At 68.0% G+C, this 55793-nt stretch carries 51 protein-coding genes and 1 other RNA gene (2 of these 52 running past the window's edge); 18 read left to right on the top strand and 34 right to left on the bottom strand.

What is annotated here, in order from left to right; all coding sequences use genetic code 11:
* A protein-coding gene (locus ACTJLF_RS08070; protein WP_019653006.1) for a metal-dependent hydrolase crosses the window boundary here: on the top strand, positions 1–74 show its end. Its footprint begins 769 nt before the window's first position; the window shows 74 of its 843 coding nt (coding positions 770–843); the start codon falls outside the window, past its left edge; the stop codon is at positions 72–74.
* Positions 75–104: 30 nt separating this feature from the next.
* Here the strand turns inward: ACTJLF_RS08070 and ACTJLF_RS08065 are convergent, their stop codons facing one another.
* The 8 genes from ACTJLF_RS08065 to ACTJLF_RS08030 form a co-directional block, all read right to left on the bottom strand.
* Complete coding sequence (locus tag ACTJLF_RS08065; RefSeq protein WP_019653007.1) at positions 105–692, bottom strand: hypothetical protein; 588 nt, start codon at positions 690–692, stop codon at positions 105–107.
* 250 nt (positions 693–942) lie between these two features.
* Entirely contained in the window at positions 943–1173 is a 231-nt protein-coding gene (locus tag ACTJLF_RS08060; protein ID WP_019653008.1) for a hypothetical protein, read from the bottom strand.
* Positions 1160–1531: a hypothetical protein gene (locus ACTJLF_RS08055; RefSeq protein ID WP_026346217.1), complete on the bottom strand. Its 372-nt coding sequence runs from the start codon at positions 1529–1531 to the stop codon at positions 1160–1162. Before ACTJLF_RS08055 ends, ACTJLF_RS08060 begins: the two co-directional genes overlap by 14 nt.
* Before the next feature lie 17 nt (positions 1532–1548).
* Positions 1549–2463 (bottom strand): DUF6999 family protein, encoded by a 915-nt coding sequence (locus tag ACTJLF_RS08050; protein WP_019653010.1) that lies wholly within the window; start codon positions 2461–2463, stop codon positions 1549–1551.
* Complete coding sequence (locus ACTJLF_RS08045; protein ID WP_440882815.1) at positions 2447–4363, bottom strand: iron-containing redox enzyme family protein; 1917 nt, start codon at positions 4361–4363, stop codon at positions 2447–2449. The genes ACTJLF_RS08050 and ACTJLF_RS08045 overlap by 17 nt, the downstream gene beginning before the upstream one ends.
* Before the next feature lie 3 nt (positions 4364–4366).
* Complete coding sequence (locus ACTJLF_RS08040; RefSeq protein WP_132799821.1) at positions 4367–5329, bottom strand: fatty acid desaturase; 963 nt, start codon at positions 5327–5329, stop codon at positions 4367–4369.
* The gene (locus ACTJLF_RS08035) at positions 5310–6083 is read right to left on the bottom strand and encodes a sterol desaturase family protein (protein WP_019653013.1); all 774 of its coding nucleotides are present in this window, start codon (positions 6081–6083) and stop codon (positions 5310–5312) included. The genes ACTJLF_RS08040 and ACTJLF_RS08035 overlap by 20 nt, the downstream gene beginning before the upstream one ends.
* A 9-nt stretch (positions 6084–6092) precedes the next feature.
* A complete protein-coding gene (locus ACTJLF_RS08030; RefSeq protein WP_126184280.1) occupies positions 6093–7670 on the bottom strand; it encodes a phospholipase D family protein in 1578 nt (525 codons plus the stop codon).
* Positions 7671–7823: 153 nt separating this feature from the next.
* On the opposite strand from ACTJLF_RS08030, the gene ACTJLF_RS08025 reads away from it, so the two are divergent.
* Together ACTJLF_RS08025 and ACTJLF_RS08020 are read left to right on the top strand one after the other, a co-directional pair.
* Positions 7824–8381, top strand: coding sequence for a peroxiredoxin (locus ACTJLF_RS08025; RefSeq protein WP_019653015.1), 558 nt, complete (start codon positions 7824–7826; stop codon positions 8379–8381).
* Positions 8382–8453: 72 nt separating this feature from the next.
* Positions 8454–9887: an aldehyde dehydrogenase family protein gene (locus ACTJLF_RS08020; RefSeq protein ID WP_440882814.1), complete on the top strand. Its 1434-nt coding sequence runs from the start codon at positions 8454–8456 to the stop codon at positions 9885–9887.
* Positions 9888–9917: 30 nt separating this feature from the next.
* Here ACTJLF_RS08020 and ACTJLF_RS08015 read toward each other — a convergent pair whose 3' ends face one another.
* Together ACTJLF_RS08015 and ACTJLF_RS08010 are read right to left on the bottom strand one after the other, a co-directional pair.
* The gene (locus ACTJLF_RS08015; RefSeq protein ID WP_440882813.1) at positions 9918–10841 is read right to left on the bottom strand and encodes a ZIP family metal transporter; all 924 of its coding nucleotides are present in this window, start codon (positions 10839–10841) and stop codon (positions 9918–9920) included.
* A 10-nt stretch (positions 10842–10851) separates the two neighbouring features.
* Positions 10852–11487 carry a superoxide dismutase gene (locus ACTJLF_RS08010; RefSeq protein ID WP_126184282.1) on the bottom strand — a complete coding sequence of 212 codons (636 nt, stop codon included), beginning with the start codon at positions 11485–11487 and terminating at the stop codon, positions 10852–10854.
* 193 nt (positions 11488–11680) lie between these two features.
* On the opposite strand from ACTJLF_RS08010, the gene ACTJLF_RS08005 reads away from it, so the two are divergent.
* The 5 genes from ACTJLF_RS08005 (at position 11681) to moeA (ending at position 16950) form a co-directional block, all read left to right on the top strand.
* Positions 11681–12379, top strand: coding sequence for a hypothetical protein (locus ACTJLF_RS08005; protein WP_440882812.1), 699 nt, complete (start codon positions 11681–11683; stop codon positions 12377–12379).
* Positions 12380–12473: 94 nt separating this feature from the next.
* Positions 12474–13757 (top strand): serine hydrolase domain-containing protein, encoded by a 1284-nt coding sequence (locus ACTJLF_RS08000; RefSeq protein ID WP_440882811.1) that lies wholly within the window; start codon positions 12474–12476, stop codon positions 13755–13757.
* Positions 13758–13815: 58 nt separating this feature from the next.
* The gene (gene moaA, locus ACTJLF_RS07995; RefSeq protein ID WP_440882810.1) at positions 13816–14976 is read left to right on the top strand and encodes a GTP 3',8-cyclase MoaA; all 1161 of its coding nucleotides are present in this window, start codon (positions 13816–13818) and stop codon (positions 14974–14976) included.
* The gene (gene mobA, locus ACTJLF_RS07990; protein ID WP_440882809.1) at positions 14973–15632 is read left to right on the top strand and encodes a molybdenum cofactor guanylyltransferase MobA; all 660 of its coding nucleotides are present in this window, start codon (positions 14973–14975) and stop codon (positions 15630–15632) included. Before moaA ends, mobA begins: the two co-directional genes overlap by 4 nt.
* Before the next feature lies 1 nt (position 15633).
* Positions 15634–16950: a molybdopterin molybdotransferase MoeA gene (gene moeA / locus ACTJLF_RS07985; RefSeq protein ID WP_440882808.1), complete on the top strand. Its 1317-nt coding sequence runs from the start codon at positions 15634–15636 to the stop codon at positions 16948–16950.
* A gap of 136 nt (positions 16951–17086) precedes the next feature.
* Here the strand turns inward: moeA and rnhA are convergent, their stop codons facing one another.
* Positions 17087–17536, bottom strand: a complete 450-nt coding sequence (rnhA, locus tag ACTJLF_RS07980; RefSeq protein WP_019653024.1) for a ribonuclease HI — start codon at positions 17534–17536, stop codon at positions 17087–17089.
* Positions 17537–17585: 49 nt separating this feature from the next.
* A complete protein-coding gene (locus ACTJLF_RS07975) occupies positions 17586–18356 on the bottom strand; it encodes a class I SAM-dependent methyltransferase (protein WP_240650026.1) in 771 nt (256 codons plus the stop codon).
* On the opposite strand from ACTJLF_RS07975, the gene gloB reads away from it, so the two are divergent.
* Together gloB and ACTJLF_RS07965 are read left to right on the top strand one after the other, a co-directional pair.
* Complete coding sequence (gene gloB, locus ACTJLF_RS07970; RefSeq protein ID WP_019653026.1) at positions 18355–19143, top strand: hydroxyacylglutathione hydrolase; 789 nt, start codon at positions 18355–18357, stop codon at positions 19141–19143. The genes ACTJLF_RS07975 and gloB overlap by 2 nt on opposite strands.
* A complete protein-coding gene (locus ACTJLF_RS07965) occupies positions 19140–20765 on the top strand; it encodes a transglycosylase SLT domain-containing protein (RefSeq protein WP_019653027.1) in 1626 nt (541 codons plus the stop codon). Before gloB ends, ACTJLF_RS07965 begins: the two co-directional genes overlap by 4 nt.
* An 18-nt stretch (positions 20766–20783) precedes the next feature.
* Here the strand turns inward: ACTJLF_RS07965 and ACTJLF_RS07960 are convergent, their stop codons facing one another.
* From ACTJLF_RS07960 to dnaX, 8 genes are all read right to left on the bottom strand, one after another.
* Positions 20784–21974 (bottom strand): low temperature requirement protein A, encoded by a 1191-nt coding sequence (locus ACTJLF_RS07960; RefSeq protein WP_440882807.1) that lies wholly within the window; start codon positions 21972–21974, stop codon positions 20784–20786.
* Between the two features lie 80 nt (positions 21975–22054).
* Positions 22055–22891: an ABC transporter permease gene (locus ACTJLF_RS07955; protein WP_019653029.1), complete on the bottom strand. Its 837-nt coding sequence runs from the start codon at positions 22889–22891 to the stop codon at positions 22055–22057.
* The gene (locus ACTJLF_RS07950; RefSeq protein ID WP_126184291.1) at positions 22891–23706 is read right to left on the bottom strand and encodes an ABC transporter ATP-binding protein; all 816 of its coding nucleotides are present in this window, start codon (positions 23704–23706) and stop codon (positions 22891–22893) included. Before ACTJLF_RS07950 ends, ACTJLF_RS07955 begins: the two co-directional genes overlap by 1 nt.
* Positions 23707–23750: 44 nt before the next feature.
* Entirely contained in the window at positions 23751–24788 is a 1038-nt protein-coding gene (locus ACTJLF_RS07945) for an ABC transporter substrate-binding protein (protein WP_019653031.1), read from the bottom strand.
* Between the two features lie 175 nt (positions 24789–24963).
* Positions 24964–25356, bottom strand: a complete 393-nt coding sequence (locus ACTJLF_RS07940) for an MAPEG family protein (RefSeq protein WP_440882806.1) — start codon at positions 25354–25356, stop codon at positions 24964–24966.
* Between the two features lie 11 nt (positions 25357–25367).
* Positions 25368–25958 (bottom strand): recombination mediator RecR, encoded by a 591-nt coding sequence (gene recR, locus ACTJLF_RS07935; RefSeq protein WP_019653033.1) that lies wholly within the window; start codon positions 25956–25958, stop codon positions 25368–25370.
* A gap of 17 nt (positions 25959–25975) precedes the next feature.
* A complete protein-coding gene (locus ACTJLF_RS07930) occupies positions 25976–26308 on the bottom strand; it encodes a YbaB/EbfC family nucleoid-associated protein (protein ID WP_019653034.1) in 333 nt (110 codons plus the stop codon).
* A gap of 55 nt (positions 26309–26363) precedes the next feature.
* The gene (dnaX, locus tag ACTJLF_RS07925) at positions 26364–28232 is read right to left on the bottom strand and encodes a DNA polymerase III subunit gamma/tau (RefSeq protein ID WP_440882805.1); all 1869 of its coding nucleotides are present in this window, start codon (positions 28230–28232) and stop codon (positions 26364–26366) included.
* 165 nt (positions 28233–28397) lie between these two features.
* On the opposite strand from dnaX, the gene ffs reads away from it, so the two are divergent.
* An RNA gene (ffs, locus tag ACTJLF_RS07920) (signal recognition particle sRNA small type) lies at positions 28398–28494 on the top strand.
* 87 nt (positions 28495–28581) lie between these two features.
* On the opposite strand, the gene ACTJLF_RS07915 is transcribed toward ffs, so the two are convergent.
* Genes ACTJLF_RS07915 through ACTJLF_RS07905 form a run of 3 tightly spaced genes read right to left on the bottom strand, consistent with a single transcriptional unit; the run spans position 28582 to position 35683 of the window.
* On the bottom strand, positions 28582–29820 hold the full coding sequence (locus tag ACTJLF_RS07915; RefSeq protein WP_440882804.1) for a TIGR03862 family flavoprotein: 1239 nt from the start codon (positions 29818–29820) through the stop codon (positions 28582–28584).
* Positions 29817–33089 (bottom strand): UvrD-helicase domain-containing protein, encoded by a 3273-nt coding sequence (locus ACTJLF_RS07910; RefSeq protein ID WP_440882803.1) that lies wholly within the window; start codon positions 33087–33089, stop codon positions 29817–29819. Before ACTJLF_RS07910 ends, ACTJLF_RS07915 begins: the two co-directional genes overlap by 4 nt.
* The gene (locus ACTJLF_RS07905) at positions 33086–35683 is read right to left on the bottom strand and encodes a PD-(D/E)XK nuclease family protein (RefSeq protein ID WP_440882802.1); all 2598 of its coding nucleotides are present in this window, start codon (positions 35681–35683) and stop codon (positions 33086–33088) included. Before ACTJLF_RS07905 ends, ACTJLF_RS07910 begins: the two co-directional genes overlap by 4 nt.
* A 150-nt stretch (positions 35684–35833) precedes the next feature.
* Here ACTJLF_RS07905 and trxA point away from each other — a divergent pair, with 150 nt between their 5' ends.
* Positions 35834–36166, top strand: coding sequence for a thioredoxin TrxA (gene trxA / locus ACTJLF_RS07900; RefSeq protein WP_019653039.1), 333 nt, complete (start codon positions 35834–35836; stop codon positions 36164–36166).
* A gap of 187 nt (positions 36167–36353) precedes the next feature.
* The gene (gene rho, locus ACTJLF_RS07895) at positions 36354–37619 is read left to right on the top strand and encodes a transcription termination factor Rho (protein ID WP_019653040.1); all 1266 of its coding nucleotides are present in this window, start codon (positions 36354–36356) and stop codon (positions 37617–37619) included.
* A gap of 133 nt (positions 37620–37752) precedes the next feature.
* Here the strand turns inward: rho and ACTJLF_RS07890 are convergent, their stop codons facing one another.
* Complete coding sequence (locus ACTJLF_RS07890) at positions 37753–38811, bottom strand: oxidoreductase (RefSeq protein ID WP_440882801.1); 1059 nt, start codon at positions 38809–38811, stop codon at positions 37753–37755.
* Positions 38812–38993: 182 nt separating this feature from the next.
* On the opposite strand from ACTJLF_RS07890, the gene ACTJLF_RS07885 reads away from it, so the two are divergent.
* The 3 genes from ACTJLF_RS07885 (at position 38994) to ACTJLF_RS07875 (ending at position 42431) form a co-directional block, all read left to right on the top strand.
* Positions 38994–39263: a type B 50S ribosomal protein L31 gene (locus tag ACTJLF_RS07885; RefSeq protein ID WP_019653042.1), complete on the top strand. Its 270-nt coding sequence runs from the start codon at positions 38994–38996 to the stop codon at positions 39261–39263.
* Between the two features lie 79 nt (positions 39264–39342).
* Positions 39343–41085: a hypothetical protein gene (locus ACTJLF_RS07880; RefSeq protein WP_440882800.1), complete on the top strand. Its 1743-nt coding sequence runs from the start codon at positions 39343–39345 to the stop codon at positions 41083–41085.
* Complete coding sequence (locus ACTJLF_RS07875; RefSeq protein WP_019653044.1) at positions 41082–42431, top strand: MATE family efflux transporter; 1350 nt, start codon at positions 41082–41084, stop codon at positions 42429–42431. Before ACTJLF_RS07880 ends, ACTJLF_RS07875 begins: the two co-directional genes overlap by 4 nt.
* 26 nt (positions 42432–42457) lie before the next feature.
* Here ACTJLF_RS07875 and phoR read toward each other — a convergent pair whose 3' ends face one another.
* The 7 genes from phoR to pstS are packed head-to-tail and all read right to left on the bottom strand — an operon-like array spanning position 42458 to position 49106.
* Positions 42458–43795: a phosphate regulon sensor histidine kinase PhoR gene (gene phoR / locus ACTJLF_RS07870; protein ID WP_019653045.1), complete on the bottom strand. Its 1338-nt coding sequence runs from the start codon at positions 43793–43795 to the stop codon at positions 42458–42460.
* Positions 43796–43839: 44 nt separating this feature from the next.
* A complete protein-coding gene (gene phoB, locus ACTJLF_RS07865) occupies positions 43840–44532 on the bottom strand; it encodes a phosphate regulon transcriptional regulator PhoB (protein ID WP_019653046.1) in 693 nt (230 codons plus the stop codon).
* 28 nt (positions 44533–44560) lie between these two features.
* The gene (phoU, locus tag ACTJLF_RS07860; protein ID WP_019653047.1) at positions 44561–45262 is read right to left on the bottom strand and encodes a phosphate signaling complex protein PhoU; all 702 of its coding nucleotides are present in this window, start codon (positions 45260–45262) and stop codon (positions 44561–44563) included.
* Positions 45263–45278: 16 nt separating this feature from the next.
* Complete coding sequence (gene pstB, locus ACTJLF_RS07855; RefSeq protein ID WP_019653048.1) at positions 45279–46058, bottom strand: phosphate ABC transporter ATP-binding protein PstB; 780 nt, start codon at positions 46056–46058, stop codon at positions 45279–45281.
* 19 nt (positions 46059–46077) lie between these two features.
* Positions 46078–46962, bottom strand: a complete 885-nt coding sequence (gene pstA / locus ACTJLF_RS07850) for a phosphate ABC transporter permease PstA (protein ID WP_019653049.1) — start codon at positions 46960–46962, stop codon at positions 46078–46080.
* Positions 46959–48041, bottom strand: coding sequence for a phosphate ABC transporter permease subunit PstC (gene pstC, locus ACTJLF_RS07845; protein WP_440882799.1), 1083 nt, complete (start codon positions 48039–48041; stop codon positions 46959–46961). The genes pstA and pstC overlap by 4 nt, the downstream gene beginning before the upstream one ends.
* Positions 48042–48071: 30 nt before the next feature.
* On the bottom strand, positions 48072–49106 hold the full coding sequence (pstS, locus tag ACTJLF_RS07840; RefSeq protein WP_019653051.1) for a phosphate ABC transporter substrate-binding protein PstS: 1035 nt from the start codon (positions 49104–49106) through the stop codon (positions 48072–48074).
* A 260-nt stretch (positions 49107–49366) separates the two neighbouring features.
* Between pstS and ACTJLF_RS07835 the strand changes: the two genes are divergently transcribed.
* Positions 49367–50887 carry a Ppx/GppA phosphatase family protein gene (locus tag ACTJLF_RS07835; RefSeq protein ID WP_440882798.1) on the top strand — a complete coding sequence of 507 codons (1521 nt, stop codon included), beginning with the start codon at positions 49367–49369 and terminating at the stop codon, positions 50885–50887.
* 27 nt (positions 50888–50914) lie between these two features.
* Here ACTJLF_RS07835 and ACTJLF_RS07830 read toward each other — a convergent pair whose 3' ends face one another.
* The 3 genes from ACTJLF_RS07830 to ACTJLF_RS07820 are packed head-to-tail and all read right to left on the bottom strand — an operon-like array spanning position 50915 to position 54595.
* Positions 50915–51376 (bottom strand): SixA phosphatase family protein, encoded by a 462-nt coding sequence (locus tag ACTJLF_RS07830; protein WP_026346220.1) that lies wholly within the window; start codon positions 51374–51376, stop codon positions 50915–50917.
* A 19-nt stretch (positions 51377–51395) separates the two neighbouring features.
* On the bottom strand, positions 51396–53717 hold the full coding sequence (ppk1, locus tag ACTJLF_RS07825; RefSeq protein WP_354420956.1) for a polyphosphate kinase 1: 2322 nt from the start codon (positions 53715–53717) through the stop codon (positions 51396–51398).
* Positions 53714–54595 (bottom strand): GNAT family N-acetyltransferase, encoded by an 882-nt coding sequence (locus tag ACTJLF_RS07820; protein WP_440882797.1) that lies wholly within the window; start codon positions 54593–54595, stop codon positions 53714–53716. Before ACTJLF_RS07820 ends, ppk1 begins: the two co-directional genes overlap by 4 nt.
* Before the next feature lie 172 nt (positions 54596–54767).
* Here ACTJLF_RS07820 and ACTJLF_RS07815 point away from each other — a divergent pair, with 172 nt between their 5' ends.
* Positions 54768–55793, top strand: partial view of an FAD-dependent oxidoreductase gene (locus tag ACTJLF_RS07815; protein WP_440882796.1) — the 5' portion only. Its footprint extends 657 nt past the window's final position; only the first 1026 of its 1683 coding nucleotides appear in the window; its start codon is at positions 54768–54770; its stop codon lies off the right edge, out of view.

Here is a 55793-nt window from a genome sequence, read left to right as displayed (position 1 = left end):
CGCGCTGGCTTGCGGACAACCGCGCGCAGTTCACGCCGGTGGGCGCGGCGCCAGAGGCGGCTGCCGCCGGCTGAGGCCCGGCAGGCCCGACGGCGGGGCCTCGCTCAGTAGAAGTTGGCGCGGTTGGTCGTCGCGGCACCCGCCTGCTGGTGCTCGGGGCGCATCTGCAGATCGTGCAGGGTGTCGAAATCGGAAGGGGCGTCCGGCACCCGCATCACCACTTCCAGCTCGTGCATCGAGGCCACCCAGCGGCCTGCCGGGGATTCGGCCGGCTCGTCGTTGGCGAACACGCCATCGCGGATGTACAGGGTTTCGCCCTCGGGGCGCTCGGCGTGCAGCTCGATGAGGCGCGAGATCGAGAAGTTGTAGGTCACCAGCTTCTCGCGCGTCTTGCGGTCCTTGCCGCCGCAATTGAACGAGCCCTCGGCCGCGATGACGATGCAGGAGCCGTCGACTCCGCCGTCCATGTCGATCTCGTTGCCGGAACGCCAGATCGCGTTGGGCAGGCGAACGCGGACCTTGTCGATGACCAGATCGCGCTGCTTGTTGAGGCTGCCCAGCGGAGGCACCAGCGAACGCAGCTGCCGAAGACGCTCGGCGAAGTTGTCGTCCATCAGGAATTCGACATGGTGCGTCGCGCTGCCCGAGGAGCGCCTGACCACCTGCATGACCACGTGGCGCGACTTACCCATGGCAGAACCCCTTGGCAAAGGTTGAATTCCGTAGCCCGTGGAGGGTGTAAACGGCGTGGCAGCAATTCATTGGAAATCAGCTACTTAGTAGGACTCTTGATTACATGCAATTACATGCATCATTTGTTTCCAACTGTATAGCGAATCCCGGGAATGTGGAAGGCCATACCGTGACTTATGCACGAGGAAATGTCGCCCAAATGCCACCCCTCTGTGGTAGCGGCTAACCCGCCCCGGGGGCTCGACGCGCCTACTCCAGGGCTTCGTCGAGGGCCTTGCACGAAGGCGCGCAGACCGTCTGCGACTTGCCCAGCACCTGGCGGGTGCGCAGTTGCGAGCGCACCCGGTGCTTGCCGCACATGAAGCACGACATGGTTGCCCCGCTGAATGAGGCCGAGGCCCGGAACGGGGAACCCGGCGCCTTCGATTTGTAGCGCAGGCCGTCCGCCACCACTGCCGTCTTCACTTCACCCTTCGCCATGCATCTTGTCCTTGCTGTTCGGTTCGGCACGGCGCATCGCGCGTGCAATGGCTTCCCGGGCGCTGATTTCAGCCGCCAGGGAAGCGTCCAACGCCGAGCGGCAAAGCCCGGCGTGCTTGTAGTTGAGGTTTTCGTACACCTCGGCCGCGGCCGGATAGGCATCGAGCAGGCGCCCCAGTTCGGCGCCCTGCCCGATGTCCTCGAACTCGTGCACAAGATGTTCGACCACGGAGCGGTACTGTTCTGCACCCACGGGTACAGGGCTGTGCTCGAGCTTTTCCAGCAGCTGCGCCAAAACATGGGTCACCGCCAGATCGGCCTTGGAAGACGGATTATCGGTCGTGTTCATGGTCCGCATCTGGGGGCAGCATACGCCTATGCAAGTGGCTGCTCGTACAGGGTGGTCTCCGGCTGGCCGGTATTGCGCTGGGCAGCCTGCATCCGCTGCAGCAGGCTGTGAAGCATTTCGGTCGACAGCCCGTGGATCACCAGCCGGTGCCCCGCCCGCAGGGTCGACAGCGGCACCAGCGGGTGCTTGTTGTTGACCAGGATCAGGTGCTCCGGGGCGTTCAGGATCGTCGCCGCGTAGATGCCGATGGTCTCGTCCAGCTGCAGGGAGTTCGCCGCCCGCCAGAAATCGTTGTCCGTGAGCATCAGCTGGTAGAGCGGCGTGAACAGCTCGATGGCGCTTTGCAGGTCCAGGAAGTTCAGCCTGCCCTGGGGCATATCCTCCAGGCGCAGCCCCGGCTCCTTGATCATCGAGAAGTCGACTTTTTCCGCCTTGCACAGCGCCAGCCCCTTGTCGCGCAGCGCGGTGTTCAGCCTGATCACGAAGTTGAAGAGGTTCAGGTCGTGCTTCAGGAACATCTCGTCCTTGAGCGCGTCGATGTCCGCCGGCTCCAGCGGGCTTGTGGCCACGGGCGCCGGCGAATTGCGCCCGATGAAGGCCAGGATCTGCGAGCCCAGGTGGAAGTGCCGCAGGATCAGCCAGTTGGCCTCCGGCGACACGAAGCGCTTCAGCCCCCAGGCCAGCAGGCGGTGCAGCAGGATCGAATGCGACCAGTTGCGCGGCACGAACACCTTCGCGATCTGGATCAGGATGATCGTCAGCCGCGCGATCGGCCGCAGGAACGGCAGCAGGTACTGGCGCGAGCCCGAACTCGAATCGGCCAGCCAGGCGGACTTGACGTCGTCCGGCAGCGGCGTGCTCTGGTCGAGATACAGCGCCAGCCAGGGGCTGGGATCGCGCTCGTCGTGGGCTTGCTTCAGGAATTCAGGCGTTCGATCCATGGGGCATCCGCTGCGTGATGTGTTGGAACTGCATCAGGTACAGCGCGGCCGTGTGGCGCGCCGTCTCGACGATCTGGCTGGCGGCGCGCGACTGCCCTTCCACCGCCATCGCCATCTCCACCGCCGTGAGCCAGCGGCTGAGGTGGTTCTCGTCGTTGTGGCCGTGGTACTCCAGGAAGCGGAAGGCATCCGGCGGCAGCTTCAGGCTCGCCTTGAGCAGCGGCAGCAGCGCAGGCACGATGCGCTGGCCCGTGCCCTCGATGATGTAGATCGCGCCCAGCAGGCCGATCGGGTCGCGCGTGGCGGCCAGTCCGTGCAGGTAGGCATTGAGCGCCTCGCCGCCCGGGTTGCGCCGCAGCTCCTCGATGTTCTCCACGGTGCCGCCGGCCTTGCGGTAGTCGCTGAAGAGAATGTTGAAGTCGTTCTGCTCCTCGCCCGCGTGCACGCCGATCAGCGATGCCAGCACCTGGTAGGGCTCGCTCAGCGAGGCGGCGCCTTCGCGCATCCACTTGCTGCCCTCGCGCACCTGGGGCACCCATTGCTCCATCCAGTTCAGGTAGTCGGGCACGGCGAAGCGGCGCTCGCGGATCTGGCGGACGAGCGGCGTGCGCCACACGCGCGAACGGTAGTCGTGCCAGATGGCGGCCAGCTCGGTCAGCAGCGCACCCAGCCCTTCGGGCGCGGCGGCAGGGTCGTGCGGGGGCGCGATCACGAGGTCGTCGTCCGGCACGGCCGCGGCGCGCGGCGCCACCGCGACGGGCGCCGCATCGCCGGCCTCCACCTCCCACAGCATGTACGCCGCCATGAAGCGCCCCGACTCCGGCACGTAGCAGAAGATCTGCTCGCCCGGCTTGAGCGCCTTGGTGTGCAGGAACTCGGCCAGCATCACCAGGATCGACGCCGCGCCCGTGTTGCCCCGCCATGCGAGGTTGCTCCACCAGCGCTCGCGCGGGATCGACAGGTCGGCCTTGGCCATCAGGTCCTCGACCACCGGGATGAATTTCTCCGACGAGTAATGGCACAGGAAGTGATCGACCCGCTTCGGATCGACCCAGCCGTCGCGCACCAGCTCCGCGTATTCGTGGATGCCGATGTCGAAGAGGTGCGGCAGCAGCCGGATGTCCTGGCGCAGCGACAGCGCACCCGCCGCCTCAGCCTCCGCCCACGAGCCGAAATCGAGATGGCCGCGCGCGCGGTCCTCGGTCAGCCCCAGCTGCATGCAGACCGGATAGTCGCCCGAGAAGGCGCGCTGGTGCACCCATTTCAGCTTCAGCCGCAGGCCCGGCGAGCCGGCCAGGGCCGATGCCCCGTCGGACAGCAGCAGGGCCCCTGCCCCGTCGGACAGCATCCAGCGCAGGAAGTGCGAGTCGAAGTCGGTCTCGTAGCCGCGCGCCGCGAAGCGCGAACGCTTGAAGAGTCGCGACGGCATCTCGCTGGCCACGGCCATCGCCGAGCGGTGCGCGCCGAGCTCGATGCCCTGCGCGGCCGTCTGGATCGCCGACACGCCCGCGGCGCAGATGCCGTGCACCGAGTGCGTCTCCATGGGCTGCGCAGCCAGCTCGCCCTGGATCATATTGGCGAAGCCCGGCATCAGCGCGTCGCCGCCCGAGGAGCCGCTGGCCAGCAGCGATACCCGGGAGAGCTCGGCCCCGCCGCGCTGGAGGCAGTCGCGGATCGCGCCGGCTGCCAGCTGCGCATTGGTGTGCCGCGTCACGCCTTCGGAGTCGATCGCGTAGTGCCGAGTGAGGATGCCGTTCTCCGCCAGGATGCGCCGCTTGATGCGCTCGGACATGCGGTTGAGCGGCGCGATGTACGCGTCCATGCGCTCGTTGGGGATGGGCTCGCCCGGCATGAAGTAGCCGGCGCTTTCTAGGTACACGCGTTGGAATGGAACAGGCATGGTTCAGAGAGTTGATGGATCGCGGGGCATCAGCGGGCGGCTGCGGAATCGCGGCCACACGGCCCCCAGCACGAAGACGCGCACCATGTACGGCACCAGCCCGCCCTCGTTGAGCACCGGGTCCACCTGCGCGCGGTAGTGCGTGCGATGCAGGCGGGTGAGCTCGGACCAGTGGGCATGCGGGTTCTCGTGGTGTGCGGTGTGCAGGCCGATGTTGAACAGCAAGGGGTTCACCAGCCCTTCGAAATTGCGCGCGTAGTTCAAGCGGCTACCCGCGGTATCGCGCGGTGCCCCCGGCGCGCCCTCCTGCGTGGGTTTGCGGCCGTCGGCGTGCGCGTGCTGCAGGTAGTTGGTCGCCAGCAGCCAGTGCAGGCCGTGCAGCTGTGGCACGACGACGAAGAGCAGCGCCTTGCGCCAGTCGATCACCAGCAGCACCGCCCAGCTCGCCAGCCACACTGCGTACTGCGCCATGCAGTAGCGCCAGGCGCCGCGACGGTGCCGCCGCAGCCGGGCGAGCCATGCGAAGAAGAGCGGCATGAGCACCCACACGGCCTGGAACGGGTGCAGCAGGTAGCCCCGGAGGTGGTTGGTATCGCCACCGAAGCGGTAGGTGCGTGCCACGTCCTTCGGGCCATGGCGATGGCGGTGATGGTTGGCGACGTGCGCGGGCCAGAACACGAAGGTCGGGTGGCCCTGCAGCAGCGTGATCCAGAAATCGGTGAACCTGTTCAGGCGCCGGCTGCGCCACATGCGCAGGTGCACGTGGTTGTGGTGGATCACGCCGACGCCCAGCGTCAGGAACAGCATCAGCCCGTACAGCACCGCATCGAAGCCGTGGAACCACTGCCAGGCCGCCAGCCCGGGAAGCGCCAAGAGGTAGGCGATGCTCTGCCAGTCGCGCCCATTGCGCAGCACCGGCAGGCGGCGGTTCGCCCCGGACCCTGCGTCAGGCCGTGGTCGCGCCATGCTTCTTGCGGAAAGCCTGAAGAACCGGTTCGGCCGCATCGGCCGCCACGCGCGTGCCGAACAGCCGGTCCATGAAGGTGAACTGGAAGCCGTAGTTGCCGTTGTGCACCGCGTGGTGCAGGTGGTGCCGGCGGCTCGCCGCGAACCAGTGGCTGTACGAGACGCCCGTGAAGAAGTCGTAGTTCGAATGCCCGACGCAGTTGAAGAACAGGCTGAACACCGGCACCGCCGCCAGCGACCAGAAGCTGAAGTCGTGCACCACCATCGGCAGCAGGATCACGTTGCCCAGCATCAGCGCCTCGACGGGATGGAAGCTGTAGGTCGACCACGGCGTGGTCACGAAGGAGCGGTGGTGCGGCCCGTGGAAGCGCCGCAGCCAGCGCGTGTGCAGCAGCCGGTGGTTGATCCAGAAGTGCACGTCGTTCCAGATCGCCAGCGCGACGATCTCCACCGCGATCTGCCGCCAGCCCGCATCGGGATCGAGCCGGGCCCAGCCCAGCTGCAGCAGCCCCCACGGAAACACCATGCCCAGCCCGAAGAGCAGCACCGACACGCCCGACTGCGTCAGCTCGCGCCGCAGCTGCCCCGGCTGCAGCGGCCGCGGATCGAGCACCCGTCCGATGCCCAGCGCCGGGAGCACGCGCCTGGTGAGCAGCCAGGTGGCGGCGCCGAAACAGAGATAGATGCCGCCGAAGAAAAGCAGGCCCCACAGCATGACCTGCGGGGCGGACAACGAGGTGAAGGTCTGCGCCATCCCCCGAGGCTACAACAGCATCTCGGGGACGATCGGCGCGATCAGCATGTTGTAGAAGCGCTGGAAGAAGCCCGACTCCGGCTCCGAGGTAAGGATCATTTCCTTCTCGCCGTCGTTCGTCAGCCATTGCAGCGTGCCGGTGTCCTTGGCCAGCCGCAGCCGGTAGGAGTTCTGCAGCTTGCTGATGTTGATCACCCGCAGCATCTCGCGCGCCAGCTGCGGGCTGTCGACCACCACGCCCATCTCGGTGTTCTGGCTGGCCGAGCGCGGATCGAGGTTCATCGAGCCGATGAAGATGCGCGTCTTGTCGATGGCCGCCGTCTTCGCGTGCAGCCGCCCGAGCGACTTGCCGAACATGCCGAAGCGCTCGCCCGCGCTGGTGCGCTGCGGACTCAGCTCGTAGAGATCGGCGCCGCTTTGCAGCAGCCGCTCGCGGTAGCGTGCATAGCCGGTGTGCACCAGGGGCTCGTCGTTGGCCGCCAGCGAGTTCGTCAGCAGCGTGAGCTTGACCTTGCGGCGGGTCAGGTCCTGGAAGGCCTCCATGCCGCGCTCGCCCGGCACGAGGTAGGGCGAGGTCAGGTCGACTTCCGTCCGGGCATCCATCAGCAGCCCCCAGACCTTCATCGTCACGCTGGTGGCGATGGCCTCCTCGGCCGTCATCGTCTTCGGCTTGGTGGGCGGATCGGCGATCGCTCGGGCCTCGCCCCACAGCAGCCCCATGCGGCCGGCGTCGAGCTCCTCGCCGATGGGGCCGTAGCCCAGGATGTCCGACGGCGGCAGCACGATCTTCGGCGGCGGCGCGGCCATGCCTACCCAGTCGTCGAAGTCGGCGCCGGTCGGCTTGCGCCCGCGCTCGCCCGTCACGATGTCGGCGATGGGCCAGACCTGCTCGCTGTTCCAGTAGGCGTCGAAGATCGACTCGAACTGCGGCACCACCTTGCCGACCACCAGCGCGTCCATGTCGATGAAGTTCTGCGCCTCGCTGAGCACGAAATACTCCTCGGCGATGTTGCGCCCGCCCACTACCGCCATCACGCCGTCGGCAATGAAGAGCTTGTTGTGCATCCGGTGGTTGAGCCGAGAGATCTCCCACGGCGACGCGGCGAAGCGCGACAGGAAGCCGTTGCGTCCGCAGCAGAACGGATTGAACAGGCGCACGTCGACATTGGGCGTCTCCGACAGCGCCAGCAGCAGCTGCTGGCTCTTGACCGTATAGAGGTCGTCCACCAGCACCCGCACCTTCACGCCGCGCATCGCCGCCTCGCGCAGCGTGCGCAGCAGCAGCCGGCCGACCGGATCGTTCTCGAGCTGGTAGTACTGCACCACCAGCGAGCGCTGCGCCCGCTGAGCGAGCTGGATGCGCGCGTCGAGCGAATACACCCCCAGCGGCATCAGCCGGAAGCCCGAATGCTCTTCGGGCGGCGTGGAGGCAGCGGCGATCTTCGCGAGCGTGGTCGACGGATCGGCCGAGGCCGCGAATTCGGCGGGCCGCTCGCGCGCGGGCGGCAGCGAGCCGCAGGCGCCGAGCGCCGCAACCAGCGCGCCGGCGAGCGCGACGCGCAGAAGTGATCGGAGCCAGGCAGTCATGATGATGCTTCCATGAGGTCGTCTTCTTGTGGTTCTTCGTCCTTGTTGTCCTGCAGTACGCCAGCCGGTCGGCCCCGGTTTCAAGGCGCTTCGAGCCCCTTCTCGGGAAGGCTCCGGCCTAGAATTCGATCCACACCGCTGCGGAGTTACATCATGGCCCGTTCGCTTCCCCACCGCATCGCCTGCCTCGCCTTTTTTGCGGCTCTTACGAATACCGCCTCGGCCGCCCTCGACATCGGCGACCCGGCGCCCAAGTTCACCGCCAACGCCGCGCTCGGAGGCAAGACCTTCCGCTACTCGCTGGCCGAGGCGCTCGCCAAGGGCCCGGTGGTGGTGTATTTCTTCCCGGCGGCAGACTCCAGCGACTGCTCCATCGAGGCCCACGCCTTCGCCGAGGCCATCGACCAGTTCGCCGCGCTGGGCGCCAGCGTGATCGGCGTCTCGGCCGACGACATAGGTACCCTGTCGAAGTTCTCGGTCAAGTCCTGCCAGAGCCGCTTCCCGGTCGCCTCGGACGAGAGCAAGGCCGTGATCCAGGGCTTCGACGCCCTGATGCAGACCCGACCGGACTTCGCCAACCGCCTGTCGTACGTGATCGCGCCTGACGGCAAGGTCGCCTACTACTACCAGAACCTGAACCCGGACAAGCACGTGGAGCGCATGCTGAATGCGGTGAAGGCGCTGCCGAAGACGACCGCCGCCAGCAAGTAATGGGCCTCGAGGCCAGGGTCGGGGCGGCGCAGCGGCCACGGGTTTCGCAGGCTTCGCGCAAAATCCCGCCCCATGCAGCTCAACTACATCGCCAACGCGGACGTCCCGTCCTCCTCCGGCCGCGCCCTGCCGGTCATCGACCCCTCCGACGGCCAGCCCTTCGACGAAATCCAGCGCAGCAATGCCGCCGACATCGACTCCGCCGTCCGTGCCGCGCGCGACTGCTTCGATGGCGTCTGGCACAAGGTCAGCGCAGCCGACCGCGGCCGCCTGCTCTTCAAGCTCTCTCAGAAGATCGCCGAGCACGTCGACGAGCTCGCGCTGATCGAGCAGCGCGACTGCGGCAAGCCCGTCAAGCAGGCGCGCGCCGACGCGGTGGCGCTGGTGCGCTACTTCGAGTTCTATGCCGGCGCCTGCGACAAGCTGCACGGCGAGACCATCCCCTACCAGGACGGCTACAGCGTCTTCACCTGGCGCGAGCCGCACGGCGTGACCGGCCACATCATTCCCTGGAACTACCCGATGCAGATCTTCGGGCGCAGCGTTGGCGGCGCCCTGGCGGCGGGCAACGTGTGCGTGGTCAAGCCGGCGGAAGACGCCTGCCTGTCGCTGATCCGCGTGGCGCAACTGGCAGCCGAGGTCGGCTTTCCGGCCGGCGCGCTGAACATCGTGACGGGCTACGGCCACGAGGTGGGCGACGCGCTCGCACGCCACCCGGGCATCGACCACATCAGCTTCACCGGCAGCCCGAAGATCGGCACGCTCATCCAGCAGGTGGCGGCCGAACGGCATTGCCCGGTCACGCTGGAGCTTGGCGGCAAGAGCCCGCAGATCATCTTCGCGGACGCCGACCTGGACGCGGCCATTCCGGTGGTCATCAACGCCATCGTGCAGAACGCCGGCCAGACCTGCTCGGCGGGCTCGCGGGTGCTGATCCAGCGCGACATCTACGAGCCGCTGCTGGAACGCCTGGGCCACGCCTTCGAGGCGCTGCGCGTCGGCCCGGCAGCCATGGACCTCGACGTGGGGCCGCTGATCCGCCAGACGCAGCAGCAGCGCGTGTGGGACTTCCTGAGCGACGCGCAGCACGCCGGCATCCCGATGGTGGCGCAGGGCATCGTGGTCGAGGAAGCGCCCGAGACCGGCTTCTACCAGGCCCCCACCCTGCTGCGCGATGTGCCGGTGGACCACCGCCTCGCGCAGGAAGAAGTCTTCGGCCCGGTGCTGGCCGCGATGCAGTTCGCCGACGAAGACGAAGCCGTCGCGCTCGCCAACGCCACCCACTTCGGCCTGGTTGCCGGCGTGTGGACGGCCGACGGCGCGCGCCAGTTCCGCATGGCCAAGCGCGTGAAGAGCGGGCAGGTGTTCATCAACAACTACGGTGCCGGCGGCGGCGTGGAGCTGCCTTTCGGCGGTGTGAAGTCGTCGGGCTACGGCCGCGAGAAGGGCTTCGAGGCGCTGTACGGCTTCACGACGCTGAAGACCGTCGCCGTCAAGCACGGCTGAACGCCTTGGCGCGCCGCGCGGGCAGGCGCGTCAGCCCAGGGCGGTGTCGAGCAGCATCATCAGCACGAAGCCGATCATCAGCCCGCTGGTGGCGAAGGCTTCGTGCCCCTTTCGATGCGACTCGGGAATGATCTCGTGGCTGATCACGAAGAGCATCGCGCCTGCCGCGAAGCCCAGCCCCCAGGGCAGCAGCATCGCCGAGTGCCCGACCACGGCCGCGCCCAGCACGGCGCCCAGGGGCTCGACCAGCCCCGACAACATGCCAATCAGCACTGCGAAGCCACGGCCGTAGCCTGCGGCCAGCAGTGCCACCGCGACCACCAGCCCCTCGGGCACGTCCTGGATCGCGATGCCGGTGGCCAGCGCATCGGCGCGCAATCCGTTGTTGGCCGCGTAGCCCACGCCGATGGCAAGGCCCTCGGGCACGTTGTGCAGCGCGATCGCGAAGACGAAGAGCCAGGTGCGGCGCAGCTGCCTGGCGGCATTGCCTTCGCGGCCCTTGATGAAATGCTCGTGCGGCAGCACGCGGTCCATCAGCATCAGCGCCATGCCGCCGAGCAGGATGGCGGAGCCGATCACCCCGCCCGCTGCCCAGCTGCCGCCGCCGAAGGTGCCCGCGTTCTTCGCGGCCTCCAGGCCCGGGATGATCAGCGAGAAGGCGCTGGCCGCCAGCATCACGCCGGCGCCGAAGCCGAAGAGCGTGTCCTGCAGGCGCTCCGGCAGCTTCTGCGAGAACAGCACCGGCAGCGTTCCGAGCGCCGTCGCCAGCGCAGCGACCGAGCCGCCGAGCAAGGCATTCCACGCCAGCGGATCGGATCGCACGAACTGCCAGAACTGCACGATCCCCACCACCACGCCGGCCGCGACGATGGCGAAGCCGATCCGTTCGCGCAACGGCCTGGCGGGTCTCGGCTGCCCGCCTTGCACCACGGCGCCCTGTCGCGGCTCGTTCATGGGCTTCTCCTCAGCCGCCGATGGCGGCAGCGTGGCGCCGGGCCACCTCGGCCCAGTTCACGACGTTGTAGAAGGCCGCGATGTACTCGGGGCGGCGGTTCTGGTACTTGAGGTAGTAGGCGTGCTCCCACACGTCGAGCCCGAGGATCGGCGTGTTGCCAGAGCCGATGCCGCGCATCAGCGGGCTGTCCTGGTTGCCGCTGCTTTCCACCGCAAGCTTGCCGCCGGGGCCCACGGAGAGCCACGCCCAGCCGCTGCCGAAGCGCGTGAGGGCGGCCTTGGTGAATGCATCCTTGAAGGCGTCGAAGCCGCCCAGGTCGGCATCGATGGCCTTGGCGAGCGCTCCGGTGGGCAATCCGCCGCCGCCTTGGCCGACCGGTGCCATGACGGTCCAGAACAGAGTGTGGTTGGCGTGCCCGCCGCCGTTGTTGCGCACCGGCGCGCGCAGCGGCTCGGGCAGTTGCTCGACCCCGGCGATCAGTTCGTCGAGCGGTGTCTGCTCGTGCGGCGTGTCTTTCAGCGCCGCATTGAGGTTGTTGACGTAGGTCTGGTGGTGCTTGCCATGGTGGATTTCCATCGTCAGCGCGTCGAGGTGGGGCTCGAGCGCATCGAAGGCATAGGGCAAGGCTGGCAGGGTGTACGGCACGGTCGGGGCGCTCCTTTGGTTGGAAGAGCCCTTTGCGTTGACGACGTGTGCGTACTCAGGCGTCCAAATGATAGAAATTCTCATTGTCTACGTCAAGATATCGAGCGCTGAATAACGCAGACCGGCCAAGCCGGAAGCTTCCGGCAACGATCGATACACTGTCCCGCGGCATGTTTACGGGAGATCACCAAAGATGAAGCTCGCTCGATCCGTTCTTCTTCCCCTCGCGCTGCTCCTGGGTACCGGAGTCGCGGCAGCCCAGGCCAGCGGCAATCCGCCTGCAGGCGACTACATCTACGAAGGCGGCAGCGGCTCGCTGCACATCAAGCCCGGCGGCCGCTTCGACATCACCACCATCGGCACCAACGCCCACACCTGTGCGCTCGACGGCACCATCGTGCGCGGCAAGGCCAAGCTGGACGACACGGGTTGCGTGGTGAGCTTCTCGGCCGAAGCCGACAAGCTGCAGGTCACGACCAACGGCTCCGATCAGTGCCGCGGCTACTGCGGCATGCGCGCCGCCTTCGAGGGCACCTACATCCGCCCGATTCCCTCCTGCGCCGACAAGGCCGTGGCCGGCTCGCGCAAGACCTTCAAGCGCCAGTACGACGCCAAGGACTACGCTGCCGCCCAGACCACCCTCGCGCCGGTGCTCTCGGACTGCGAGAGGACGCTCGACTGGATCACCAAGGCCTGGCTGCGCAACGACCTCGCCCTCACGCAATACAAGCTGAACGACCGCGCAGCCTGCCTCAAGACGCTGCAGCCGCTGGCCGAGGACGCGGCCCGCACCGACGACGGCATCAAGGAAAACTATCCGCCGGCCGATGCCGACATCTATCTGCCCGTGGTCCGGGCCACGCGCACGAACCTGAAGCTCTGCCGCGGATAGCGCCGGCCAGCGGGCGGTTCGGCACGGGCGGCGCCACGGCTGCCCTGCACGGTTTTCGTTTTTTCATCCACCACAACGAGACGGAGACGACACCATGAGATTCCTGAAGCGCAAGCTGCGCGCCGCAACGCTCGGCCTGGCACTGGCCCTGCCCCTGCTCGCGGCGGCGCAGCAATTGCCCGCGGCCACGCCCGAGGAGGTCGGGCTGTCGAGCCAGCGCCTGCAGATGCTCGGCGACGTGCTGAAGGCCGACGTGGCGGCCGGGAAGATCCCCGGCGCGGTGCTGCTGGTGGCCCGCCAGGGCAAGGTGGCGTGGTTCGAGCCGGTCGGCAAGCTCGACAGCGCCGCCGGCACGCCGATGCCGCGCGACGGCATCTTCCGCATCTACTCGATGAGCAAGCCCATCACCACGGTGGCCGCGATGATGCTGGTGGAAGACGGCCGGCTGAAGCTCGACGACCCGGTCTCGGCCTACCTGCCCGAATTCGCGAACATGACCGTGGGCGTCGAGAAGCCCGGCGCCGACGGCAAGCCGGTGCTCGAGACCGTACCCGCGCGCCGCCCGATCACCGTGCACGACCTGATGCGCCACACCTCGGGCCTGACCTACGGCTTTTTCGGCCCGGGCCTCGTGAAGCAGGCCTACAACGCCGCCAACCTGGGCGCGGGCGACCCCACGCTGGCCGAGTTCTCCCAGCGCCTGGCGAAGCTGCCGCTGGCCTACCAGCCCGGCACGACCTGGGACTACAGCCAGTCGACCGACATCCTCGGGCGGGTGATCGAGGTGGTCTCGGGCCAGTCGCTCTACCAGTTCGAGAAGGCCCGGCTCTTCGACCCGCTGGGCATGAAGGACACAACCTACTACGTGCCCGAGCCCGCACGCCAGGCGCGCATCGCCGAGCCGCTGCCCAGCGACCGCAGCTTCGGCGTCGGCGCCGACTTCAACAACCCGCGCATCGTGCGCAGGTACGAGTCCGGCGGCGGCGGGCTGGTGTCGACCGCGAACGACTACGCGCGCTTCCTGCAGATGCTGATCAATGGCGGCTCGCTCGATGGCAGGCGCTATCTCGGCCCGCGCACCATCGCGCTGATGACCGCCGACCACTCCAACGCGGGCGCCGGCATCGTGCCCGGCCCGCTGTACCTGCCGGGCCCTGGCTACGGCTTCGGCCTGGGCTTCGCGGTGCGCCGCAACGACGGCGAGGCGCCCTACCCCTCGGCGGGCGGCGAATACAACTGGGGCGGCGCGGGCGGCACCTACATGTGGGTCGACCCCAAGAACGAGATGTTCGTGGTGCTGATGCTGCAGTCGCCGAAATACAGGACACATTACAGAACATTGACCCGGGACATGATTTATGCGGCCGTGATCAAGTAGCCTGTGTTCCACAGGCCCTTGGGGCCTGGCGCAAAATCGGGCCACGCCCCCAGAAGCCATGAAAAGCAGCAGCGACAGCACCGTCATCCCGATCTCCAGCATCGGCCGAGCACGCCCCGCGGTGGCCGTGCCGGAGGTCGCCGTGCCTGCCACCGGCATGCTGCTCGACCGGCTGGGCCGGCCCCTGACCGACCTGCGCATCAGCGTGACCGACCGCTGCAACTTCCGCTGCAGCTACTGCATGCCCAAGGACGTGTTCGACAAGGACTACAAGTACCTGCCGCACAGCGCCCTGCTGAGCTTCGAGGAGATCACCCGGCTGGCCCGCCTCTTTGCCGCGCACGGCACGCGCAAGATCCGGCTGACCGGCGGCGAGCCGCTGCTGCGGAAGAACATCGAAGGCCTGGTCGAGCAGCTCGCCCAGATCCGTACGCCCGCGGGAGAGCCGCTGGCACTCACGCTCACCACCAACGGCTCGCTGCTCGCGCGCAAGGCCGCCGGCCTGCATGCCGCCGGCCTGCAGCGCGTGACGGTGAGCCTGGACAGCCTCGACGACGCCGTGTTCCGCCAGATGAACGACGTCGACTTCCCGGTGGCCGACGTGCTCGCGGGCATCGACGCGGCGCTGGCCGCGGGCCTCGGGCCCGTCAAGGTCAACATGGTGGTCAAGCGCGGCACCAACGAGCAGGAAATCCTGCCGATGGCGCGCTACTTCCGCAAGCACCACGGCGGCAAGGTGGTGCTGCGCTTCATCGAGTACATGGACGTGGGCGCCACCAACGGCTGGCGCATGGACGAGGTGCTGCCCTCGGCCGACGTCGTCACGCGCATCCATTCCGAATTCCCGCTGGTGCCGCTCGGAGCCGCGACGCCCGGCGAGACCGCCCGGCGCTGGGCCTATGCCGATGGCGGCGGCGAGATCGGCGTCATCAGCAGCGTCACGCAGGCCTTCTGCCACGACTGCAGCCGCGCCCGGCTGTCCACCGAAGGCAAGCTGTACCTGTGCCTGTTCGCAAGCGCCGGCCACGACCTGCGCCCGCTGCTGCGCGGCGACGCCAGCGACGAAGACATCGCCTCGGCCATCGGCCACATCTGGCAGGGGCGCGCCGACCGCTACTCCGAGCTGCGCGCATTGCGCGGCCCCGATGGCGACAGCGGCAACGGCGACGCCGGCTCCAAGGGCCCGCGCCGCGTCGAGATGAGCTACATCGGCGGATGAGGCGTGCGCCTGCCATGCCCGCGCACGCCAGCATCGCGTCCGCCGACATCACGGGGCTGCTGCTGGCCGGCGGCCGCGGCTCGCGCATGGGCGGCGTCGACAAGGGGCTGCAGCCTTTCAATGGAGAACCGCTGGCGCTGCACGCGATGCGGCGGCTGGCGCCGCAGGTAGGCCCGTTCCTGGTCAATGCCAACCGCAACCTCACCGAATACGAAGCCCTGGGCGCGCCGGTCTGGCCCGACAGCCTCGCCGACCACGCTGGCCCGCTGGCGGGCTTCCTGACCGGGCTTGAGCACTGCGCAACGCCCTGGCTGCTGACCGTGCCCTGCGACACGCCCCTCTTCCCTCTGGACCTCGCCGCCCGCCTCGCCGAAGCGGCAGTCGCCGACGATGCAGACATCGCCATGGCCACCGCGCCCGAGCCCGCCGAGGACGGCGGCCCGCCGGTGCTGCGCCCCCAGCCCGTCTTCTGCCTGCTGCGCGCCACCCTGCGCGACAGCCTGCTTCGCTACACCGCCGCCGGCGGCCGCAAGGTCCACGCCTGGATCGCGCAGCATCGCGCCGTGCAAGTGCCCTTCGACCGCCCCGGCGACGCGCCCGACGCGTTCTTCAACGCCAACACCCTCGCCGAACTGCACGCCCTCGAAAACCGATGAGATGAGCCGCATCGCAGAACTCGCTTCCGCCCTCACGGGCCAAGACGGCGCCGACCTGAGCGTCGAAGCCGTCCACGCCTTCCTTTCCCAGCTGGCGGCCACGGCCGTCGTCACCGGGCGCGAGAACGTCCCGCTGGCCGAAGCGCTCGGCCGCGTGCTGGCCGAGGACATCGTCTCGCCCATCAGCGTGCCGCCGCACGACAACTCCGCCATGGACGGCTATGCCTTCGACGGCGCCGTGCTGCCCGTTGACGCGCCCAGCGACGCCTCGGTCACGCTGCGCGTGGTGGGCACGGCGCTGGCGGGTTCGGCATGGCGAGGCGTGCTCGGGCCGGGCGATGCGGTGCGCATCATGACCGGCGCGATGATGCCGGCGGGCCTGGACACCGTGATCCCGCAGGAGTTCTGCAAGGTCGACGGCGAGCTCGTCTGCTTCCCCGCCAGGGTGCTGCGCCGCGGCGACAACCGCCGCTTCGCCGGAGAAGACCTCATGAAGGGCCAGCCCGCGCTGCACAAGGGCGAACGCCTTTCGCCCGCCGCGCTCGGCATGGTCGCGAGCCTGGGACTGCCCGGCGTGCCAGCGCTGCGGCGCCTGCGGGTGGCCTGCTTCTCCACCGGCGACGAGATCCTGAGCCTGGGCGACGCGCCGCGCGAAGGCGCCGTGTACGACAGCAACCGCTACACGGTGATCGGGCTGCTCACGCGGCTGGGCTGCGAGGTGCTCGACCTCGGCCTCGTACGCGACGATCCGGAGACGCTCGCCGCCACGCTGCGGCGCGCGGCGCGCGAGGCCGACGCCATCGTCACCAGCGGCGGCGTGAGCGCGGGTGCGGCGGACCACACGCGCGCGGTGATGCAGGAGCTGGGCGACATGGCCTTCTGGCGCGTCGCGATGCGGCCGGGCCGGCCGCTGGCGGTGGGGCTGATTCCCGCGGAGGAAAGCGCATCGAAGCCGCCGGCCGTGCTGTTCGGCCTGCCGGGCAATCCGGTGGCGGTGATGGTGACTTTTCTCGCCTTCGTCCGGCCTGCGCTGCTTCGCATGATGGGCTGCCACGAGGCGGCGGCCGCACCGCCGCCTCTGCTGCGCGCACGCAGCACGGGTCCGATCCGCAAAAAGCCGGGCCGAACCGAATATCAACGCGGTTTCGTGAAGACCGTGCCCGGCGCGCTGCCCGAGGTGTGCGTTGCTTCCAACCAGGGCTCGGGCGTGCTCAGCTCGATGGTGGAAGCGAACGGCCTGGTGGTGCTGCGCCATGACCAGGGCAGCGTCGCGGCGGGAGAGGAAGTCGACGTGATGATGTTCGACGGGAGTATTTAGCTCTCCCCCCAGGCTTCGCGCACTTCGTATCGCTTCGCCAACCCCCTCGCCGGGGGCGACACCTGAGGACCGGGCGAGCCGGTTCGTCGGTGTCCCTTGAAAGGTGCCTGCACCGCACAAGCCCCCTCGGGGTTGCTCAGATTCGGCCCAGCGCCTTTTCCACGCCCTTGTTGGCCAGCATGTCGGCGCGTTCGTTGCCCGGATCGCCGGAGTGGCCCTTGACCCAGCGCCATTCGATCTCGTGGCCGCCTTCGGTCACGAGCTTGTCGAGCCGCTTCCAGAGTTCGGCGTTCTTAACGGGCTCCTTGCTCGCGGTGACCCAGCCCTTGGCCTTCCAGCCGCGGATCCATTCGGTGATGCCCTTGCGCACGTACTGGCTGTCGAGGTAAAGCAGCACCTTGCAGGGCCGCTTGAGCGCGGACAGGCCCTCGATGACGGCGGTGAGCTCCATGCGGTTGTTGGTGGTGTTGAGTTCGCCGCCGAACAGGTCCTTCTCGCTGGCGCCCGACTTGAGCCACGCGCCCCAGCCGCCCGGGCCGGGGTTGCCCTTGCATGCGCCATCGGTGTAGATCACGACTTCGTTCAAGCTGACGTTTCCTTCTTCTTCATTCGATTCCGATCGGTCTTCATGTCTTTCAATTCTTGCCGTTTCCGTCGCGATGCACCTTGCCGGCGATGGGCACGGGCGCCGTCGCGCGGGCGCCGGCGCGGCGCCACTCGGCGCTCAGCAGGCGCATGCCGCGCACTCGCTTCACCGCCACCAGGAAATAGGCCGCGCCGAAGATGGGCCACCAGCGCTCGCCGACAGTGTCCATCCAGCGCATCCGCTCCAGCCAGGCCTCGCTGCGCACCGCCGGCCGGTAGATGCCGAAACGGCCCGATTCCACCTCGAAGCTCAGCAGGCGCAGCCAGTCTCGCATGCGCCAGTAGCCGATGAACTCCCCGCCCTCGGGCAGGTAGAGATCGCCGATGCCCAGCCGCCGATAGATGTGCGCGCGGCGCTGCCGCATGCCCCAGAGGCTGGTCGGATTGAGCCCGCAGATCACCACGCGCCCTTCGGGCACCAGCACCCGCTCGACCTCGCGCAGCGTGGCGTGCGGGTCGGGGCTCAGCTCGAGCGCGTGCGGCAGCACCACCAGGTCGAGGCTGTTGGCCGCGAAAGGCAGGGCAGCGAAGTCGGTGAGCAGCGTGGCCCTGCCGCCGCGGGCCGGGTCGTCCAGCGCCAGCCAGCGGTGCGGCATGCGGTTGGTGCGCAGGCCATCGACCTCGGCGGCCCCCAGCTGGAGTGCGTGATAGCCGAAGATGTCGGCCACCGCCTGGTCGAACTGGGCCTGCTCCCAAGCCAGCAGGTAGCGCCCCGGGGGGGTCGCGAACCAATCCTGCAAACCTATAATTTGACCGCTCATGACCCTTGTTCCGCTGCCCGCTTTCGCTGACAACTACATCTGGATGCTGCACGACGGGCTCCACGCCATCGTGGTGGATCCGGGCGATGCCCAGCCGGTGTTCGACGCGCTGGCGCGCGACAAGCTTCAGCTGGCCGCGATTCTAGTCACGCACCACCACCCCGATCACACCGGCGGCGTGGCCGCGCTGCATGCCGCCACCGGCGCGCAGGTATGGGGCCCCGCGCGCGAGCGCATCCCCGAGCCCTTCACGCCGCTGGCGCAGGGCGACATCGCCGAGGCGCTCGGACTGCGCTTCGAGGTCATCGACGTGCCGGGCCATACGGCCGGGCACATCGCCTACTTCCTTCCGGCCGCGCAAACCTCGCGCGAAGACGCGCCGCTGCTCTTCTGCGGCGACACGCTCTTCTCCGGCGGATGCGGACGCCTCTTCGAAGGCACGCCCGCGCAGATGCTGGCCTCGCTCGACGCGCTCGCCGCATTGCCCGGCGACACCCGCGTATGCTGCGCCCACGAATACACACTTTCTAACCTGCGTTTCGCTCAAGCCGTGGAACCGGCCAACGCCGAGCTGACTCAGTACAACGCGCGCTGCGAGAACCTGCGCGCCAAGGGGCAGCCCACGCTGCCGTCCCAACTGGCGATCGAACGCCAGGTCAACCCCTTCCTTCGCAGCCGCGAAGCCTCTGTCCTTAGAGCTGTGCGTGCCCATGCCGAGCTGGCTGCCGATGCAGCCGAGGCCGACGTGTTCGCCGCACTGCGCCAATGGAAAAACGACTTCCGATGAAACTGATCGCTGCCACCTGCCTTGCAGGTTCACTGGTGCTCGCGGGCTGCGCGGGCACGAACAACAGCTCCAGCACCTCCTCTTCCTCACCCTCCTCGTCGTCATCGGCCGGCGGCACCGGCTCCAAGGTGGCCGGCAGCGCCACCCCCGTCTATCCGCGCGACGCCCTCACTCCCCTTGCAAGCGGCCAGGCCCATTCGCAGAGCGTCGTCACGCTCGCGCCGCCGGCCGACATGTGGGACCGCATCCGCCGCGGCTTCAAGATGCCGGACCTCGACAACGACCTCGTGCGCGACCGCGAGCAGTGGTACGCGAGCAGGCCCGACTACATCCAGCGCATGACCGAGCGCTCGAACAAGTACATCTTCCACATCGTCGAAGAGCTCGAGCGGCGCAACATGCCCACTGAGCTGGCGCTGCTTCCGTACATCGAGAGCGCGTTCAACCCGCAGGCCATCTCCAGTGCCCGCGCGGCGGGCATGTGGCAGTTCATGCCGGCCACCGGCAACGACTTCGACCTGAAGCAGAACATCTTCCGCGACGACCGCCGCGACGTGGTGGCTTCCACCCGCGCAGCGCTCGACTACCTGCAGAAGCTCTACGGCATGTTCGGCGACTGGCAGCTCGCGCTGGCCGCCTACAACTGGGGCGAAGGCAGCGTGAGCCGCGCCATCGCCAAGAACCAGCGCCTGGGCCTGCCCACCACCTACAGCGACCTCACCATGCCCGCCGAAACGCGCATGTACGTGCCCAAGCTGCAGGCGGTGAAGAACATCGTGGCGAATCCGCAGGCATTCAACGCCGAGCTGCCGCTGATCCCCAACCACCCCTATTTCCAGACCGTCACGCTCACGCGCGACCTCGACGTGGAGCTCGCCGCCAAGCTGGCCGACGTTCGCATCGAGGACTTCCGCGCGCTGAACCCCGCCGCGCACAAGCCGGTGCTGATCGCCGCCGGCACGCCGCAGATCCTGCTGCCGTGGGACAACGCGGCCGTGTTCCAGCGCAACTTCGACGCCTACTCGCAGGGACAGTACGCGAGCTGGACCGCGTGGGTCGTGCCCAACACCATGACGGTGGCCGACGCCGCCCAGCGCTCGGGCATGAGCGAGAACGACCTGCGCTCCATCAACAACATCCCGCCGCGCATGCTCATCAAGGCCGGCTCGACGTTGATCGTGCCGCGCGGCTCCCGCGTGAAGGAAGACGTGGCGGCCGTGGTGGCCGACAGCGGCCACCTGAGCTTCCAGCCCGAGATCGTCACGCGCCGCACGACCGTGAAGGCCGGCCGCGCCGACAACGTCGCGAGCATCGCGCGCCGCTACAACCTCAAGCCTTCGGCCGTGGCCGAGTGGAACGACGTGAAGCCGAACCACGCGTTCAAGCGCGGCTACAGCGTGGTGGTCTACCTGCCGGTGCGCGCAACCCCGGCTGCCCGCGCGGGCACCGGCATCCGGGCCGTTTCGCATGCCGCGGCGCCGGTTCCCAATCGCCGTGGCGGCGCGCCTTCGAAGGCTGCCGCTCCGCGCGGCGCCGGCAGTGTCGTGAAGGTGCCTGCCAGCAGCAAGCAGCAGGTCGTGCGCGAGAAGCGCGGCGGCACGCCGTCCAAGAAGAAGCGCTGAAAGCCGCGAACCGAAGGCTCAGTGAGCCTTCGGCGCCTGCTGCGCCCTTCTGCGCACCACGGCCTCCATCGCGGCAACGCCGATCATGATGACGGTGGTGAGCGTACCCACCACCAGCACCGTCATGTGCGAGGCGAACACCGCGAGCAGCGCCAGGAAGCCCAGTCCGAAGAGATGCGACTGCGGCAGAAAGCCGCGCACCACGCGCTTGAAGAGCGCGTTGCCGAAGAGATAGATCGCGGGGCCGCCGATGAGCGCGCCCAGGTACTTGAGCTCCGCATGGTGCGAGCCCTCGCCGATCGTCAGCTCGTCGGCCACGGCGCAGACGATGATGCCGGCCACCAGGATCACGTGCGTGTAGTGGAACTTCGCGCCGATGGCGCCCGGGTCCTTCGCATGCTCGATGACGTGCGTGGCTTCCCTGGCGCTGGTGTCGAAGTACATCCACCACATCGCCAGGCTGCCCGCGAAGCCCACGAGCAGCGCGAACAGGTCGATGCCGTGCCACTCGACGTGGTGCCCGAAGGCGATGCCGGTGGCCAGCACCGACTCCCCGAGCGCGACGATCACGAAGAGCTGGCAGCGCTCGGCCAGGTGGCCGCCGTCGATGGTCCAGTCGCTGGTCAGCGAGCGGCCCAGGCCCGGGAAGCGCAGGCCGATCATCGGCGCGATGTATTCGCACAGCACGCCGCCGAACCACAGCGCGAGGCGCGCCTGCCCTTCGGCCAGGCCGCCGGCGATCCAGAACACGCCGGCCACGCAGTTCCACGCCAGCAGGCGGCGGAAATTGGGCGTGAGCGGATCGTTCGGACCGATGGCGACCAGCATGCAGAAGGTGCGCCCCGCCTGGATGCCGACGAAGCACAGCGCGAACACCAGTCCGCGCTCGGCGAAGGCGCCGGGCAGGGCCGAGGCCATCACCATGGCCAGCAGCATGATCGCGAACAGCACCCCGCGGATGCGCAGCGTGCCGGGGTTGAACCAGTTGGTCGTCCAGGCGGTGTACTGCCAGCCCAGCCACACGGCGAACCAAATGACCATCGTCTGCAGCGCCCCCAGGAGCGTGAGGTGGTCCAGCAGGTAGTGGGAAAGCTGCGTGACGGAGAACGCGTAGACCAGGTCGAAGAACAGCTCTTCGTTGGAGACCCTTGCCGCCTCGCTGCGCGAGCGCAGGGTCGTGGCCCGCTTGTGGTTGTCGTCGTGGCTCATTGTTCGTTCACTCCCATGAATCGTTGCGACGCCCTGCGGCGTCGCGCGCGATCATCGCACGGAGGCGAACTGGCGCCCTCCTAGAGCTTCTCGGTCTCGCCGGTCTTCGGCTGCCACTTCATCAGCCGTCTTTCGATGACCCCGACGATCCCGTCCAGCGCCAGTGCGAAGGCCGTGAGCACCACGATGCCGGCGAACACGGTGTTGACGTCGAAGGTGCCCTCGGCCTGCAGGATCAGGTAGCCCACGCCGCGCGCCGAGCCCAGGTACTCGCCCACCACCGCGCCCACGAAGGCCAGCCCCACCGAGGTGTGCAGGCTGGAGAACACCCAGCTGGTCGCGCTCGGCAGGTATACGGTGCGCAGCAGCTGCCGCTGGTTGGCGCCCAGCATCTTCGCGTTGGCCAGCACCACCGGGCTCACCTCGCGCACGCCCTGGTAGACGTTGAAGAACACGATGAAGAACACCAGCGTGACCGCCAGCGCCACCTTGCTCCAGATGCCGAGGCCGAACCACAGCGCGAAGATGGGCGCGAGGATCACGCGCGGCATCGAGTTGGCCGCCTTGATGTACGGATCGAGGATCAGGCTCGCCGTGGGCGCGAGCGCCAGCCACAGTCCGCAGGCCAGCCCGAGCACCGTGCCGATGCCGAAGGCCAGCACCGTCTCGAGCAGCGTGGTGCCAAGGTGCTGGTAGATGTCGGCGTTGCCCTTCAGGCCTTCCGGAAAGAGCGCGTTGGCCGGCACCTCGAAGGGCAGGAACCAGCTCCAGATGCGCCCCGCCACCTGGATGGGCTCCCCGAGGAAGAAGGCGATCTGCTGGTTGCGCGAGGCCACATGCCACGCCACGAGGATCAGCGCCAGCAGCGCCAGCTGCCAGAAGCGCGCATTGCGCTCGTTCAAGCCCGGCCGTGCCATCACGCGGCCTTCCTGAGTTGCTGCGCGTAGCCCTTGAGCACCTCGTCGCGCAGCACCTCCCAGATCTGGGTGTGAAGCTCGACGAAGCGCGGCTGCGTGCGCACCTCGGCCACGTCGCGCGGGCGCGGCAGGTCGATGGCGAACTCGCCGATGGGGTGCGTGGCAGGCCCGGCCGACAGCACCACCACGCGGTCGCTCATCGCAATGGCCTCGTCGAGGTCGTGCGTGATGAAGAGCACCGCTTTTTTCTTCGCACTCCAGAGCTCTAGCACCTCGTTCTCCATGAGCTGCCGCGTCTGGATGTCGAGCGCACTGAAGGGCTCGTCCATGAGGATGATGTCGGGGTCGAGTACCAGCGTCTGTGCCAGCGCCACGCGCTTGCGCATGCCGCCGGAAAGCTGGTGCGGGTAACGGTCGCCGAAGCCCGAGAGCCCCACGCGCGAGAGCCACGCCTCGGCCTGGTCGCGCGCCTGCGCCTCGGGCACGCCGCGGTACTGAAGGCCGACCATCACGTTGTCGATGGCGCTGCGCCAGGGCATCAGCGCCTCCGACTGGAACATGTAGCCCGCGCGCGAGTTGACGCCCGAAAGCGTCTGGCCGAAGACCTTCACCGTTCCCGAGGAAGGCTGCAGCAGGCCCGCGCCCACGTTCAGCAGCGTCGACTTGCCGCAGCCGGTGGGTCCGACCACCGAGACGAACTCGCCCGCCTTCACCCGCAGCGTGGTGTCGGCCACCGCCGTGTAGCGCTGGCCGGGGTCGTCCTTCGAGAGAAAGGTGCAGCTGATGGAAAGGAGTTCGAGTGCGTGTTCGGACATGGCAGAAAAAACCCGGCCTGAGCCGGGTCGCGGGACATGCGTAGTCAGGCTTTGAACCTGTCCTTGGCGCGCCTTGCAAAATCGTTGGTGTAGGTCCTGGCGAGGTCGATCTTTTCGGCCTTCACCGTGGTGTCGAAGCTCGCGATGGCGCTCAGCGCGGTCTTGGGGCCGTCGGCGGGCACGAGGCCGTCGGTGGCGATCGACTCGCGCACCTTGTCGAACGAGGCGAGGTACAGCGCGCGGTCGCCCAGCAGGTAGGTCTCGGGCACCGTCTTGATGATGTCGCCCGGTCCGGCCGTCTGCAGCCACTTGAGTCCGTGCACGATGGCGTTCGCCAGCGCCTGGCATGTGTTGGGATTCTTCTGGACGAAGTCTGACGACGCATAGAGGCAGGCCGCCGGCATCGTGCCGCCGAACACCTGCTGCGTGCCCTTGAGCGTGCGCGTGTCGCTGATGATCTTCACGTCGCCCTTCTGCTCCAGCATCGTCATCACCGGGTCGGTGTTGCTGATGGCGTCGATCTGGCCCGATCGCAGCGCGGTGAGCGCGCCCGCGGCCACGCCCACGCCGATGTAGCTCACGTCGCTGGCCTTGAGCCCGCCGCGCGACAGCACGAGGTTGGCCACCATGTTGGTCGACGAGCCCGGAGCCGAGACGCCGATCTTCTTCCCCTTGAGATCCTGGATGCCGGTGTAGCCGGCCATGTTCTTCGTCGACACGCCCACCGCGATCTGCGGTGCGCGCCCCTGAAGCACGAAAGCCTGGAAGAACTGGTTCTTGGCCTGCAGGTTGATGGTGTGCTCGTAGGCGCCCGAGCACACGTCGGCCGAGCCGCCCACCACCGCCTGCAGCGCGCGCGCGCCGCCGGCGAAATCGGAGATCTCCACGTCGAGCCCTTCTGCCTTGAAGTAGCCGAGCTGTTCGGAGATGGTGAGCGGCAGGTAGTAGAACGCCGCCTTGCCGCCCACCGCGATGGAGACCTTGGTCTTCTCAAGCTTGGCCTGCTGCGCGAAGACACGCGGCAGCGCGATGGTCGCGGCAGCGATGGCGGAAGCAGTGATGAGAGTGCGGCGATGAAGCATGAAGACTTGCCTGGAACTTGCCCGGAACTGTTGCCTGGACTGTTGCTTGTGGGCTCTGTGATTCGTAAGGAACTGAATCGAGCTTAGGGGCCGCAACTGGCAACTGCATCGGGGTGATCCCGTGCGGGTTTCCACGTAAGCATGAAGGCCTCGCAGAGAAGCCTTCGGCAAGGCTTCAGCGAGCCAGAAAAAGTATCGCGATATTGACCAGGAACGCGAGTGCCCAGACGGCGCTGCGCGCGCTGCCGACGCCCCTGATGTAGAGCGCGATGTAGATCACGCGAAGCACCACGTAGGCCACCGCGAGCATGTCGAGGCGCGCCTGCGCGGCGCCGAGCTGGTGCGCGATGACCACCGCGCCGATGAAGAACGGCAGGCCCTCGAAGCTGTTGGCCTGCGCACTGTTGGCGCGTGCACGCCAGCCACTCTGCTTCGCGGCCCATTCACGCGGATGCGTGTTGTCGCGCGGACCGAAGCCGCCCGCCTTGGCGATCCATGCCGCGACGTACGGCAGCACGCAGGCGACGAGCACGCACCAGTAGGCGACGGTGAGCAGCGAGAGGGTCATCTGCCGATCTTCTACCTGCGATCCACCAGCGCATGCGCGATGGTGCCGAGATCGACGTACTCGAGCTCGCTGCCGGCCGGCACGCCGCGCGCGAGGCGCGTCACCCTGAGGCCGCGCTGCTTCAGCCCCTCGCCGATCACGTGCGCCGTGGCCTCGCCTTCGGCGGTGAAGTTGGTCGCGAGGATGACCTCGCTCACCGTGCCGTCGCGCGCGCGGTCGAAGAGCTTCTGCAGTCCGATGTCATTCGGGCCCACGCCGTCGAGGGGACTGAGCTTGCCCATCAGCACGAAGTAGTAGCCACGGAAGGCGCCGGTGCGCTCGAGCGCCGCCTGGTCGGCCGGCGTCTCGACGACGCAGAGCTTGGTCGGGTCGCGCCGCGTGTCGAGGCAGACACTGCAGATCGGCGCCTCGGTGAAGGTGTTGCAGCGCTCGCAATGCCGCACCTGCCCAGCCGCCTGCTGCAAGGCGCGCGCGAGAAGCTGCGCACCCTCGCGGTCGTGCTGGAGCAGATGGAACGCCATGCGCGAGGCCGACTTGACGCCGACGCCGGGCAGGCGGCGCAGCGCATCGACCAGGGCGTCGAGCGAACTGGCGTCTGCCATCTATGCCTGCAGCCTGTTCAGAACGGCAGCTTCATGCCTGGGGGAAGACCCGGCATGCCGGCCGTGAGCTTGCCCATCTTCTGCTCGCTGGTTTCCTCGGCCTTGCGCACGGCGGCGTTGAAGGCAGCGGCCACGAGGTCCTCGAGCATGTCCTTGTCGTCCGCCAGCAGGCTGGGGTCGATGGTGATGCGCTTGACGTCGTGCTTGCAGGTCATGACGACCTTGACGAGGCCGGCGCCGGATTCGCCTTCGACCTCGATGGTGGCCAGTTCTTCCTGGGCCTTCTTGAGGTTTTCCTGCATTGCCTGAGCCTGCTTCATGAGGCCGGCCAGTTGTCCTTTGTTGAACATCGTTGGTCCTGATCTGTCGGTTGGAAAGTGGGTGAAGGATACGGGAGACGCGAACTCAGGCCGGCTTGAGCGTGCCGGGGACGATCTTCGCGTCGAAATCGCGCATCAGCGCCTGCACCTCGGGGTCGCTCATGATGGCTTCCTCGGCCAGGCGCTGGCGCTCGTCGGCCGCCTGCCTGTTGCGGCGCGCGGGGCTGTCGACCACGCTGCCGACCTCGATGGCGAGCTTGACGCTGTGGCCCGCACCGTTGAGCGCCGCGGTGAGCTTCTCGCGGGCGGACGGCTGGTTGAGCGTCTCGCGCTCGATGCGCAGCAGCCACTGGTCGGTGTCGCGGCCCACCAGCTGCGACTGCAGCGCGAGCTCGCGCGCCAGCGCGGTGATGGCCTCCGCCGCGACCAGCTGCGTGACCGTGGCGTACCAGAAATCGCCGTCCTCGCTGGTCGGAATGGGGGTGAAGGTGCTGCGCGGCTCGTCGGCGCGCGGAGTGTCGCGGGCGCTAGGCGGCGGCTGCACGCGGATCGGCACGCCGACGACCTTGGCAGGCGCATCGCCATGGCTGTCGGCACGAGGATCGGCCTGCCGGGGTTCGTCCACCACAGCGAGGCGATGGCCTGCGGGAAACGGTGCCGACTGCGCCGGGGCCGGCGCGACGGCAGGCTCCGCCGGAGGCCTGGCAGCAACGGGTGCAGAAGCGACGGGCGCCGGAGCCGGCGCAGGCGGCGAAACGCGCGCCGCGGGAGCCTGCGGCGCTGCGGCCGCGGCTTCATTCAGAGTTTTTTTTTCCGGGGTGGCCGTCGAGGCGGCCGCGCTGGAAGGCTTGAATGCCAGCAGCCGCAGCAGCACCATGGTCAGCGCGGCGTACTCGTCCGGGGCCAGGCCCAGCTCCCCACGGCCGTGCAGGCACAGGCTGTAGAGCAGCTGGGTTTCGTCGGCCGGCATCAGCGCCGCGAGGCGCGCGGTGTCGGCCGCGTCGGGGTCGGTGGCGGCATCTGCCGCCGCTTCCGCGCGGGAGGGCACGGCCTGCAGTACCGCCATGGCCTGCAGCACGGCCGTCATTTCTTCCAGCGTGGAGGCAGCGGACATGCCGTCGACGCGCAGTGCCTCGGAAGTCTCGACCACCGTCTTGCCGTCGCCCTGCGCCAGCGCCTCGATCAGTCGGAACACGTGGCCCCGATCGACGCTGCCGAGCATCTGGCGCACGCCGGCTTCGACGAGCTCGCCGTTGCCGAAAGCGATCGCCTGGTCGGTGAGCGAGAGCGCATCGCGCATCGAACCGCGCGCCGCCCGCGCCAGCAGGCGCAGCGCCTGCGGTTCGGCAGGAACGTTCTCGGTCTGCAGGACGGCTGTGAGGTGCTCGAGCACCGTCTCCGGCGCCATCGGCCGCAGGTTGAACTGCAGGCAGCGCGACAGCACCGTCACCGGCACCTTCTGCGGGTCGGTCGTGGCCAGCACGAACTTCAGGTACTCGGGGGGCTCCTCGAGCGTCTTGAGCATCGCGTTGAACGCGGTGTTCGTGAGCATGTGCACTTCGTCGATCATGAAGACCTTGAAGCGCCCCTGCACCGGCTTGTAGACCGCCTGTTCAAGCAGCGACTGCACCTCGTCCACGCCGCGGTTGGAGGCCGCGTCGAGTTCGGTGTAGTCCACGAAGCGGCCCGCATCGATGTCGCGGCAGGCCTGGCAGACGCCGCACGGCGTGGCAGTGATGCCGCCCTGCCCGTCCGGCCCCTGGCAGTTGAGCGACTTCGCCAGGATCCGCGAAACCGTGGTCTTGCCGACACCCCGGGTGCCGGTGAAGAGATAGGCGTGATGCAGGCGCTGAGTCGTCAGCGCGTTCTCGAGCGCCTGAACCACATGCCCCTGGCCGACCATCTCACCGAAGGTTTTCGGACGGAACTTGCGGGCGAGCACGAGATAAGACATTGCGGGCATTCTAAAAGGCACGAGGGACCCCTCCCGATAGCTCGGCAGGGCCTTTTCGCAGGACATCGAGGATCCGGGCTGCGCCGGTCCTCCGGTGTCGCCCCAGCAGGGGAATTGCCGAAGCGACACGAAGTGCGCCCGGCCCGGGGGGTTACAATACGCGCTGACGGGCCTCCCTGCATGGTGAAGTGGCCAACCGGGTCAGGTGGGGAACCAAGCAGCCCTAACTGCGTAGTCAGTGCCAGGGGTAAGGCTCGTCAACTTCTTCAGCGGTTTCGTTTCATTCCATGCGAAATGAAACGGGGCCCGCAAAAACAAACTTCCAGCAAAGAATCCGGCGCTGAGGCCTTCAAAGGCTCAGCCGCTGGATGGCGCCTCGCGCAACCGCAGCGCCGCTGGCCATCGAAGCGGTCAGCAGGTAGCCGCCGGTCGGCGCTTCCCAGTCGAGCATCTCTCCCGCCACGAACACGCCTGGCAGCGCCTTCGACATGAGCTGCGCATCCAGCGCATCGAAGCGCACGCCGCCCGCGGTGCTGATGGCCTCGTCGATCGGCCGAGCTGCGACGAGCTTCAGCGGCACTGCCTTGATGGTTGAAGCAAGCTGCTGCGGGTCGTGCATCGCCTCGCGGCTCAGCGCCTCGTACAGCACGCCGGCCTTGATGCCTTCCAGGCCCAGCCTGCTCTTGAGATGGCTGCTGAGCGAACGCGCGCCGCGCGGATGCTTCACGGCCGCCAGCACCTGCTCGGCGCTGCGAACGGGCAGAAGGTCGAGCAGCAGCGTCGCGCTTCCCTTTTCGGCGATCTCGTCGCGCAGCAGGGCCGACGCCGCGTAGATCAGGCTGCCCTCGATGCCGGTCGCGGTCGCGACGAACTCACCCTTGCGCGCGAAGTGGCGTCCGTGGCTGTCGGTGAACGAGATCGCGACCGACTTGAAGGGCTGGCCGGCGAAGCGGCTGGAGAAATGCTCGCTCCAGCCCGCCCCATCGAAGCCGCAGTTGGCGGGCTGCAGCGGCGCGACATCCACCCCCTTCGCCTGCAGCCATGGAGCCCACGCGCCATCGGAACCCAACCGTGCCCAGCTCGCTCCGCCGAGTGCCAGCACGACGGCATCGGCGCTGGCCGTCACCTCGCCCGAGGGTGTCGCGAATCGCAGCGAAGCCGGATCGAGGGCCTCGTCGCCCACCCAGCGGTGCCGCATGTGGAACTGCACGCCCGCCGCGCGCAGCCGATGCAGCCAGGCGCGCAGCAGCGGCGCGGCCTTCATGTCGGTCGGAAACACGCGCCCCGAGGTGCCCACGAAGGTCTCGATGCCAAGGCCGGCCGCCCATTCGCGCACCTGCTGCGGCCCGAACCGCGCGAGCATCGGCTCCAGCTGCGCACGGCGCTCGCCGAAGCGGCTCATGAACGCATCGAGGGGCTCGGAGTGCGTGAGATTCAGCCCGCCGCGACCGGCGAGCAGGAACTTGCGGCCCACCGAGGGCATCGCGTCGTAGACGTGCACCTGCGCGCCCGAGGCGCTCAATACTTCAGCCGCCATCAGGCCGGCGGGTCCGCCGCCGATGACGGCGACGGTCGGGGAAAGATTCATTCGAGATTCACCAGTTCGCCCTGCCCGGTGAGAAACGCGACACGCACGCTGGCACCGGGATAGGCATGTTGCACTGCCGCGCGATAGCGCTGCATCTGTGCGATCAGCGCGGCGTCCCGTTCGGGGCGCGCCGCGGATTTGTAGTCGAGCACCCACCAGACGCCGCTGTCGCGCTCGCGCACCAGCCGGTCGATGCGCAGGGTCTCGCCCTCGTGCACCAGCGTGACTTCATTGCCATGCCAGTCGACCCTGCGATCGTCCCACACCCAGGCCCCCTCGCCCGCGCGGATGCGCTGGGCCAGTGCGGCGGCACCACGCGCCTGCTGTGCATCGAGCAGGAATTCGCGGGCGGCGGCACGAACGTGCGCCGCCGGCAGCGGCTCGCCCGGTACCGCCCATTCGAGCAGGCGGTGCATGGCCTGCCCGAAGGCGGCGGCGCGGGCGTCGACGGTGGTGGTCGTGGCACCCGAGGCCTTCTTCGCGGGCGGCTCTTCCGCGGGCTCGGGCGCCTCGGGCATGCGCTTCATCGAAAAGCTCGCCGCGACGGCTTCGGCCGGCAGCGCGACCAGCGGCTCGTCGGCCTCGGTCGGCTCGCACAGCGGCTGCAGGCGCGACCACCAGCTGCCTTCGTTGGCGCGCGCAGGCTTCACCGACGAGAGCACCAGCCGCTCGCGTGCCCGCGTGACGGCGACGTAGAGGCCATTGAGCTCCTCGCGATGGCGCGCGCGCTGTTCTTCCTCGAGCAGCGAAGCGGCGCAGGCCGGCGGCGTCTTCTCGCTCGCCAGAAAGATGAAGCGCGTCGGCGCGCTGTCGCTGCCCTTCCACTCGACCAGCACGCCCATGGTCTGGGCGCGCGGCGGCGGGGCATCGCAGTCGAGCATGAGCACGGTGTCGGCCTCCAGCCCCTTGGCGCCGTGCACGGTCAGCAGTTGCACGGCCTCGGGTGCGGTCACGGTCGGGGCCCGCACGCCGCCGGCGCGCAGCGCGCGCACCAGCGCATAGGGCGTGACGAAGCGCGCGCCGTCGATGTCCAGCGAGGCCGACAGCACGCCGCGCAGGTTGGCCAGCGCGCCCTGCCGCATGGCGGCGGGCACGGCAGCGCCGAACTTCGCGAGCAGGTCGCCGTCGTGGAAGATCGCGTCGAGCGCGTCGTGGGGAGGCAGCGTCATCAGCCAGCGCTGCCAACGCTTGAGCTTCACGCCCGCCTCGACGAGCACGGGCGGCAGGCTCGCGTCCTTCTGGATCAGCGAGAACCAGCTCACCGGGCCGCGCTCGCGCTGACGCAGCGCGAGCTGCACCAGGGCCTCGTCGCCAATGCCGAACACCGGCGACTTCAGCGCCCTCGCCAAAGACAGATCGTGCGCGGGCGACACCAGTGCGTCGATCAGCGCGACCACGTCCTGCACCTCGGGGGCGTCGTACAAGTCGTTCTTCTCGGGCTGCTGCACGGGAATGTGGCGCTGGCGCAGCGCCTCCTGCATGGCCGACAGCCGGCTTCGCCGGCGCGCCAGCACCATGATGCGGCTGGGCTGCGTGCCGTCGGCGATGCGCTGCGCGATCCATCGCGCGGCCTGCTCGCATTCCTTCTGCAGCAGCTGCTCCTCGGGCAGCACGCGCGGAGTGACGAGGCTGTCGCGCCAGTGCAGCATGCCGTCGTCGGCGGGCGCTGCTTCGGCCGTATCGCCGCCGACCGCGTCGCGGTCGATGGCCGGCAGGTGCAGCAGCTCGCCGTCGTCGCGGCGCTCGGTGGTGTGGGCGCGGTAGCCGTCGAACTCGCCGGCTTCCTGCGCCGCCAGCATCGCCGCGTTGACCAGCCCGACCACCGACTGCGCGTTGCGGTGCGTGTGGTCGCAGTTCAGCAGCTCGCCGTCGAGCCCTTCGCGCACGAACCTCTTCGCGGCGATGAAAACCTGAGGCTCGGCGCGGCGGAAGCGGTAGATGCTCTGCTTCGGGTCGCCCACGATGAACACGCGCGGCGCACGGCCCTGCGCACCGGTGTAGGCGCTGAGCCAGCCGTAGAGCGCCTGCCACTGCAGCGGATTGGTGTCCTGGAACTCGTCGATCAAGAGGTGCGCGATGCGCGCGTCGAGCCGCTCCTGCACCCAGCCCGAGAGCGCCGACTGGCCCAGCAGCAGCTGCGCCGCCTGTTCGACGTCGTTCATGTCGACCCAGCCGTGCGCGCGCTTCACGTCGGCGAAGGCGGCGATCAGCAGGCGCGTGAGGCGCGTCATGCGCTGCTGGTAGAGCCAGGCGGCGTGCTGCGACTGGGCAGCGCACAGCACCTGAAGTTCGGCCTCGGCCTCCTGCGCAGCGGGGAACTTCTGCAGGTTCTTGTTGAGGCGATCCTCCGTCGCCACGAAGAAGTTCTTGCGCAGATGGGCGAGCACGGCGACCAGCGCATCCCCGGCCGGCTCGCCCGTGCCGAACACGTCGATGATGGCCTCGGCGGCCTTCTGCGGCGTCTTGTTGCTCTCGCGGCCCAGGGCGGAGGCGCGGTCGAGCCAGCGTCGACGGACCTGTTCGCCGCGCAGCGCCTCGGTCGGCTCGGCCAGTCCTTCGAGCGCCGGGTACATCGCGCTGAAATGCTGCACCGCGTGCTCCGCATCGGACAGCGAGAACTCCACGCGCTTGGACAGCGCCTCGCCCAGCGCCTTGGCCGTCTGCGAGCGGCCGTGCGTGGCGACGACGGCGTAGTAGTCGGCCAGCGCCTCCCTGTCGGCGGTCACGGCCTCGAAGAAAGGCCGCCACGTGCGGCTGCGCGCCTCCGCGTCGTCCTCGAGCAGTTCGTAGTTCGAGGGCAGGCCCAGCTCGCGCAGCACGGCGAGCGGCGCATTGCGCAGCAGGCCCGCGAACCAGGCGTGGAAGGTGCGGAACTGCACCGGCCGCCCGCCTTCGAGCAGGCGCCGGTAGAGGCCCTTCAGACGCGGCACCGCGGCCGATGCCGCCGCAGGCTCCATGCCGCGCATCACCAACTGGGCGACCAGGTCTTCCTGCGGGCGTTCGGCGAAATCTTCCAGCCACTGGTCGAGGCGCTCGCGCATCTCGCCCGCGGCCTTCTTCGTGAAGGTGATGGCCAGGATCTCGTGCGGCTCGCAGGCAGCCTCGCCTTCCTCGAGCAGCGCACGCAGGATGCGCGAGACCAGCATCCAGGTCTTGCCCGCGCCGGCGCAGGCTTCCACTGCCACCGAGCGGCGCGGATCGCAGGCGACGGTGTAGAAGGCCTCGCGCGTGACGTGGCGGCCGTTGTGTTCGTAGGCTGCGCCGTTCATTGGGTGTCGCCTCCGGCAGCTTCGACGCCCGGCGGCGGCGCCGCCTCGTCCCAGAAGTCCTTGCGGCACAGGCCGCGTGCGGCGCAGTACTCGCAGACCGCGCCTTCGCCCAGCGGCGGCAGCGACGCGCCCTGGCCGATGCGCCTGAAGTCCTCGATGATGCCGGCCACCAGCGCATCGCGCGCCTCGACCACGGCCGGCTGCTCGACGGTCTGCGTGCCGGCGGCCTTCTCGCCCACGTTCACGTAGGCCGCGCGCAGGGTGTCGTCGGCCACCAGCGCGGCGTAGAAGGCCAGCTGGGTGTCTTCGGTGGGGTCCTTCACGCGCTCCTTGCTGACCGTGGCGGACTCGGTCTTGTAGTCGATCACGAAGGCCTGGCCGTCCGGCATGCGGTCGATGCGGTCCAGCCGGCCGATCAGGCGCAGGTCGCCCAGCGGCTGCTCCTTCCAGGGCTCGGACTCGGCGAATACCGCGCCGCTCGCCTCGTGCCCCGTGAGCCAGCTCAGGTAGCCGTCGCGCACGGCGGGCCATGCTGCGGCGAAAGGCAGGAACTCCGCGTCGGAAAGCCCGAGTTCCTGCGTAGAGCGGCGGGCAGCCTCCTCGATGAGGGCGATGCGCTCCTGCGCATCCTGCGTCGGCGCCTCGGCCAGCGCCTCGTGGAAGTGGCCGAGCACGGCATGCAGCCAGTTGCCGAAGTCGCGCTTGTCGACCTCGGCATCGAGCTCGTCGGCACTGCGCAGGCCCAGCTGGCGCAATGCGAAGAAGCGATAGGGACAGCGGCGCAGGTCCTCGTACACGCTGGTGGAGATGTTCTGCAGCGGCAGGAGTGCGCCGGAGGGCGTCGGGTATCCGGTCGGTCTGAGGGCCACCTCGCGCGGCGCGCGCGGGTCGGCCGAGGGCTGCAGCGCGTGGTCGAGCTGCAGCGCCTGCACCAGCGGGCTGGGCCGCACGGGCTCGCCGCTGGCGTCGGAATGGCGCCAGATCAGCTCGCACGAGGGGTTGTGCAGCGCCGCAGCCCAGGCCGCGCGCTGGGCGGCTTCGAGCGCCTCGCGCGATGGCAGTCCGAGTTCGAGGCGCTGGGCAGCGCTCCAGTTGCCGGGTGGTTCGGGCGATGCAGGCAGGCGGCGATCGTCGCAGCCCGGGATGACCACGGCGCCGAAGGACCGGCCCAGCAGCTGATAAAGCGGCAGCACCACGACCCGGGGAGCCTGGTCGCCTGCCGGGGGCACGAAGCTGGCGTCCTCGAGCACGTCGCGGACCCAGGCGGTGAACTCGGCCAGCGTGTGGCGGCCGCCGGGGAACTCGTCCTCGTCGTCGCCGTGCGCGCCGGCGTCGAGCCACAGCGCACCGATCACCTTGCCGCCGGCCAGGTCTTCTTCGAGCAGGCCCCACTGGCCGCTGGCCTCCAGCAACTCGCGCAGTGCGCGCAACCACTCGGCCAGGGCGCGCGCGCGGGCCATGGGCGCACGGCGGGCCTCGACGGCCTCGGTGAACACAAGCAGCGCGGTGTCCTTCGACTTCTCGCTGCGGGCCATCAGGCTGCACCATGTCGACCAGTCGCGCATCGCCTCCTGACGCAGGCGGGCCTCGAGCGAATGGACGATGGGCGAATCGCCCTCGGCGCCGCTCTTGAGCCATTCGAGCACCTGGTCGCTGGAAGCGTCATGGGCGCAGGCGCGCAGCGCACTCATCAGCGTGGCGGCGGCGCGCGTGGTCGAGAGCTTCCAGCCCGTTTCGTCGTGCGTGACGACACCCTGCGCGGCGAGCTGGGCGCTGACGCGGCGTGTGAGCGCGCGATCGGTCGCCACCAGCGCGACGGGAGCACGGTCTTCGGCGAGATGGCGCAGCACGCAGGCGGCGGCAAGCTCGGCCTCGTCCTCGGGGTCCAGGGCGACGTGCGAGGCACATGTCTGAATGGGTGTCCCCGAAGGCACGAGCGAAAGATGAAGCGCGCGGTCGCCCCAGAGCTTGCACAGCGACTGCGTGAGCGCATCGGCCTGGAAGCCCTCCAGCACGATCAGCCCATCGACCTGGGCCCGCGTGGATTCGCGCTGCAGCACGTCGGTGGCGTAGCCCGAGGTCGAGGTCCATGCGACGGCGATGCGGATCAGCGCACTCTCGATGCGGAACCACTCCGACTCGCTGCCGGCATCGGCCACGCTGGCGGCGCGAAGAGCCCATTCACCGCCCCGCTCTTCCGGCGTTACCGCGGCAGCCAGGGGGCCGAGCTGATAGGCAAGCTCGACGACCCGGCCGGCCAGGGCGAAGCGCTCCGCATGGAAGCCCGCCTGCGACAGCAGCGCCTGGGCGGTGACGAGGTCGCGCGCCATGTCGTGGGCGATGTCGTAGCCCATGGGCACGAAGCCACCCGCGCTGCGGGCCCAGTTGTGGGTAGTTTCGAAGCGAGGCACGAAGCCGGGGCTGCCGCAGCGCGCCCACATGGCCCGCGCCACGCCCATCAACTGCGCATAGGGCACCAGCACCACGGTGCGGGCGGCATGCAGCTCGCGCTCCGCGAGCGCGCGGACGATCCGCGCGACGATGCCGTCGGCGGGGTCGCACCAAAGGGCCTGCACGGGGTGGCCATCGTTCATGTCGTTCTGTCGAGGGGCATGGAGCGCTTCGCGCAAGGGCTTTGGCTATCGCTGCCATAGCGTCTCCATTCGGAACGCCACCCCTTGGTTTCTGTCACAATGACCAGCACTTTAGCTGCACCGAAACTCTCTGCGCACAAGGATTCACACATGGCCAGCGAACTCATCAAACACATCTCCGATTCCTCCTTCGAGGCCGACGTGCTCAAGTCCAGCCAGCCCGTACTGGTCGACTACTGGGCCGAATGGTGCGGCCCCTGCAAGATGATCGCCCCCATCCTGGACGAGGTGTCGACCGCCTACGAAGGCAAGCTGAAGATCGCCAAGCTCAACGTGGACGAGAACCGCGACATCCCCGCCAAGTTCGGCATCCGCGGCATCCCCACCCTGATGCTGTTCAAGGACGGCCAGCTGGCCGCCACCAAGGTCGGTGCAATGAGCAAGGCTCAGCTCACGGCCTTCATCGACCAGCAGCTCGCCTGAGCGACATTTGAACCGGCCAGCGCGCAATGCGTTGGCCGGGGCGTTTTTCCTGTCATAATCTCTTCCAGTTCACCGGTCCTTCTGCATAGAGGCAACCGGTTCGAGTTCCCCGGTTGGTGAAGCAGTTCTCGCTTCACGCCCAACCTCCCCCCGTTTTCCGTTCGATTGCCCCACGAGGGGTCATTCCATGCACTTAAACGAACTCAAGGCACTCCACGTGTCTGAAGTCCTCAAGCAGGCTGAAGCGCTTGAGATCGAAAACGTTGGCCGCATGCGCAAGCAGGAGCTGATGTTCGCGATCATCAAGAAGCGCGCCAAGGCCGGCGAGCAGGTCTTCGCCGACGGCGTGCTCGAAATACTGCCAGACGGCTTCGGCTTCCTGCGCAGCCCCGACACCAGCTTCACGGCCAGCACGGACGACATCTACATCTCGCCCAGCCAGGTGCGCCGCTTCAACCTGCACACCGGCGACATGATCGAAGGCGAGGTGCGCACGCCCAAGGACGGCGAGCGCTACTTCGCGCTGACCAAGCTCGACAAGGTCAACAATGGGCCGCCGGAGCAGAACAAGCACAAGGTGATGTTCGAGAACCTGACGCCGCTGTTCCCCAAGGAGCAGATGCGGCTCGAGCGCGACGGCATCAAGGGCGACGAGAACATCACCGGCCGGATCATCGACATCATCGCCCCCATCGGCAAAGGCCAGCGCGCCCTGCTCGTGGCGCCGCCCAAGAGCGGCAAGACGGTGATGATGCAGCACATCGCCCACGCCATCAGCGCCAACTATCCCGACGTGCACATGATGGTGCTGCTGGTCGACGAGCGCCCCGAGGAAGTGACCGAAATGCAGCGCACGGTGAAGGGCGAGGTCATTGCCTCGACCTTCGACGAGCCCGCCGCGCGCCACGTGCACGTGGCCGAGATGGTCATCGAGCGCGCCAAGCGCCTCGTCGAGCTCAAGAAGGACGTGGTGATCCTGCTCGACTCCATCACCCGCCTGGCCCGCGCCTACAACAACGTCGTGCCCTCGTCGGGCAAGGTGCTGACCGGCGGCGTCGACGCCAATGCGCTGCAGCGTCCCAAGCGCTTCCTGGGCGCGGCGCGCAACGTGGAGGAAGGCGGCTCGCTGACCATCATAGGCACCGCCCTGATCGACACCGGCAGCCGCATGGACGAAGTGATCTTCGAAGAATTCAAGGGCACCGGCAACTCCGAAATCCACCTCGACCGCCGCCTCTATGAGAAGCGCGTGTTCCCCTCGATCCAGCTCAACCGCAGCGGCACGCGCCGCGAGGAACTGCTGCTGGCGCCCGAGATCCTCCAGAAGACCCGCATCCTGCGCCAGCTCATGTACAACATGGACGAGATCGAGTCGATGGAGCTGATGCTCAAGAACATGAAGGCGACGAAGACCAATGTCGAGTTCTTCGACATGATGCGTCGCGGCGGGTAACTGTTGCCCGCCTCCAGGCTGCGCGCACTTCGTGTCGCTACGCCTGCCCCCCTGTCGGGGGCGGTGCCGACTGACCGGCAGAGCCGGATCAGTGGCACCTCACGAATGAATGCCCGCCTTGTGCGGGCATTTTTCATGTGCGGATCGCTCGGCCCTCTCGAGCGCTTTGGCGGCCGAGGTCGAGCAACTCCATGAGGGCGACAGCCTGCTCGGGCGACACCGGATTGGAGCTTTGCCCGAGGATGGCATCGCGAACCGCGGCGTAGTAGTCGACGTAGTTGCCGGCCCGCGTGGGAATGCTTCGCCTGGTGAAGGTCCCGCCGGGTCCTGCCAGCGATAGCTCGCCGTCCAGCGGATCGGCGCCCCACCCTTCGGCGGGCGGCCGCTGCCCGGCACGCAGAGCGTCTTCCTGCGTATCGACGCCATGCTTGACGTAGCTCCCGAGCGTGCCGTGGACGATGTAGCGCGGCGCCGCGCGAGCCGCCAGCGTCGTCGAATGCAGCACCACGCGCAGGGGTGCGTGCGAGCCTGTCTCATAGCGCAACACGGCATGGAAATAGTCCTCGACCACGGCGCCGTCGCGCAGGACCGCCGTGTCGAGCTGGATCGTGTCGGGACGGCCGAAAAGCTGCACCGCCTGGTCGACCAGATGGGAACCCAGATCGACCCAGAGGCCCGCGCCAGGCACCGCCTGTTCGCGCCAACGCTCCTTCACTTCGGGGCGGAAACGGTCGAAATGGGACTCTAGGTACACAGGGCGACCCAGCTCGCCGGAAGCGAGGAGTTCCTTGAGGGTCAGGAAATCGGAATCGAAGCGGCGGTTCTGGTAGACCGCCAGGAGCCGATTGTTGCGCCTTGACAACAATTCGAGCTCCCTCGCCTCGGCCACGTCGAGCGTGAAAGGCTTGTCGACCACGACGTGCTTGCCGGCCTCCAACGCCGCCTTGGCGACCGGATGGTGCTGGGCGTTGGGCGTGGCAACCACGATCAGGTCGATGTCGGGGCGGGCCACAAGCGCGGACACATCCGGCACGACCGCCACGCCGGGCCAGTCGGCATGCACCTTGTGCGGCTGCGAACTGGCCACTGCCGCCAGCTCCAGTCCCGGAACGGCCGAGAGAACGGGGGCGTGAAAGGTCTGGCCGGCAAATCCATAGCCGACGAGGCCCGCGCGCAGGGGGCTGGAAGTCATTGGGCGCCTTCGGTTTGCTCGAAAATGGGGCAGTATGCGATAATCGCTGGCTCCGCGAAAAGTGCGGTCAGGCAGCTTCGCCTGGCTCCTCGGGTCTCCCCCGGGGCAGCGCGCCACTGATGGCACGCTGGTGGCTCTCGCATCGACCGCGCATTGATTCCAAAAGCGCAAAAGGAAACACCATGGCAAAAGAAGGCATCCACCCGAATTACCGCGAAGTCCTGTTCGTCGACATGTCGAACGGCTTCAAGTTCGTGACCCGTTCGTGCGCGAACACCAAGGAAATGGGCAAGACCGACGACGGTCGTGAGCTGCCGCTGTTCAAGCTCGATACCACGAGCGAATCGCACCCGTTCTACACCGGCACGCAGAAGTCGGTCGACAACATGGGCGGCCGCGTCGAGAAGTTCCGCAACCGCTTCGGCAAGACCACCGGCGCCGCCTCGAAGTAAGGTACGCGCTTTTGCGTCGAGGGCAGCCCGGTTTACCGCGCTGCCCTTTTTCTTTCCCGCTCCTGCCTCTTCCGTCCACTTGAACCAGCCCACCCCCGCGATCGTTGCCCAGAGCGCCGTGCGCCGGCTTCCGCGCATCGCATTGCTGCTGCTCTGTGCGGCCTATCTGCTGCCAGGGCTGGTCGGCCGGGGCCCCTGGAAGAGCGCCGACATCACCGCCTTCGGCTACATGGCCGAACTGGCCCACAGCACCGAAGGCATCGCGCGCTGGTTCGATCCGATGCTGCTGGGCCTGCGTCCGGAAACGCCGGCGCTGGTCCCGTACTGGATCGGCGCACTGGCCATCAAGATCGCCCCCTCGTGGGTCAACCCGGACCTGGCCGTCCGTGTCGCGTTCGCCTTCCTGCTCTGGGGCACCTTCACCGCCACCTGGTATGCGGTGTACTACCTGGCCCGCACCGCGCGGGCCCAGCCCGTGGCCTTCGCCTTCGGCGGCGAGGCCCGGCCGACCGACTATGCACGTGCGATCGCCGACGGCGGCCTGCTCGCGCTGATCGCCTGCCTCGGCCTCGCGCAGCTCGGCCACGAGACCACGCCCGCGCTGGCCCAGCTCTTCTTCTCTTCGAGCCTCTTCTATGGCGTGGCCGCCCTGCCATATCGCCGGGCCGGCCCGGTGATCGCGCTCACCGTGGGCACCCTGGGCGTCACCCTGAGCGGCGCGCCCACCGTCGGGCTCGCGCTGGCCATCGGCAGCGTGATCTACGTCGCGTACGAGCGCAGGCTGGCGGCGAGATCCGCCGGCGAAGACTTCGGCATCGACGATGAAAGCGTCGGCCCCGGCTACACGCGGGGGGCCCTTCTCACGATGATCGGCATCACCGCGCTCGCCGCGGTACTGGTCTTCAGCCTGAAGCTGCCGACATGGAAGATCACCGTGATGGGCAACACCCTGGTGAGTGACTTGCGCGGCCAGGCCAAGCTGCTGGTCTGGTTCACATGGCCGGTCTGGCCGCTCGCCATCTGGACGCTGTGGCGCTGGCGGCGGCAGCTCACTGCGCGCCACGTCGCGCTGCCCTTCTGGTTCGCGCTGGTACCGCTGGCCGCCACCTGGACCACCGATTACTCCGACCGCTCGCTGCTGCTGGCCCTGCCGGCCTTCGCCACGCTCGCGGCGTTCGCATTGCCCACCTTCAGGCGCAGCGCCTCTGCGCTGATCGACTGGTTCAACGTTCTCTTCTTCAGCGGACTCGCCGTGCTGGGCTGGATCTACTGGATCGCGATGCAGACGGGCGTGCCGCCCAAACCCGCGGCCAGCGTCGCGCGGCTGGTGCCCGGCTTCGTGCCCGAGTTCTCGCCGATCGCGGTGGTGCTCGCAGTGGCCGCTACCATCGCCTGGTGCTGGCTGGTGCGCTGGCGCACCGGACGGCACCGCGCCGCACTCTGGAAGACGCTGGTGCTGCCGGCCGGCGGCACCGCGCTTTGCTGGATGCTGCTAATGACGCTGTGGCTGCCGCCGATCGACTATGCGCGCAGCTACGTGCCGCAGATCCGCGCCGTGGCCGAGCGCGTGGGCCAGCCGCGCTGCATCGCAGAACTGGCGCTGAGCCGACCGCACATCGCGGCGCTGCGCCATCACGGCAACTTCAACGTGCAGCCGCTGCTGCTGGGCACCGACTGCCCATGGCTGCTGGCCAGCCCCGAGACGATCGAGCGCCTGCACACCATCATCCCGTTCGACCAGTGGCGCTTCGCCGGCACGCTGCGCCGCCCGAGCAGCGCGGCCGACGACCTCCTGCTCTACCAGAAGATCACGCCGCAGTGAGGAGCGAACGTGCCCTGATCGCGCGGCACGCGGGCACGGTGCTCGTTGGGCAACTGGCGGTGATGGCCTTCGGCGTGACCGACACCATCATCGCGGGCCGCTACTCGGAGCATGCGCTGGCCGCGCTGTCCGTCGGCGCCGCGGTCTTCGTCAGCGTCTACGTGTCCCTTATGGGCGTGCTGCAGGCGCTGCTGCCGGTCTGGGCCGAACTGCACGGCGGCGGGCGCGGCGGCGAGGTGGGCCGGTCGGTGCGGCAATCGCTGTACCTGGCGGCCATCGCCATCGTCATCGGAATGGCGATCCTGCTGCTGCCAGGGTCGGTCCTGCGATGGACCCAGGTGCCCGCGGAGATGCGCGGCGAAGTCGAGGCCTACCTCGCGGTGCTGGCCTTCGCGCTGGCGCCCGCCCTTCTCTTTCGCCTGTTCAGCACGCTCAACCAGAGCCTGGGCAGGCCTCAGCTCGTGACCTGGCTGCAGCTGGGCTCGCTGGGCGTGAAGCTGCCCTTGTCGATCTGGTTCACCTTCGGTGGCGCGGGCCTGCCGGCCATGGGACTGGTGGGCTGCGGCTGGGCCACGCTGTGCGTGAACTGGACCATGCTCGGCTGCGCCGTCTGGCTGCTGCGCAACCGGCCGTTCTATGGCGACTACGGTCTCTGGAAGCGCATCGAGGCGCCCGACTGGCAGCAGATCCGGAAGTTCGCGCGACTCGGCGTGCCCGGCGGCCTGGCGGTGCTGGTCGAAGTCACTTCGTTCACGCTGATGGCGCTGTTCATCGCCCGACTCGGCACCGCCGCAGCGGCGGCGCACCAGATCGCGTCGAACCTGCTGGCGGTGGCCTACATGACACCGCTGTCGCTGGGCATCGCCACCAGTGCCCGCGTGAGCTTCTGGCTGGGTGCCGGCGATGAAGCGAAGGCGCGGCTCGCCTGCCGCAAGGGCTTCGGTCTGACCGCGCTGTGCGCGCTCGTCTATGCCGCGGCCATGGTCGTGCTGCGCGACGAACTCGCCAACGTGTATTCCGACAACCCGGCCGTCATCGCGATGGCGGCATCGCTGCTGCTCGCCGTCGCGGCTTATCACGTGGCCGATGCCGTGCAGACCTTCTGCGTGTTCGTGCTGCGCTGCTACCGGGTCACGCTCGCGCCGCTGGTGATCTACTGCACGATGCTGTGGGGCGTGGGCCTGGGCGGCAGCTACCTGCTCGCCTATCGTGGCCTCGGCCCGTGGGAGGCGATGCAGTCGCCGTTGGCGTTCTGGATCATGAGCGCCGCGGCGCTCGCACTGACCGCCCTGCTGTTCGGCGCGCTGCTGCGCTGGACGATGCGCCGGCGCGCGAAACGCAAGTAGCAGGAAGGCGAAGAAGGCCCGAGGGCCTACCTGGCCATCACGCGCGCTTCCCGCACGCGCGCCGCCGGAAAGACCAGCGCGAAGCGGGACCCCTTGCCGACGGTGCTCTCGATGCGCAGCTCCGCGCCGTGCCGCTGGGCGATGTGCTTGACGATCGCCAGTCCCAGCCCCGTGCCGCCGGTTTCGCGCGAGCGGCTGCGGTCGATGCGATAGAAGCGCTCGGTGAGGCGAGGAATGTGCTCCGCAGCGATGCCGGGGCCCGTGTCCTTCACGGCGTACTCGCCGCGCCCGTCCGGCAGCACCCGCCAGCTGACGGCGACTTCGCCGCCACCCGGCGTGTAGCGGATGGCATTGCTCAGCAGGTTCGACATCGCGCTCTGCAGTTCAGTAGGCGCGCCCGACACTTCCGACTCGGCCTCCACGGTGAACGACAGGCGGTGCCCCTGCGGCGTCAGCCGTCCCGAGAGGCCGCGCCCCTCGTCCTCGCACTGCGCGAAAAGCGCGCGAATGCGAATCCACTGGCTGCCCGAGGGCGGCGCGCTGCCTTCGAGCCGCGACAGCGTCAGCAGGTCGTTCACCAGCGTCTCCATGCGGTGGGACTGCTGCCCCATCAGCGACAGATAGCGCGTGCGCTCGTCGGCATCGAGCGGCAGGTTCTGCAGCGTCTCGACGAAGCCTGCCAGCACCGTCAGCGGCGTGCGGATCTCATGCGACACGTTCGCCACGAAATCGCGGCGCATCGCCTCGGCCTGCTCGAGCGCCGTGATGTCGCGGGTGAGCAGCATGCGGCGGTTGCCGGCATAGGGGTGCACCTGCACCGAGAGCCGTACCGGATGACTGCGCTGGTGGCCATGGCCCAGCCCCGGGCCGTCGATGACGACGTCGCGGCTGTAGTTCCAGGACGCGAGGTACGCGACGAAGGCGGGATCGCGCACCAAGTTCGCCAGATGCTGCGCCAGGTCGCGCTCGGCATCGATGCCGAACTGGCTGGCCGCCGTCTGGTTGCACCATTCGATGCGCCCCTGCTCGTCGAGCAGCACCACGCCGTTGGGCGACGCCTGGATCGCCGCAAGGAACTCCTGCAGGCGATCTTCGGCCTGCCGGGTCTGTTGCTCGCGGTCGCGCAGCAGCTTGCGGATGCGCTCGGAGAGCTCGCCCCAGACACCCGGCCAGCGAGACGGCAGGCCGGCGGCGTCGTTGCGCAGGATGCGCAGCAGCCGATCGGCGCGCCACGCATCCAGCGCCAGCCAGATCACCGCGCCGAGCCAGGCACCCAGCCAGCCGAACTTCCAGCCGAAGATGCCGGCGGCGCCCGCGCCTGCTGCCAGGGACGCTATTAAAAAAGTAGCGATGCGGAAAGGCATGGCGGGCGATTATCCGCGCCCGCGGCCAAGGGAAGCCACGGCGCTCAAACCGTGACTTGGGCGGTCAGCCGGTAGCCCGCTCCGCGGACGGTCTCGACCATCGGCGCGGCGGCCCCCAGCGACTCGCGCAGGCGCTTGACGTGCACGTCGACCGTGCGCTCCTCGATGTAGACGTGGTCGCCCCACACCTTGTCGAGCAGCTGCGCACGGCTGTGCACGCGCTCGGCATGCTGCATCAGGTAGGCCAGCAGCTTGAATTCGGTCGGGCCGACCTTCAGCGCATTGCCCTGCCAGGTCACGCGGTGCGTGGAGGTGTCGAGGGCCAGTTCGCCGATCTCCACCCGCTCAGTGACCACTTCCGGCGCCCGGCGGCGCAGCACGGCGCGAATCCGGGCGAGCATTTCCTGGGTGGAGAACGGCTTGGTGATGTAGTCGTCGGCGCCGGCGTCAAGACCTGCGACCTTGTCGGGTTCGTCGCCACGCGCGGTCAGCATCAGGATCGGGATGGCCTTGGTGCGCGGGTCCTTGCGCCACTGGCGCGCGAGCTGCAGGCCGCTCTGGCCCGGCAGCATCCAGTCGAGCAGGATCAGATCCGGCAGGAAGGCGTCGATCTCGCGCTGGGCCGCGACGCCATCTTCCGACCAGATCGGCTCGAAGCCGTTGTGGCGCAGGTTGACGGCGATCAGCTCGGCGATCGAGGACTCGTCTTCGACGATCAGGACTCGGGGTTTCTTCATGCTTTTCTTGGGAGTCTTGCCGCAGCCGTTACTGCAGCGCGGACTCGATTTCCTGCATCGAAGTGTGCCGCACATCGGCACCCTTGACGATGTAGATGATGAATTCGGCGATGTTCTTCGCATGGTCGCCGATGCGTTCGATGGCCTTGGCCAGGAACAGCAGGTCCAGGCTGGCCGAGATGGTGCGCGGGTCTTCCATCATGTAGGTGACCAGCTTGCGCACGAAGCCGTCGAACTCCTTGTCGATCAGGTCGTCGTCCTTCAGGATCGACACGGCCGCTGCCGTATCGAGCCGTGCGAAGGCATCGAGCGCCTTGCGCAGCAGGCCCGCGGCGAGGTCGGCGGCGATGCGCAGCTCGGTGGTCGGCAGCTGGCGGGCGGCGCCGCTCTCGATGATCGACTTGACCATGCGCGCGATCTTGTTGGCCTCGTCGCCCACGCGCTCGAGGTTGGCGGTGGTCTTGCTGATGGCGATCAGCAGGCGCAGGTCGCGTGCGGTCGGCTGGCGGCGCGCGATGATGGACGACAGCTCGCGGTCGATGTCGATCTCCATCGCATTGACGCGGTGCTCGGTTTCCATCACGCGGTTGGCCGCCTCGGGGTCGAACTGCAGCAGTGCATAGACGGCCTGGTTGATCTGCGACTCGACCATGCCGCCGAGCTCCATCACGCGCGACGAAACGCCGTTGAGCTCGCTGTCGAACTGGCTGGAGAGATGTTTCTCGGTCATGTTGTCTCCTTTGACTTCAACCGAAACGGCCGGTGATGTAGTCCTCGGTCTCCTTGCGCTGCGGCTTGAAGAACATCTGTTCGGTCGCGCCGAACTCGATCAGGTCGCCGAGGTACATGTAGGCGGTGTAGTCGCTGCAGCGGGCGGCCTGCTGCATGTTGTGCGTCACGATGACCACCGTGTATTCGTTCTTGAGTTCGGCGATCAGCTCCTCGATCTTCGCGGTCGAGATCGGGTCGAGCGCCGAGCAGGGCTCGTCGAGCAGCAGCACTTCGGGCTTGATCGCGATGCCGCGCGCGATGCACAGGCGCTGCTGCTGGCCGCCGGACAGGCCGGAGCCGCTTTGCTGCAGCTTGTCGCGCACCTCGGTCCACAGGGCCGCCTTCTTCAGGGCCCATTCGACGCGGTCGTCCATTTCGCTGGCCGAGAGGTTCTCGAACAGCTTCACGCCGAAGGCGATGTTGTCGTAGATCGACATCGGGAACGGCGTCGGCTTCTGGAACACCATGCCGACCTTGGCGCGGATCAGCGCCACGTCCTGCTTCGACGTGAGGAGGTTCTCCCCGTCCAGCGCGATGGTGCCTTCGGCACGCTGCTCCGGATAGAGCTCGAACATGCGGTTGAAGGTACGCAGCAGAGTCGACTTGCCGCAGCCCGACGGGCCGATGAAGGCGGTGACCTTGTTCTCGGGAATCTCGAGGTTGATGCCCTTGAGCGCGTGGAACTTGCCGTAGTAGAAGTTCAGGTCCTTGACCGAGATCTTCGAGCGCGTCGGTTGTGCGACAGTGTTTGGCATTTGTTGTCTTCTTCCGGATTCAATGTTTGTTGCGCGTCAGGACCCGCGCCAGGATGTTGAGGGCAAGCACGGCGATCGTGATCAGGAACACGCCGGCCCACGCCAGCTGCTGCCAGTTCTCGTAGGGGCTCATCGCGAACTTGAAGATCGTGACCGGCAGGCTGGCCATCGGCTGGCTCACGTCGGCGGTCCAGAACTGGTTGTTCAGCGCAGTGAAGAGCAGCGGCGCGGTTTCGCCGGCAATGCGCGCCACGGCCAGCAGCACACCAGTGACCACACCGGCGCGGGCGGCGCGCAGCGTGATGTTGGTGATGACGCGCCACTTCGGCGTGCCCAGCGCGTAGGCCGCTTCGCGCAGGCCCGGCGGCACCAGCTGCAGCATGTTCTCGGTGGTGCGGATGACCACCGGAATCACGATCAGCGCGAGCGCGATGGCACCGGCCAGACCCGAGAAGGTCTTGAAGTAGGCCACCACCACGGCATAGACGAACAGGCCGATCACGATCGACGGCGCCGACAGCAGGATGTCGTTGACGAAGCGCGTGACCGAAGAGAGCAGGCCCTTGGGGTTGTACTCGGCCAGGTAGATGCCGGCCATGATGCCGATGGGCGTGCCCACGAAGGTGGCCAGCATCACCATCACGAACGAGCCGAAGATCGCATTCGCGATGCCGCCCGCCTCGTTCGGCGGCGGCGTCATCTGCGTGAACGTGGCGATGGCCAGGCCGCCCACGCCCTGGCGCAGCGTTTCCCAGAGGATCCAGATCAGCCAGAACACGCCGAAGGCCATCGCGGCGAGCGACAGCGTGAGCGCGATCTTGTTGACGCGGTTGCGCGCGGCGAACTTGGCCTGGCGCGTTTCGGCCAGTGCCTTGGCCACGAGAAGGTTCTGGGCGGTGCTCACGACTTGGTTCCTTCGCTCTTCTTCATACGGGCCAGCAGCATCTTGGAGAGCGACAGCACGACGAAGGTGATGAAGAAAAGCACGAGGCCGAGGTACATCAGCGCGGCCTGGTGCAGGCCGGCGCCGGCTTCGGCGAATTCGTTGGCGAGTGCCGAGGTGATGCTGTTCGCAGCCTCGAACACGGAAAGGGAGTTGAGCTGGTTCATGTTGCCGATCACGAACGTGACCGCCATCGTTTCACCCAGCGCCCGGCCGAGGCCGAGCATGATGCCGCCAATGACGCCGGCCTTGGTATAGGGCAGCACCACCTTGGAAACAACCTCCCAGGTGGTGGAGCCGAGCCCGTAGGACGACTCCTTCAGCAGCGGCGGGGTCACCTCGAACACGTCGCGCATCACCGAAGCGATGAACGGGATGATCATGATCGCGAGGATGATGCCGGCCGAAAGAATGCCGATGCCCACCGGCGGACCGGACACCAGCGCGCCGAGGTAGGGCACGCCGGAAAGAAGCTTCTGCAGCGGCTGCTGCACCCAGGTCGACAGGATCGGCCCGAACACCAGCAGGCCCCACATGCCATAGACGATGGAGGGCACCGCAGCCAGGAGTTCGATGGCCGTGCCCAGCGGACGCTTGAGCCAGCTGGGCGAGAGTTCGGTGAGGAAGAGCGCGATGCCGAAGCTCACCGGCACCGCGATCACCAGCGCGATGATCGAGGTGGCCAGCGTGCCGTAGATCATGACCAGGCCGCCGTACTCGTCCTTGACGGGATCCCACACGCTGCTCGTGAGGAAGCCGAGGCCGTACTTCGAGATGGCAGGCCAGGCGCCGGCAACCAGCGACAGCAGGATGCCGATGAGCATCGCCAGCGTCAGCAAGGCAGCGCCCTTGGCGGCCCAGCCGAACAGCCGGTCGGCCATCGGGCCGGAACGCGGTGCCTTCACAGGCGGTGGAGGTGCGGTGGCACGACCGCGCTCGGCCGCGAGGTCGAGGGAGGTGGTGGCGGCGGGAAAGGTGGATGACACAGGTCGCTCCGGCAAAGACGAAAGCGGCGCGTCCTCGAGCGAAGAGTTGCTCATGGGCGCGCCGTTCTGGACTGGTGGGTAGGTTTACTTGAACGCGACGGCCTTGCCCGACGAGTCCTTCACCTCACCCCATGCCTTGGCGATGGTGGCCTTCACGGCGTCGGGCATCGGCACGTAGTCGAGCTCGTCGGCCGTCTTGTCGCCGCTCTTGTAGGCCCAGTCGAAGAACTTGAGCACGGTGGCCGCGTTGGCGGGCTTGTCCTGCACCTTGTGCATCAGGATGAAGGTGGCGCCGGTGATGGGCCATGCATCCTTGCCGGCCTGGTTGGTCAGCACCTGGTAGAAGCTCTTGTTCCATTCGGCGCCTGCGGCGGCGGCCTTGAATGCCGAGTCGTCGGGCGACACGAAGGTGCCGGCGGCGTTCTGCATCTGGGCGTACGTCATCTTGTTCTGCTTGACGTAGGCGTACTCGACGTAGCCGATCGAGTTCGGCAGGCGGTTCACGAAGGCCGCGACGCCCTCATTGCCCTTGCCGCCCGCGCCGGTGGGCCAGTTCACGGCCGTGCCTTCGCCGACCTTGGACTTCCACTCGGCGTTGACCTTGCTCAGGTAGTTGGTGAACAGGAAGCTGGTGCCCGAACCGTCGGCGCGGCGAACCGGTGCGATGGCGGCGTCGGGCAGGTTCAGCGAACCGTTCAGCGCCTTGATGGCGGGGTCGTTCCACTTGGTGATCTTGCCCAGGTAGATGTCGCCCAGAACCTGGCCGTTGAGCTTCAGCTCGCCGGGCTTCACGCCCTGGATGTTGACCACGGGAATCACGCCGCCGATGACGGTGGGGAACTGCAGCAGGCCCTTGGCCTGGAGCTCGTCGTCCTTCAGGGGAGCGTCCGAAGCGCCGAAATCGACGGTCTTGGCCTCGATCTGCTTGATGCCGGCACCCGAGCCGACCGACTGGTAGTTGATCTTGACGCCGGTGGCCTTGTTGAAGTCGGAAGCCCACTTGGCGTACAGCGGTGCCGGGAAGCTGGCGCCTGCGCCGGTCACGTCTTGTGCGAAGGCGGAAATGGAGAACATCGCGGCCACGAGACCGGCTGTTGCAAATTTGAACGTCGTTTTCATGAAGCTTCCTTTTAGAAGTAAGAAGTAGTCCCTTTCGGGCTTGGGACGGACTCTAGAAAGCTTCTGTGACATCAATGTGACACCCCTCCATCGAGGGAAAATGCCTTTCCGGCACCGGTGTTTCGTGTGACGCTGTCACATAACAGTCATTTGTTGTGCCTAGCCTCTCGAAACTCGCCGCTGCAGGTTCCGGGGGCGGCGCGCCCCGTCACGGCGCTACGATCGAACGCGAAGAATCCCCGCCCTCTCTTTCAGAACACATGCAAAACGGCACCCGCCTCGCGGCAGTCGACCTGGGGTCGAACAGTTTCCGGCTCGAAATCGGACAGGTCGACCACGGCCAGATCCACCGGACCGAATACCTCAAGGAAACGGTGCGCCAGGGCAACGGCCTGGACAGCGCACGCAACCTGACCACGGAAGCCATGCAGCGCGGGTGGGACGCCCTCGCCCGCTTCGGCGAGCGCCTGGCAGGCTTCAAGCGCTCGCAGGTCCGGGCCGTGGCCACGCAGACCCTGCGCGAGGCGCGCAACCGGGAAGAATTCCTGCTGCGCGCGCGCACCATTCTGGGATTCGGCATCGACGTGATCCCGGGACGGGAGGAAGCCCGCCTCATCTACCAGGGCGTGGCGCACATGCTGCCGCACAACGACGCCTCCGACCGCGAACGCCGGCTGGTGATCGACATCGGCGGGCGCTCCACCGAAATGATCATCGGCCGTGCCCTGGTCGCCGACCGGATGGAGTCCTACCGCGTGGGCAGCGTCGCGTGGTCCATGAAGCACTTCGGCGAAGGCCTCTTCACGCAGGGCGCCTTCCGCGCGGCCGAAGTCGCCGCAAAGGCCGTGCTCGACGACGCGCTCGGCAGCTACGCGCGCGACCAGTGGGATGTGGCCTACGGCGCCTCGGGCACGATCGGTGCGGTCGGCGACGTGCTGGCGGCTGCCGGCGGCGACCCCGGCCTGGTCACCCGAGCGGGCCTCGACTGGCTTCTCGACCGCCTGCTCAAGGCCGGAAGCGCCGACAAGCTGCGCATCGACGGCATGCGCGAAGACCGCAAGGCGGTCATCGGCGGCGGCCTGAGCGTGCTGCGTGCGGTGTTCGATCTCCTGTCCATCGACGAAATGAAGGTCGCGCAGGGCGCGCTGCGCCATGGCGTGCTCTACGAACTGCTGGAACGCGACGAAAGCGTCGCAGACATGCGCACCACCACCGTGGCGCGGCTGGCCACCCGGTTCGCGGTGGATCCGGAGCAGGCCCGGCGCGTGGGCGAAACGGCCGCAGCCCTTTTCGTGCAGCTGGCACCAGCCGCGCGCGGCGGCAGCACCACCAACCGGGCCGGCCGCGCGCTGCGCAAGCTCGGATGGGCCGCGCAACTGCACGAGATCGGCACGCTCGTGTCGCACAGCGACTATCACAAGCACGGCGCCTACATCCTCGACAACACCGATGCGCCGGGTTTCGCGGTCAACGAACTCCACGCCCTGGCCCAGCTGGTGCTGGGCCAGCGCGGCAAGCTACGCAAGCTCGAGGCCTCGCTGGACGACGAGACCTTCGTGATGCAGCTGCTGGCGCTGCGGCTCGCGGTGATCCTGTGCCATGCGCGCCGCGACCCCGATCCGCAGGCGCTTCATCTTGCGGCGCTCGGTGCACGGGCCTTCACCATCGCCTGCGCCCCGGATTGGGCGGAGGCGTATCCGCAATCGGCGCACCTGCTGCGCGAGGAAGTGCTGGCCTGGCAGAAGACCAGCAGCTGGCGGGTCGAGCTCAGCGGCTGCTGAGCCCTGCCCGCCTTCCGATACGGCTGGTCAGAGCAGCTCAGGCGACTGCACCGTCACCACGACAGTCTGCACGTCGCCGTCGCGCTCGCGCGTGCGGATCCACCAAAGCGCGCCCTTGCGCACCGGGCAGCTGTCCTGCTTCAGGCCGAGCAGCAGCGAGATCGCCTGCCCCACCGAAGGCTGGTGACCGATCATCAGCACCACCGACTTGCCATTGGGCCAGCCGGCCGCACCGAGCATCGCCTCGGCGGTGGTGTCGGGAGCAAGCTCCGAACGCAGCTTGTACTTGCGGCCCAGCGCCAGCGCGGTCTGCTCGCAGCGCCGCGCCGGGCTGCAGATGATGCGCGTGCCGTCCGGCAGCTGCCTGTCGAGCCATGCCGCCATCCGCTTGGCCTGCTTCTCGCCGCGCGCGGTGAGCGAGCGCTGCATGTCGTCGCAACCCTCGGTCCAGTCCTCGGCTTCGGCGTGGCGCCAGAAGATCAAGTCCATGGTCATCGTCTTTCGATCGTCAGTTGCCGGATGCATCTCTGAGATGCCCTCGTGATGCGTAGCGGTTCATGAGCGCCGCCTGAGCGCCGTGGGCCTCGACGGCGGGCGAGGAACCAGCCTCGGCCGCGTGCGTATCGTGGTCGACGCGCGTGTAGGTGCCGTCGGCGCCCAGGTCCCAGGCGTCGCGGCCGTCGTGCAGGTAGGCCACCAGGCATTCGTCGATCAATCGCTGGCGCAGTCCAGGGTCGGTCACGGGCCACGCGAGCTCGACGCGCCGCATCATGTTGCGGTTCATCCAGTCGGCGCTCGACAGATAGAGCGATTCGTCTTCGCCATTTCGGAAGTAGAAGACCCGCGAATGCTCCAGGAAACGGCCGATGACCGAGCGCACCCGGATGTTGTCCGTGACGCCCGGCACCTGCGCAGGCAAGGTGCAGGCACCGCGCACGATCAGGTCGATCTTCACGCCCTTCTGGCCGGCACGGACGAGCGAGGAGATGATCTCGTCGTCGGTCAACGCATTCATCTTGGCGACGATGCGGGTCGGCTGGCCGGCCGCAGCGGCCACGCCGAGGGCATCGATCTGCGCGACGATGTTCTTGTGCAGGTCGAACGGCGCCAGCCACATGCGGTTGAGTTTCGGCAGGCGGCTCTGGCTCGCCAGGTGCACGAACACGGCCTCCATGTCGGCCGTCAGCAGCGGATCGGCCGTGAGGTGGCTGATGTCGGTGTAGAGCCTGGCGGTGCGCGGGTTGTAGTTGCCCGTGGAAAGATGGCCATAGCGGCGCATCTGCTTGCCCTCGCGCCGCGTCACCAGCAGCATCTTGGCGTGCGTCTTGAGGCCGACCACGCCATAGACCACCTGGGCGCCGATCGACTCGAGCATCTCGGCCCAGTTGATGTTGGCTTCCTCGTCGAAGCGGGCCTTCAGCTCAACGACCACCGTGACTTCCTTGCCGCGGCGAACGGCTTCGCGCAGCAGGTCCATCATTTCCGAATCGGCGCCCGTGCGGTAGATGGTCTGCTTGATCGCCAGCACCTGGGGGTCCTGCACCGCCTCGCGCAGGAATGCCAGCACCCCCTCGAAGCTCTCGAAGGGCTGGTGGATCAGCACGTCGCCGCGCTGCAGCTGCTCGAAGAACGACTGGCCAGGCGACAGGGTGACTGGGTACGAGGCGCGATACGGCGGAAAGCGAAGCTGAGGTTCGTCGAGCAGGTCCGCCAGCTGCGTGAGGCGGGCCAGGTTCACAGGGCCGTGCACCCGGTACAGCGCCTGGGGCGGCAGGTTGAACTGCGCCAGCAGGAAGCTCGCGAGCGATTCCGCACAGCTCGCCGAGACCTCGAGGCGCACGGCCTGCCCGTAGTGGCGGTGCTGCAGGCCCTGGCGCAGCGCGGTGCGAAGGTTCTTGACGTCTTCCTCGTCCACGGCCAGGTCGGAATGCCGCGTCACGCGGAATTGCGAGAAGTCGCCCACCTCGCGCCCCGGGAACATGCTGCTCAGATGCGCGCGCACCACGCTCGAAAGCGCCACGAAGAGCGTCTTGCCCTCCGACACCTTGGCCGGCATCCTGATCAGTCGCGGCAGCACGCGCGGCAGCTTGACGATCTGGATCGGGTTCTCGCGCCCGAAGGCGTCCTTGCCGCCCAGCCGCACGATGAAGTTCAGCGACTTGTTCGCCACCTGCGGGAAAGGATGCGCCGGATCGAGCCCGACCGGGATCAGCAGCGGGCGCACCTCGCGCTCGAAATACTCGCTGACCCACTTGCGCTGGGCGGGATTGCGCTCGCCGTGCGAAATGATGCGGATGCCGTGCGTCGCGAAGGTGGGCATCAGCTCGTCGTTGTAAAGCGCGTACTGCCGGGCCACCAGCTTGTGGGCCGCCTCCGCGAGCCGCTCGAACGACTCGACCGTGTAGGTGCCCTTGTGGTCGCCCGCACTGCCGGCGATCAGGTGAGGTGCGGCGCGGACTTCGAAGAACTCGTCGAGGTTCGACGAAACGATGCACAGGTAGCGCAGGCGCTCGATCAGCGGCACTTCCTTGCGATGCGCCCAGTCGAGCACGCGCTCGTTGAACGAAAGAATGCTGTGGTCGCGGTCCAGCAACGTGAAAGCAGGTGCCGCAACCTCGGGAGACGGGTTGGCGGGAGCGGGTGACATGGACACTGATTCTGAAGCAGGCGACACAGGAGGGAACACAGGCTGAAATATGACAGTGTCAGCCCCTCTTGTGACAGTTCCATGACTGTTCGGTGACGCCTCGGCGCCAGCGGTCTGGCGGCCGAGGGCACCAGGCGAGGAAGCGAGCGGCCCTGTCTCGGGCCGGTCAGCCGCCGGCTTCATGAACCCAGGAAGTGCTTGCGGTAACGCGCCGGCAGGTCGTCGATGCGCATCAGCATCGGCAGGTCGGCAGCGTTGAAATCCGGGTCCCAGGCCGGGGCGCCGAGCACCTTCGCGCCCAGGCGCAGGTAGCCCTTGATGAGTGCTGGCGGTTCCACGTCGAGCGTGCTGTCCAGGCGCTCGACCGGCAGCGGCAGGCGGGGCTGCACCTGGTACTGGATGGGCGCCATGTGCTTGGCCGAAACCTGACGCCAGATGCTGGCTGCGGCGTCGCCGTTCGTGACACCGTTGTGTGACATCGGGATGCTGGCGCAGCCGATCATCGTGTCCAGCTTGTTGCGGTGCATGAAGCCGGCCAGGGCGCCCCAGAGCGCGAGGATCACGCCGCCCTGGCGGTGGTCCGGGTGCACGCAGCTGCGGCCAAGCTCCACCATGCGCTCGCGCAGGTCGCGCAGGCGGGTGAGGTCGAATTCAGTATCGCTGTAGGTGCTGCCGACCCGGCGTGCCTGGGCCGGCGTCAGCACGCGGTAGGTGCCAATGACTTGCTGGGTCTGCTCGTCGCGCACCAGCAAGTGTTCGCAGAAGTCGTCGAACAGGTCGATGTCGTGGCTGGCCAGCGGCGAGGAGACCCGGGCGCCCATCTCGCCGACGAACACGTCGTAGCGAAGGCGCTGTGCGGCGCGAACGTCATCGACGTGGCGTGCCCAGCCGACGGTGATGCCTTGCCTGGATTCGACGGCCTGGGGCAGGATGACTGCAGGGGCCTGGGGCACCGACGGGCGGGCGGCAGCGGTGGAGCCACCGGCTGCAGGAGCAGGCCACAAGGCCGCGCGGAGCCCGATCTGAGAAAGCGGAAACGTCGGGTTGGGCAGTTCTTTCATGTGGAAACCCTTTCTGCGAGCGAGTCTCCGCACCTGCGATGAAGCGGGCATGTCAGGAAAATTGCAGGCGCGTGACGCTGTTACAGCATCACTCCTGCCGCGGGACGCCTGCAACCGCTCGGGCCGCCTTCGTCGTCTAATGCGATGGATCCGCGAAATGGAGCTCGACCTCATGGCCACACCTGCCCCCGCTGGCACAGACAGCAGCCGCCTTCACCAGACTTTCCCGGTGCTCAGTGACACCGAGATTGCGCGCATCGCACGCTTCGGCACCGTCCAGCAGTTCCCACGCGGCACGAGGCTGTTCACCGCAGGTGAAACGGGCCCTGGCATGTTCGTGCTGCTCAAGGGCGTCGTGGCTGTCACGCAACGTGACGGCCTCGGGCATGTGGTGCCGATCGCGCGGCAGGGGCCGGGCGAATTCCTCGCCGAGGTCGGCCAGCTGAGCGGCCGCCCTGCCCTCGTCGACGGCCACGCCGACGAAGACGTGGAGGCGCTGCTGGTTTCGCCCGCGCAGCTGCGCGCGCTGCTGGTGGCCGAAGCGGACCTTGGCGAGCGCATCACCCGCGCGTTGATCCTGCGGCGCGTGGCGCTGATCGAGTCGGGCGCCAGCGGGCCGGTGCTGATCGGGCAGCCGCAGTCGCCCGACATGGCCCGGCTCGAGAACTTCCTGCGCCGCAACGGCTATCCCTATCACCTGGTCGACGCAGCGCACGACCCCGACGCCGCCGCGCTGCTCGAGCAATACGGCGCCTGCAAGCTGCTCGCCGTCTGCCCGGACGGCTCTGTGCTGGTCAACCCGAGCGACGATGCGCTGGCGCGCTGCCTGGGCATGGTCGACACCGCCGAGCACAATGAGCTCTACGACGTGGCCGTCGTCGGCGCCGGGCCTGCCGGGCTGGCGACCGCGGTGTATGCGGCGTCCGAGGGGCTTCGCGTGATCGTGCTCGACTGCCGGGCATTCGGCGGCCAGGCCGGCGCCAGCGCGCGCATCGAGAACTACCTGGGCTTTCCTACCGGCATTTCCGGGCAGGCACTCGCGGGCCGCGCCTTCGTGCAGGCGCAGAAGTTCGGTGTCGAGATGCTGATCCCGGCCAAGGTCGCATCGCTCGACTGCTCGCGCGACAACCCGCTCAAGAGCCTTGCCGTCGAGCTTGCCGACGGCCGAACGATCCGCGCGCGCACGGTGGTCATCGCC

It is taken from the genome of Variovorax sp. 22077 (assembly GCF_052044195.1).
Taxonomy (GTDB): Bacteria; Pseudomonadota; Gammaproteobacteria; order Burkholderiales; family Burkholderiaceae_C; genus Variovorax; species Variovorax atrisoli.
Note: the sequence above shows the minus strand (reverse complement) of the source record. Positions and strands in the feature narration are given on the sequence as shown.

Bases quoted from the DNA above. Each gene is read 5' to 3' on its own strand.
- ACTJLF_RS08065 (WP_019653007.1), bottom strand. From the start codon at position 692: ATGGGTAAGTCGCGCCACGTGGTCATGCAGGTGGTCAGGCGCTCCTCG.
- ACTJLF_RS08060 (WP_019653008.1), bottom strand. From the start codon at position 1,173: ATGGCGAAGGGTGAAGTGAAGACGGCAGTGGTGGCGGACGGCCTGCGC.
- ACTJLF_RS08055 (WP_026346217.1), bottom strand. From the start codon at position 1,531: ATGCGGACCATGAACACGACCGATAATCCGTCTTCCAAGGCCGATCTG.
- ACTJLF_RS08050 (WP_019653010.1), bottom strand. From the start codon at position 2,463: ATGGATCGAACGCCTGAATTCCTGAAGCAAGCCCACGACGAGCGCGAT.
- ACTJLF_RS08045 (WP_440882815.1), bottom strand. From the start codon at position 4,363: ATGCCTGTTCCATTCCAACGCGTGTACCTAGAAAGCGCCGGCTACTTC.
- ACTJLF_RS08040 (WP_132799821.1), bottom strand. From the start codon at position 5,329: ATGGCGCGACCACGGCCTGACGCAGGGTCCGGGGCGAACCGCCGCCTG.
- ACTJLF_RS08035 (WP_019653013.1), bottom strand. From the start codon at position 6,083: ATGGCGCAGACCTTCACCTCGTTGTCCGCCCCGCAGGTCATGCTGTGG.
- ACTJLF_RS08030 (WP_126184280.1), bottom strand. From the start codon at position 7,670: ATGACTGCCTGGCTCCGATCACTTCTGCGCGTCGCGCTCGCCGGCGCG.
- ACTJLF_RS08025 (WP_019653015.1), top strand. From the start codon at position 7,824: ATGGCCCGTTCGCTTCCCCACCGCATCGCCTGCCTCGCCTTTTTTGCG.
- ACTJLF_RS08020 (WP_440882814.1), top strand. From the start codon at position 8,454: ATGCAGCTCAACTACATCGCCAACGCGGACGTCCCGTCCTCCTCCGGC.
- ACTJLF_RS08015 (WP_440882813.1), bottom strand. From the start codon at position 10,841: ATGAACGAGCCGCGACAGGGCGCCGTGGTGCAAGGCGGGCAGCCGAGA.
- ACTJLF_RS08005 (WP_440882812.1), top strand. From the start codon at position 11,681: ATGAAGCTCGCTCGATCCGTTCTTCTTCCCCTCGCGCTGCTCCTGGGT.
- ACTJLF_RS08000 (WP_440882811.1), top strand. From the start codon at position 12,474: ATGAGATTCCTGAAGCGCAAGCTGCGCGCCGCAACGCTCGGCCTGGCA.
- moaA (WP_440882810.1), top strand. From the start codon at position 13,816: ATGAAAAGCAGCAGCGACAGCACCGTCATCCCGATCTCCAGCATCGGC.
- mobA (WP_440882809.1), top strand. From the start codon at position 14,973: ATGAGGCGTGCGCCTGCCATGCCCGCGCACGCCAGCATCGCGTCCGCC.
- moeA (WP_440882808.1), top strand. From the start codon at position 15,634: ATGAGCCGCATCGCAGAACTCGCTTCCGCCCTCACGGGCCAAGACGGC.
- gloB (WP_019653026.1), top strand. From the start codon at position 18,355: ATGACCCTTGTTCCGCTGCCCGCTTTCGCTGACAACTACATCTGGATG.
- ACTJLF_RS07975 (WP_240650026.1), bottom strand. From the start codon at position 18,356: ATGAGCGGTCAAATTATAGGTTTGCAGGATTGGTTCGCGACCCCCCCG.
- ACTJLF_RS07965 (WP_019653027.1), top strand. From the start codon at position 19,140: ATGAAACTGATCGCTGCCACCTGCCTTGCAGGTTCACTGGTGCTCGCG.
- ACTJLF_RS07960 (WP_440882807.1), bottom strand. From the start codon at position 21,974: ATGAGCCACGACGACAACCACAAGCGGGCCACGACCCTGCGCTCGCGC.
- ACTJLF_RS07955 (WP_019653029.1), bottom strand. From the start codon at position 22,891: ATGGCACGGCCGGGCTTGAACGAGCGCAATGCGCGCTTCTGGCAGCTG.
- ACTJLF_RS07950 (WP_126184291.1), bottom strand. From the start codon at position 23,706: ATGTCCGAACACGCACTCGAACTCCTTTCCATCAGCTGCACCTTTCTC.
- ACTJLF_RS07945 (WP_019653031.1), bottom strand. From the start codon at position 24,788: ATGCTTCATCGCCGCACTCTCATCACTGCTTCCGCCATCGCTGCCGCG.
- ACTJLF_RS07940 (WP_440882806.1), bottom strand. From the start codon at position 25,356: ATGACCCTCTCGCTGCTCACCGTCGCCTACTGGTGCGTGCTCGTCGCC.
- recR (WP_019653033.1), bottom strand. From the start codon at position 25,958: ATGGCAGACGCCAGTTCGCTCGACGCCCTGGTCGATGCGCTGCGCCGC.
- ACTJLF_RS07930 (WP_019653034.1), bottom strand. From the start codon at position 26,308: ATGTTCAACAAAGGACAACTGGCCGGCCTCATGAAGCAGGCTCAGGCA.
- dnaX (WP_440882805.1), bottom strand. From the start codon at position 28,232: ATGTCTTATCTCGTGCTCGCCCGCAAGTTCCGTCCGAAAACCTTCGGT.
- ACTJLF_RS07915 (WP_440882804.1), bottom strand. From the start codon at position 29,820: ATGAATCTTTCCCCGACCGTCGCCGTCATCGGCGGCGGACCCGCCGGC.
- ACTJLF_RS07910 (WP_440882803.1), bottom strand. From the start codon at position 33,089: ATGAACGGCGCAGCCTACGAACACAACGGCCGCCACGTCACGCGCGAG.
- ACTJLF_RS07905 (WP_440882802.1), bottom strand. From the start codon at position 35,683: ATGAACGATGGCCACCCCGTGCAGGCCCTTTGGTGCGACCCCGCCGAC.
- trxA (WP_019653039.1), top strand. From the start codon at position 35,834: ATGGCCAGCGAACTCATCAAACACATCTCCGATTCCTCCTTCGAGGCC.
- rho (WP_019653040.1), top strand. From the start codon at position 36,354: ATGCACTTAAACGAACTCAAGGCACTCCACGTGTCTGAAGTCCTCAAG.
- ACTJLF_RS07890 (WP_440882801.1), bottom strand. From the start codon at position 38,811: ATGACTTCCAGCCCCCTGCGCGCGGGCCTCGTCGGCTATGGATTTGCC.
- ACTJLF_RS07885 (WP_019653042.1), top strand. From the start codon at position 38,994: ATGGCAAAAGAAGGCATCCACCCGAATTACCGCGAAGTCCTGTTCGTC.
- phoR (WP_019653045.1), bottom strand. From the start codon at position 43,795: ATGCCTTTCCGCATCGCTACTTTTTTAATAGCGTCCCTGGCAGCAGGC.
- phoB (WP_019653046.1), bottom strand. From the start codon at position 44,532: ATGAAGAAACCCCGAGTCCTGATCGTCGAAGACGAGTCCTCGATCGCC.
- phoU (WP_019653047.1), bottom strand. From the start codon at position 45,262: ATGACCGAGAAACATCTCTCCAGCCAGTTCGACAGCGAGCTCAACGGC.
- pstB (WP_019653048.1), bottom strand. From the start codon at position 46,058: ATGCCAAACACTGTCGCACAACCGACGCGCTCGAAGATCTCGGTCAAG.
- pstC (WP_440882799.1), bottom strand. From the start codon at position 48,041: ATGAGCAACTCTTCGCTCGAGGACGCGCCGCTTTCGTCTTTGCCGGAG.
- pstS (WP_019653051.1), bottom strand. From the start codon at position 49,106: ATGAAAACGACGTTCAAATTTGCAACAGCCGGTCTCGTGGCCGCGATG.
- ACTJLF_RS07835 (WP_440882798.1), top strand. From the start codon at position 49,367: ATGCAAAACGGCACCCGCCTCGCGGCAGTCGACCTGGGGTCGAACAGT.
- ACTJLF_RS07830 (WP_026346220.1), bottom strand. From the start codon at position 51,376: ATGGACTTGATCTTCTGGCGCCACGCCGAAGCCGAGGACTGGACCGAG.
- ppk1 (WP_354420956.1), bottom strand. From the start codon at position 53,717: ATGAAGCCGGCGGCTGACCGGCCCGAGACAGGGCCGCTCGCTTCCTCG.
- ACTJLF_RS07820 (WP_440882797.1), bottom strand. From the start codon at position 54,595: ATGAAAGAACTGCCCAACCCGACGTTTCCGCTTTCTCAGATCGGGCTC.